The sequence below is a fragment of the Caldanaerobacter subterraneus genome (genome assembly GCF_004345675.1).
Taxonomy (GTDB): domain Bacteria; phylum Bacillota; class Thermoanaerobacteria; order Thermoanaerobacterales; family Thermoanaerobacteraceae; genus Thermoanaerobacter; species Thermoanaerobacter subterraneus.
Genome location: NZ_SLWU01000017.1, coordinates 1 through 57,671, shown reverse-complemented (window position 1 = coordinate 57,671; position 57,671 = coordinate 1). Strand labels below are relative to the sequence as shown.

Annotated in this window: 48 protein-coding genes, 2 pseudogenes and 2 riboswitches (1 of these 52 running past the window's edge); of the genes and pseudogenes, 35 read left to right on the top strand and 15 right to left on the bottom strand. The window is 37.3% G+C overall.

Features of this window, described 5'->3' with window-relative positions:
- The 7 genes from EV203_RS08685 to EV203_RS08650 all read left to right on the top strand — a co-directional run.
- A protein-coding gene (locus EV203_RS08685; RefSeq protein ID WP_011024727.1) for a tRNA (cytidine(34)-2'-O)-methyltransferase crosses the window boundary here: on the top strand, positions 1-26 show its end. 445 nt of this gene lie to the left of the window's left edge; 26 of the gene's 471 nt are visible here — the last part of the coding sequence; the start codon falls outside the window, past its left edge; the stop codon is at positions 24-26.
- A gap of 14 nt (positions 27-40) precedes the next feature.
- A complete protein-coding gene (locus EV203_RS08680) occupies positions 41-1,195 on the top strand; it encodes a DNA polymerase IV (RefSeq protein ID WP_022587478.1) in 1,155 nt (384 codons plus the stop codon).
- A gap of 21 nt (positions 1,196-1,216) precedes the next feature.
- Positions 1,217-2,587, top strand: a complete 1,371-nt coding sequence (locus tag EV203_RS08675; protein ID WP_132040104.1) for an MATE family efflux transporter — start codon at positions 1,217-1,219, stop codon at positions 2,585-2,587.
- Between the two features lie 120 nt (positions 2,588-2,707).
- A complete protein-coding gene (locus EV203_RS08670; RefSeq protein WP_011024728.1) occupies positions 2,708-4,267 on the top strand; it encodes an HlyD family efflux transporter periplasmic adaptor subunit in 1,560 nt (519 codons plus the stop codon).
- Positions 4,264-4,962 (top strand): ABC transporter ATP-binding protein, encoded by a 699-nt coding sequence (locus tag EV203_RS08665; protein WP_132040102.1) that lies wholly within the window; start codon positions 4,264-4,266, stop codon positions 4,960-4,962. The genes EV203_RS08670 and EV203_RS08665 overlap by 4 nt, the downstream gene beginning before the upstream one ends.
- Positions 4,959-6,134, top strand: coding sequence for an ABC transporter permease (locus EV203_RS08660; protein WP_132040100.1), 1,176 nt, complete (start codon positions 4,959-4,961; stop codon positions 6,132-6,134). The genes EV203_RS08665 and EV203_RS08660 overlap by 4 nt, the downstream gene beginning before the upstream one ends.
- Positions 6,135-6,405: 271 nt before the next feature.
- Complete coding sequence (locus tag EV203_RS08650) at positions 6,406-7,134, top strand: fumarylacetoacetate hydrolase family protein (RefSeq protein ID WP_132040098.1); 729 nt, start codon at positions 6,406-6,408, stop codon at positions 7,132-7,134.
- Here EV203_RS08650 and EV203_RS14120 read toward each other — a convergent pair.
- The 4 genes and pseudogenes from EV203_RS14120 to EV203_RS08625 form a co-directional block, all read right to left on the bottom strand.
- Positions 7,066-7,446, bottom strand: a pseudogene (locus EV203_RS14120) (DUF1646 family protein). The gene EV203_RS08650 and the pseudogene EV203_RS14120 overlap by 69 nt on opposite strands.
- A gap of 125 nt (positions 7,447-7,571) precedes the next feature.
- Complete coding sequence (locus EV203_RS14115) at positions 7,572-7,655, bottom strand: DUF1646 family protein (RefSeq protein WP_279432259.1); 84 nt, start codon at positions 7,653-7,655, stop codon at positions 7,572-7,574.
- Positions 7,652-7,924 (bottom strand): DUF1646 family protein, encoded by a 273-nt coding sequence (locus EV203_RS14110; protein ID WP_132040094.1) that lies wholly within the window; start codon positions 7,922-7,924, stop codon positions 7,652-7,654. Before EV203_RS14110 ends, EV203_RS14115 begins: the two co-directional genes overlap by 4 nt.
- Positions 7,834-8,829, bottom strand: coding sequence for a sodium:calcium antiporter (locus tag EV203_RS08625; RefSeq protein WP_132040092.1), 996 nt, complete (start codon positions 8,827-8,829; stop codon positions 7,834-7,836). Before EV203_RS08625 ends, EV203_RS14110 begins: the two co-directional genes overlap by 91 nt.
- Positions 8,830-9,023: 194 nt before the next feature.
- Here EV203_RS08625 and addB point away from each other — a divergent pair, with 194 nt between their 5' ends.
- From addB to EV203_RS08605, 4 genes are read left to right on the top strand one after another with little or no spacing between them, the layout of a single operon-like run.
- A complete protein-coding gene (gene addB / locus EV203_RS08620; protein ID WP_132040090.1) occupies positions 9,024-12,503 on the top strand; it encodes a helicase-exonuclease AddAB subunit AddB in 3,480 nt (1,159 codons plus the stop codon).
- Positions 12,451-16,065, top strand: coding sequence for a helicase-exonuclease AddAB subunit AddA (gene addA, locus EV203_RS08615; RefSeq protein ID WP_132040088.1), 3,615 nt, complete (start codon positions 12,451-12,453; stop codon positions 16,063-16,065). The genes addB and addA overlap by 53 nt, the downstream gene beginning before the upstream one ends.
- Before the next feature lie 10 nt (positions 16,066-16,075).
- The gene (locus EV203_RS08610) at positions 16,076-17,278 is read left to right on the top strand and encodes a metallophosphoesterase family protein (RefSeq protein ID WP_009609999.1); all 1,203 of its coding nucleotides are present in this window, start codon (positions 16,076-16,078) and stop codon (positions 17,276-17,278) included.
- A complete protein-coding gene (locus EV203_RS08605; protein WP_132040086.1) occupies positions 17,275-20,808 on the top strand; it encodes an AAA family ATPase in 3,534 nt (1,177 codons plus the stop codon). Before EV203_RS08610 ends, EV203_RS08605 begins: the two co-directional genes overlap by 4 nt.
- Before the next feature lie 23 nt (positions 20,809-20,831).
- Here EV203_RS08605 and ltaE read toward each other — a convergent pair whose 3' ends face one another.
- The 4 genes from ltaE to EV203_RS08585 form a co-directional block, all read right to left on the bottom strand.
- Positions 20,832-21,872 carry a low-specificity L-threonine aldolase gene (ltaE, locus tag EV203_RS08600; RefSeq protein ID WP_011024735.1) on the bottom strand — a complete coding sequence of 347 codons (1,041 nt, stop codon included), beginning with the start codon at positions 21,870-21,872 and terminating at the stop codon, positions 20,832-20,834.
- Between the two features lie 145 nt (positions 21,873-22,017).
- The gene (locus tag EV203_RS08595; protein WP_132040084.1) at positions 22,018-22,680 is read right to left on the bottom strand and encodes a peroxiredoxin; all 663 of its coding nucleotides are present in this window, start codon (positions 22,678-22,680) and stop codon (positions 22,018-22,020) included.
- Position 22,681: 1 nt separating this feature from the next.
- On the bottom strand, positions 22,682-23,128 hold the full coding sequence (locus tag EV203_RS08590; protein WP_132040116.1) for a transcriptional repressor: 447 nt from the start codon (positions 23,126-23,128) through the stop codon (positions 22,682-22,684).
- 16 nt (positions 23,129-23,144) lie between these two features.
- Positions 23,145-23,321 (bottom strand): helix-turn-helix domain-containing protein, encoded by a 177-nt coding sequence (locus EV203_RS08585; protein WP_011024739.1) that lies wholly within the window; start codon positions 23,319-23,321, stop codon positions 23,145-23,147.
- A gap of 300 nt (positions 23,322-23,621) precedes the next feature.
- Between EV203_RS08585 and galT the strand changes: the two genes are divergently transcribed.
- The 5 genes from galT (at position 23,622) to EV203_RS08560 (ending at position 29,043) form a co-directional block, all read left to right on the top strand.
- Positions 23,622-24,599 carry a galactose-1-phosphate uridylyltransferase gene (gene galT, locus EV203_RS08580; protein ID WP_132040082.1) on the top strand — a complete coding sequence of 326 codons (978 nt, stop codon included), beginning with the start codon at positions 23,622-23,624 and terminating at the stop codon, positions 24,597-24,599.
- Positions 24,600-24,616: 17 nt separating this feature from the next.
- Positions 24,617-26,098, top strand: coding sequence for a hypothetical protein (locus tag EV203_RS08575; RefSeq protein WP_243700637.1), 1,482 nt, complete (start codon positions 24,617-24,619; stop codon positions 26,096-26,098).
- Positions 26,091-27,266, top strand: a complete 1,176-nt coding sequence (gene glgA, locus EV203_RS08570; protein WP_041587086.1) for a glycogen synthase — start codon at positions 26,091-26,093, stop codon at positions 27,264-27,266. Before EV203_RS08575 ends, glgA begins: the two co-directional genes overlap by 8 nt.
- Before the next feature lie 74 nt (positions 27,267-27,340).
- A complete protein-coding gene (locus EV203_RS08565; protein ID WP_009610009.1) occupies positions 27,341-27,961 on the top strand; it encodes a DedA family protein in 621 nt (206 codons plus the stop codon).
- Positions 27,934-29,043 carry a GNAT family N-acetyltransferase gene (locus EV203_RS08560; protein ID WP_132040078.1) on the top strand — a complete coding sequence of 370 codons (1,110 nt, stop codon included), beginning with the start codon at positions 27,934-27,936 and terminating at the stop codon, positions 29,041-29,043. Before EV203_RS08565 ends, EV203_RS08560 begins: the two co-directional genes overlap by 28 nt.
- Positions 29,044-29,054: 11 nt before the next feature.
- Here EV203_RS08560 and EV203_RS08555 read toward each other — a convergent pair whose 3' ends face one another.
- Both EV203_RS08555 and EV203_RS08550 read right to left on the bottom strand, forming a co-directional pair.
- Entirely contained in the window at positions 29,055-29,807 is a 753-nt protein-coding gene (locus EV203_RS08555) for a DUF881 domain-containing protein (protein WP_132040076.1), read from the bottom strand.
- 83 nt (positions 29,808-29,890) lie between these two features.
- Positions 29,891-30,411: pseudogene (locus EV203_RS08550) on the bottom strand (hypothetical protein).
- A gap of 98 nt (positions 30,412-30,509) precedes the next feature.
- Here EV203_RS08550 and EV203_RS08545 point away from each other — a divergent pair.
- The 3 genes from EV203_RS08545 to EV203_RS08535 are packed head-to-tail and all read left to right on the top strand — an operon-like array spanning position 30,510 to position 33,137.
- Positions 30,510-30,968, top strand: a complete 459-nt coding sequence (locus EV203_RS08545) for a ferritin family protein (protein ID WP_132040074.1) — start codon at positions 30,510-30,512, stop codon at positions 30,966-30,968.
- Between the two features lies 1 nt (position 30,969).
- Positions 30,970-32,070, top strand: a complete 1,101-nt coding sequence (locus EV203_RS08540) for an NAD(P)/FAD-dependent oxidoreductase (protein ID WP_132040072.1) — start codon at positions 30,970-30,972, stop codon at positions 32,068-32,070.
- A gap of 2 nt (positions 32,071-32,072) precedes the next feature.
- Positions 32,073-33,137 (top strand): NAD(P)/FAD-dependent oxidoreductase, encoded by a 1,065-nt coding sequence (locus EV203_RS08535; RefSeq protein ID WP_132040070.1) that lies wholly within the window; start codon positions 32,073-32,075, stop codon positions 33,135-33,137.
- A gap of 11 nt (positions 33,138-33,148) precedes the next feature.
- Here EV203_RS08535 and EV203_RS08530 read toward each other — a convergent pair whose 3' ends face one another.
- On the bottom strand, positions 33,149-33,577 hold the full coding sequence (locus tag EV203_RS08530) for a PPC domain-containing DNA-binding protein (protein ID WP_132040068.1): 429 nt from the start codon (positions 33,575-33,577) through the stop codon (positions 33,149-33,151).
- A 207-nt stretch (positions 33,578-33,784) separates the two neighbouring features.
- Here EV203_RS08530 and fbp point away from each other — a divergent pair, with 207 nt between their 5' ends.
- From fbp to EV203_RS08490, 8 genes are all read left to right on the top strand, one after another.
- On the top strand, positions 33,785-34,873 hold the full coding sequence (gene fbp / locus EV203_RS08525) for a fructose-1,6-bisphosphate aldolase/phosphatase (RefSeq protein WP_132040066.1): 1,089 nt from the start codon (positions 33,785-33,787) through the stop codon (positions 34,871-34,873).
- Between the two features lie 110 nt (positions 34,874-34,983).
- Positions 34,984-35,991, top strand: coding sequence for a substrate-binding domain-containing protein (locus tag EV203_RS08520; RefSeq protein ID WP_132040064.1), 1,008 nt, complete (start codon positions 34,984-34,986; stop codon positions 35,989-35,991).
- 13 nt (positions 35,992-36,004) lie between these two features.
- Positions 36,005-37,486, top strand: a complete 1,482-nt coding sequence (locus EV203_RS08515; protein WP_132040062.1) for a sensor histidine kinase — start codon at positions 36,005-36,007, stop codon at positions 37,484-37,486.
- Positions 37,464-39,053, top strand: a complete 1,590-nt coding sequence (locus EV203_RS08510) for a response regulator (protein ID WP_132040060.1) — start codon at positions 37,464-37,466, stop codon at positions 39,051-39,053. Before EV203_RS08515 ends, EV203_RS08510 begins: the two co-directional genes overlap by 23 nt.
- A gap of 3 nt (positions 39,054-39,056) precedes the next feature.
- Entirely contained in the window at positions 39,057-40,139 is a 1,083-nt protein-coding gene (locus EV203_RS08505; RefSeq protein ID WP_132040058.1) for a sugar ABC transporter substrate-binding protein, read from the top strand.
- Positions 40,140-40,312: 173 nt separating this feature from the next.
- The gene (locus EV203_RS08500) at positions 40,313-41,449 is read left to right on the top strand and encodes a sugar ABC transporter substrate-binding protein (protein ID WP_132040056.1); all 1,137 of its coding nucleotides are present in this window, start codon (positions 40,313-40,315) and stop codon (positions 41,447-41,449) included.
- 16 nt (positions 41,450-41,465) lie between these two features.
- Entirely contained in the window at positions 41,466-42,989 is a 1,524-nt protein-coding gene (locus EV203_RS08495) for a sugar ABC transporter ATP-binding protein (RefSeq protein ID WP_132040054.1), read from the top strand.
- A 15-nt stretch (positions 42,990-43,004) separates the two neighbouring features.
- Positions 43,005-44,195, top strand: coding sequence for a sugar ABC transporter permease (locus EV203_RS08490; protein ID WP_011024756.1), 1,191 nt, complete (start codon positions 43,005-43,007; stop codon positions 44,193-44,195).
- Positions 44,196-44,254: 59 nt separating this feature from the next.
- Here EV203_RS08490 and gcvPB read toward each other — a convergent pair whose 3' ends face one another.
- The 4 genes from gcvPB to gcvT are packed head-to-tail and all read right to left on the bottom strand — an operon-like array spanning position 44,255 to position 48,559.
- Positions 44,255-45,712, bottom strand: a complete 1,458-nt coding sequence (gene gcvPB, locus EV203_RS08485) for an aminomethyl-transferring glycine dehydrogenase subunit GcvPB (protein WP_132040052.1) — start codon at positions 45,710-45,712, stop codon at positions 44,255-44,257.
- A gap of 1 nt (position 45,713) precedes the next feature.
- Positions 45,714-47,054 carry an aminomethyl-transferring glycine dehydrogenase subunit GcvPA gene (gcvPA, locus tag EV203_RS08480; protein WP_009610515.1) on the bottom strand — a complete coding sequence of 447 codons (1,341 nt, stop codon included), beginning with the start codon at positions 47,052-47,054 and terminating at the stop codon, positions 45,714-45,716.
- A 5-nt stretch (positions 47,055-47,059) separates the two neighbouring features.
- Complete coding sequence (gene gcvH / locus EV203_RS08475) at positions 47,060-47,440, bottom strand: glycine cleavage system protein GcvH (RefSeq protein WP_132040050.1); 381 nt, start codon at positions 47,438-47,440, stop codon at positions 47,060-47,062.
- A gap of 12 nt (positions 47,441-47,452) precedes the next feature.
- Entirely contained in the window at positions 47,453-48,559 is a 1,107-nt protein-coding gene (gcvT, locus tag EV203_RS08470; protein ID WP_165911597.1) for a glycine cleavage system aminomethyltransferase GcvT, read from the bottom strand.
- A gap of 75 nt (positions 48,560-48,634) precedes the next feature.
- A riboswitch (glycine riboswitch) is annotated at positions 48,635-48,719 on the bottom strand.
- A 2-nt stretch (positions 48,720-48,721) separates the two neighbouring features.
- Positions 48,722-48,832: riboswitch (glycine riboswitch) on the bottom strand.
- 111 nt (positions 48,833-48,943) lie between these two features.
- Here gcvT and lplA point away from each other — a divergent pair.
- The 8 genes from lplA to EV203_RS08430 all read left to right on the top strand — a co-directional run bounded on the left by lplA (position 48,944) and on the right by EV203_RS08430 (position 57,477).
- The gene (gene lplA / locus EV203_RS08465) at positions 48,944-49,924 is read left to right on the top strand and encodes a lipoate--protein ligase (RefSeq protein WP_011024759.1); all 981 of its coding nucleotides are present in this window, start codon (positions 48,944-48,946) and stop codon (positions 49,922-49,924) included.
- Between the two features lie 191 nt (positions 49,925-50,115).
- A complete protein-coding gene (locus tag EV203_RS08460) occupies positions 50,116-50,448 on the top strand; it encodes a carboxymuconolactone decarboxylase family protein (RefSeq protein WP_043884041.1) in 333 nt (110 codons plus the stop codon).
- A gap of 63 nt (positions 50,449-50,511) precedes the next feature.
- Positions 50,512-50,955, top strand: a complete 444-nt coding sequence (locus EV203_RS08455; RefSeq protein ID WP_011024762.1) for an OsmC family protein — start codon at positions 50,512-50,514, stop codon at positions 50,953-50,955.
- Between the two features lie 103 nt (positions 50,956-51,058).
- On the top strand, positions 51,059-52,225 hold the full coding sequence (locus EV203_RS08450) for a pyridoxal phosphate-dependent aminotransferase (RefSeq protein WP_011024763.1): 1,167 nt from the start codon (positions 51,059-51,061) through the stop codon (positions 52,223-52,225).
- A 160-nt stretch (positions 52,226-52,385) separates the two neighbouring features.
- Entirely contained in the window at positions 52,386-54,461 is a 2,076-nt protein-coding gene (locus tag EV203_RS08445) for a BglG family transcription antiterminator (RefSeq protein WP_132040046.1), read from the top strand.
- Between the two features lie 20 nt (positions 54,462-54,481).
- Entirely contained in the window at positions 54,482-54,772 is a 291-nt protein-coding gene (locus tag EV203_RS08440; RefSeq protein WP_132040044.1) for a PTS sugar transporter subunit IIB, read from the top strand.
- A gap of 26 nt (positions 54,773-54,798) precedes the next feature.
- On the top strand, positions 54,799-56,064 hold the full coding sequence (locus tag EV203_RS08435) for a PTS ascorbate transporter subunit IIC (protein ID WP_132040042.1): 1,266 nt from the start codon (positions 54,799-54,801) through the stop codon (positions 56,062-56,064).
- 105 nt (positions 56,065-56,169) lie between these two features.
- On the top strand, positions 56,170-57,477 hold the full coding sequence (locus EV203_RS08430) for an acetamidase/formamidase family protein (protein WP_022587439.1): 1,308 nt from the start codon (positions 56,170-56,172) through the stop codon (positions 57,475-57,477).
- Positions 57,478-57,671: the final 194 nt, after the last annotated feature.

Sequence of the window (57,671 nt, the reverse complement as noted above, 5' to 3'; positions counted from 1 at the left end):
AGTTGGGTTTTCCCAATATGAGATGAAATGAGGGAAATTTATGAAAAGAAAGATTATCCATGTTGATATGGACGCTTTCTTTGCGTCCATTGAACAACAGGATAATCCTGAATACAGAGGGAAGCCTGTCATTGTTGGAGGATTATCAGGAAGAGGTGTTGTTTCCACATGTTCTTATGAGGCGCGAAAGTACGGGATTCACTCTGCTATGCCAATGTACATGGCAAAAAAACTGTGCCCTCAGGGCATTTTTTTGCCTGTCAGGAGAAAACGATATGAAGAAGTATCAGAACAGATTTTTAAAATCTTATACGACATAACTCCCTTTGTAGAGCCTGTATCTATAGACGAGGCTTATTTAGATGTTACACATGTTGACAAAAATCCTGAGGATATTGCCCTGGAAATAAAGAAGAGAGTAAAAGATGCGACAGGCCTTACTGTTTCTGTAGGCATTTCTTACAACAAATTTCTTGCAAAGCTTGCCTCTGACTGGAATAAACCAGATGGTTTGATGGTGATAACAGAAGACATGGTACCAGAAATATTAAAGCCCCTTCCTGTTACGAAAGTCCATGGAATAGGCGAAAAATCTGCGGAAAAACTAAGAAGTATAGGGATAGAGACTGTGGAAGATTTATTAAAACTTCCTCAAGAAAATCTTATAGAACTTTTTGGGAAAACAGGGGTAGAGATATACAATCGAATTAGAGGTATTGATGAGAGGCCTGTCGAGACGATGAGGGAGATTAAGTCTATAGGGAAAGAAAAGACTTTGGAAAAAGATACAAAGAATAAAGAACTGCTAATTCAACATCTAAAAGAATTTTCTGAAATTGTATCGGAAGAGCTTATCAAAGAAAGGCTTTACTGCAGGACAGTTACTGTGAAAATAAAAACTGCAGATTTTGCTGTTCACACAAAGAGCAAAACAGTAGATAAATACATAAGATTTAGTGAAGACATTTATGAGGTGGCAAAAGGGATATTAGAAGAGTGGAAATTAGAGCAATATGTTAGACTGATAGGACTTTCTGTGTCTAATTTAAGCCCTGTGAAATATGAGCAATTGTCCTTCTTAGATAAAAGATTGGTTAAAGTAATAAAAGCTGGGAATTTGGCAGAAGAGATAAATAAAAGAATAGGGAAAAAAATAATCAAAAAAGGAAGCGAACTTCTAAAAGATAATAAATAGGCTAAAATGGGGGGGATTGAATTGGAAGCAAAAGAAGAGGAAAGGCGAAATGTAGCAAAAGAAGTCATGGAGATTGCCTGGCCTTCTATAGCTGAGCAAATGCTTGTGATGGCAGTAGGAATGATTTCCACCATATTTGTTGGACGTATAAGTGCGGCTGCCCTTGCCGCTGTAGGGCTTATAAACATGGTTATATTTTTTCTACAAGCAGTCTTTGCAGGATTGTCTACAGGTGTTACAGTGGTTGTGGCTAGACTTGTTGGTGAGGAAGATATTGAAGGGGTTAAGACTGCTACTTCGCAGTCTTTTATAATGGCAGTTTTTTTGACACTTTTATTTACACTTTTAGGATATGCCTTTGACATTCCTATCATAAAAACTCTCTTTGGCAAGATTGAGCCTGAGGTTTTTGAATTTGCTATTTTGTACTACAGAATTGCTCTCATAGGGTTTCCTTTTATGGTCATTGCCTTAATATTGGGAGGTGCATTAAGAGGGGCGGGGGATACAAAAACTCCCATGTATGTGACTGCAGTTGTAAACATAATAAACCTCATTTTAAATGCGCTTTTGGTTTTTGGTGTACCTTATAAAGGTAGGTACCTGATACCTCCTTTTGGTGTTAAAGGTGCGGCTTTTTCTGTGACAGCTGCGCGCATAGTAGGTGGGATACTTCTACCTTATTTAATTTATTCTGGGAAAAACCAGGCGGGAATAGCCATCAGAGGGCCCTTTAAATTAGATTTTGATATGATGAAAAGGATTATAAAAATAGGAGTTCCTGCCTCTTTAGAGCAGCTGGTGATGCAGGGAGGATTTTTAGTAGTTCAGATAATAGTGTCCACAATGGGCACAACAGCTATAGCCGTCTATCAAATAGGAATGAATGCAAACAGCCTTGCGTTTATGCCAATATTTGGTTTTTCAATAGCAGCTACAGCCTTAGTAGGAAGGAGCCTTGGGGCAGAAGAATTTGATATGGCGGAGACTTACGCCAAAGTTTCCAGGAATATTTCTGTTGTAGTAATTTCTGTTATAGGCGTTTTTATGTTTGTGTTTTCCAAACAGCTTGCAGCGCTTTATACTACCGATCCGGAAGTTATAAGAGTGTCTGCTAGCATTTTAAAAATATTTGCAGTAGTAGAGCCCTTTCTTGCAATTATGGTGGTGATGGCGGGAGTATTAAGGGCTGCAGGCGATATATCGTATGTTGTAGTTACTACTGTGGTAGGCCTTTGGCTTTTCAGGATAGTATTGGGTTCTTTTTTAGCTAAAAATTTTGGGATGGACATCTACGGGATATGGATTGGGGTTTTTACCGATTTTATAGTTCGTTCGATAATGTACATTTTTAGGTTTAGAGCAGGAAAGTGGAAGTACATAAAAGTATAAGGGTCCGCTAAAAGTCAGCGGACCTTTTTGCACACAAATTTCTCACATATTTGTAATAATTTTTGTATCATAATTTTCTGCTAGTATATTTACAAACCTTTCGATTAAAGAGGTGGCAATATGAAAAGGAAGTATGCATACGTAATTGTCGCTATCCTTCTAATTGCAGGTATTGCTACATTTTATTTTCTAAACAAAACCAAAACTTCTACTTCTTCACAGATTCCATACGTAACTGTTACTCGAGGAAACATTTCCATGACAATTACCGGTACAGGTAATTTAACAGGAGATGTGAGAGCGATTACTTTAAAAAACGGAGTTGTAAAAAAGGTGTATTTTAATGTAGGCGATTCAGTCAAAAAAGGTGACCTTTTATATGAACTTGAGGACGATAATTTAAATAATCAGCTGGAACAGGCTAAATTAAATCTTGATTTGGCGACTCAACAATTAAATCAGGACACAAAAAATTACAATAGCGCTGTTGCAAAACTTAGCATCACTTCTCCTGTTGACGGAGTAGTAGAAATTTTGGTAAAAGAAGGCCAAGATGTCACTCCAGGTATGCCAGTTGCAGTAGTTAATGTTAATAAATCTAATGGAAGCGAAGAAGGACAACCTTCTGGTAATAGCGGGACTAATGTCACAGCGCAAGTTTCAGGAACTGTGGAAAAAATATATGTTTCATCAGGGCAGAATGTCAGAAAGGGAGAGGTTTTAATTAAGCTTTCTTCAAGCAATATAAGTGATGCTCAAATACAAAGCGACAAAATAAAAGTAATGCAGGCTCAAAATAACTATAATCAAATTTTAAAGCAGATTGAGAGTTTAAAGATTTATTCTCCAATTGATGGGAAAATATTAAGTCAGAACATAAAAGAAGGAGATGTTCTGGGGAATTTTAGCAGTAACGCAGGCAATAATAATCTCAATGCTTCTTACGTGCAGACAGGTTTTGTGCCTGTTTTGGACATTACACAGCTTTCATCTTATGAGAGCCAGCCAGATACAGCAGTAATCGTAGGCAATTCGGGATATATTGTGAACCTTTCCGTTGATGAGACAGATATTAAGAATATAAAAATAGGTCAAAAGGTCCAGCTTACAACTGATGACTTACCAGGAAAGGTATTTAGTGGAACGGTATCTCAAGTATCACAGTTGCCAACTATACAGAATGGCGTTGCATCGTACAATGTAACTATACAGGTAGACCCGAGTGAGGATCTAATGCTTGGTATGTCAATGGATGTAGCTATTACAGTTGCAGAAAAAAACGATGTTTTACTCCTCCCTATACAGGCAGTACAGACGCTGGGAAATAGACAATATGTGATACTTTATACAGATGATATGAAAAATCAAAATCTTTCTGATGCCAATGCCAATAATATGAGGAACTTGTTTAGAAATAATATAAGGTTTATAGAAACAGGAATTCACAACAACAATTTTGTAGAAATAGTAAGTGGACTGCAGGAAGGCGACAGGGTGTTAATTCCTTTGAACTCCTCTTTGGCTAATAGTAACAATAGAAATCCTCAAGGCTTTAATTTTATGATGAGGCCGCAGGGAGGATTCAATAGAAATACTGAAAGGCCGAGTGGAAGCTTTCAAGGAGGAAGCTTTAACAGGTCATGGCAGAACAACTCTTCCTCAGGGGGCAATAATAGATGAATAGTGATAAAGTACTGATAAAAATGAGAAATTTAACAAAAATTTATAGAATCGGGCAGAATGAAGTAAGGGCATTAGATGGAATAGATTTGGATATCCGGAAAGGTGAATTTGTTTCAATTGTAGGACAGTCGGGCTCAGGTAAGACGACATTGATGAACATAATAGGTTGTCTTGATACGAAGACATCTGGTGAATATTTCCTTAATGGTATTGATACAAGTAAGCTTACTGATAATCAGCTGGCAGATTTGAGATGCAGTGAAATAGGGTTTGTATTTCAAAACTTCAATTTGCTGCAGAGGATGACTGCTTTAGAAAATGTAGAACTGCCTATGATATACAAAGGTGTTCCTGCAAAGGAGAGAAGAGAGAGAGCAGAGATGCTTTTAGAGCTTGTAGGGCTTAAAGACAGGATGAAGCACAGGCCCAATGAACTTTCAGGGGGTCAGCAGCAGAGGGTTGCTATAGCTAGAGCACTGGCTAATAATCCTCGTATAATTTTAGCAGATGAGCCTACAGGGAATTTAGATTCAAAAAGTGGAAATGAGATAATGAAAATAATAACTGAATTGAATGAAAGAGGTAATACAGTGGTGGTTGTCACTCACGACCCAAATATAGCAGCTCAGGCAAAGAGGATAGTGAGAATAAAAGATGGGCGCATTCTAGGGAATGAGGTGAAGGCGCAGTGAGATATGTACAGGCATTGAAAATTGCTATAAGGAGTATCTTTAGCAATAAGTTAAGGTCGTTTTTGACAATGTTGGGAATCATAATAGGTGTTACAGCTGTGATAGCGTTGGTCAGCATAGGGCAGGGTTCTACAAAGAGTGTAACTTCCCAAATTCAGAGCATGGGGTCAAACCTCATAATGGTGAGTGTTATGGGACGCGGATCTCAAGCGTCTCTCACTTATGAGCAAGCGATGACATTAAAGGATGGGAATTATATAAAAGCGGTTTCACCTGTCATCTCTTCAAATGTCACTGCTAAGTACGGCAACAATTCAGTAGATTCTGTTATGGTAAATGGAGTAAATAGTGATTACCAGGCAATTCGCAGCATACAGGTAGCTGAAGGAAGATTTATTTCGCCAATGGATGATGAGGGAAGAAATAAAGTTGCGGTTTTAGGGCACAATGTTGCGACAGAATTGTTTGGGTTTACAGATCCGGTTGGGAAAACTATAAAATTAAACGGTCAGGCTTTTACAGTAGTTGGAGTTTTAGCATTAAAAGGATCTTCAATTGCAGGTTCAGACGATGACGCAATATTTATTCCAATAAAGACCATGTTTTATTTTGACAAAAATAAAAATATAAGGCAAATATATATTGGGGCGTCAAATCCTGATACTGTAGAAATAGCCAAAAATATAATAAATAATCACCTGTTGGTGGTTTTTAAAGGCGATACCAGTGCTTTTAGGATAATTGACCAGTCACAGATTTTATCAACGGTAAATAGTGTTACTACTACGCTGAGTTTACTTCTTGGAGGAATTGCTGGGATTTCACTTTTAGTGGGTGGAATTGGAATAATGAATATAATGCTTGTATCGGTTACAGAAAGAACGAGAGAGATAGGAATAAGAAAAGCACTAGGGGCAAAAAAGAGAGATATTCTTCTACAGTTCATTATTGAGTCTTTAACTTTAAGCGGGTTGGGTGGAATATTGGGAATTATAGCAGGATATATTTTAGCAGTGACTTTAGGGAAGGCTATGAATATAGATGCAAATCCTACTTTGAGCACGATTTTGGTATCTTTTTCTTTTTCAGTTTTGGTGGGACTTTTCTTTGGCGTGTATCCTGCGAATAAGGCTGCTAATCTCAATCCAATTGAGGCTTTACGGTATGAATAATTTTTATTGATTTTTTGTCGAAAAAGATTTAAAATTGAATCGACAGTTTTTATAGGGGAGGAAATTGGATGATAAAGTGGACCGAGTCCTTGTCAGTAGGCAACGAAACTATAGAGAGTTCCTTGTAGACTGGTTTGTCAACCATATAAACAAAGAAGATAAAAAAGTAGGTGAATATATAAAAAACCGAAAATAAGCCTTTTTAGGCTATTTTTTTATTATCTTTTTTATGGTAAAATACTATTCAAATCTATCTAAAGGAGGAATGAGTATGAGGATTGTGAGAGTGGATAGAGAACCTGACAGTTATGGTATCCTAGAAAACGACAAGGTCATCTTATTGAAGGAGGGGGGAGCTTTTTTATACGGATTAAATGAAGTAAAACTTCTTCCTCCCTGTATTCCTTCTAAGGCTATATGCGTAGGTTTAAATTATAAAGACCACATAGAAGAGATGGGGGACAAAATTCCAGAGGAACCCACCTTATTTATAAAACCTTCCACTGCAGTAATTGGGCCTGATGATTACATAATTCTTCCTGAAATGTCTCGAAGAGTGGATTATGAAGGAGAATTGGCTGTTGTCATAGGAAGAAAAGCTAAAAATGTTTCTATAGAGGAAGCAAAAAATTACATACTTGGCTATACTATAGCCAATGATGTGACAGCAAGAGATCTGCAGGCAAAAGATGGCCAGTGGACAAGAGCCAAGTCTTTTGATACCTTTTTGCCTATAGGGCCTTGGATTGTGACAGACCTAGACCCTACTTCTTTAAATATAACTACATATGTAAACGGGGAAGTAAAGCAAAAGAGCAATACCCGACACCTCATATTTAACGTTCCAACGCTTGTAAGTTTTATATCTCACATAATGACATTAAATCCCGGCGACGTGATACTTACCGGAACACCTTCTGGCGTTGGTCCCTTAAAACCGGGAGACGTTGTAACTATTGAAATAGAGGGAATAGGGAGACTTACAAACAGAGTAAAGTAAAATCAAATTACAAAATGTATGATGAAATATACAACTAAACCAACTAATGAACAAATGAATTCCTACCAAAGCCCATTCGCGGCTTTTTATATTAAGCTTTCCTGCAGATATGATATTGGGTATATTTCCTGGAATCAGCATGCTGCCACTTATTAGAAGACCCATCAATATTGCTCAGATTTGTTCTGTTGTCATGTGAGGAGAAATTTCGGTCGCTGCCATATTTATCCAATATAAAAGTTGGCTATCAAGATGAATTATATAATTGTCAATAATAGGTTTAAATCCTGCACCTAAAAGTTCCAATGCCAGAATAAAAACGAAAATTTTAAATGCTTGAATAAGGATAAATTGAAATTTTTCAACTTTTTTATTTCTTCTATAATAAAATAGTTGTTTTTCTCAATTTGTTAATATATAATAAACCCAAAAAAGCCTCAGGCTAATACAGCTAGTATAATGTAAATACCTAAGGTAGTAAAAAGGTAAAAGAAGCTTTCATTTAATTTTGAGGTTACTATTGTTGATAAAGGTATCCAATTAGAGTCAATGCAGCACCTATGCCTATTGAAAGAGAAGCAATGACAGTAATCACTACTTTATCTTTGTATTTCAAAGGCAACAAGTGAATTATTTCTACTAATATTATTGAGGCTATTATGGCTGTAATTATATGAACAACAGAGGTGAGATTGCGGATTAATGAATTACAGTAAATAAAAATATTCCGTACAGTATTCCTCCGGACATGAGTATAAAAGGATTTACTGATTTTTTCATGTTTATCCATATTAAATTTAAAGTAGCAGAAGTCAATGCCAGAGCTACACTTAAAAAAGCTATTCCTGTTATATTCCATGGGGTAAACAAAATCCCCATAATAACTGGTATAGAAGACTGAAACACCATTGCACCCGTTATGTTTCCAAGCGCAAGAGTATCTTTTTTTTGCCCTACCCATACTATTGAATTAAATTTTTCAGGCAGTTCTGTTGCAATAGGTGTTATTACAAGAGAAAGTATGAGTGGAGATACTCCCATTAAATGAGAAAGGTCCTTAACATACCCTACAAACAAATGAGAACTGAAAATTATGCCAGAAAGAGAAATAAATAGTTGAATTATTATCCAAGATAATGTAGGAGGGAGGCTAAAAATCCGTGAAAACAAGAGTTCTTCTACATTTTGTTCTATTTTTCCTTCGCTATTGAATGTAGCTCTTACGTAAAGGAAATACAGGGTTAATAAAAGTAAAACTGATGCGAGTCTCACTTCATTGAACTGGTTGAACACGGAGGTAAATATAGCTAGTGTGTAAATCAATATAAAATATTCAAGGTCTCTTCTGAAGACATTAGGGTCTGCGTTCATTTTAATACTTCTTTTATTTGCAGATGAATACAGTATTACCGAAGCTCCCGTCATCAAAAATCCCAGTGTTGAAAGCATAAAAGGTGCGCCTAAAATCGCTCCTGTGGCAATTTGACTTGCTTCTTTTCCACTATAAAAGATAATAGCAATGATAGGTATAATTGTCTCTGGAAAGGCAGTCCCAACAACCGCCAAGATACTTCCCACTACTCCTTGATTGAGGTTTAGTTTTTTTCCCAACCACTCTACCGAGTTGGTGAAAAAAATGCAGGAGATGAGTATGAATGCAAGGCTTAAAATCAGCATTATAACGTCCTGTATCATTTCTACACTCCTTTGTACAGGCTGTTTTGTTTTCTCAGTGGAATATTGTATCACAAAAAAATAAAATAATTCAACATGGAGAAAATGATGGTATAATTATATTTAGAAGAAAGTGCAGGTGTTGTGAGAATGGAAGATAAGCAAGGTTTTGCCTTGCTTTTTATTGTAATATAGAAAACTTAGGAGCTGATTTTATGAGCATAAGGTTTATATACGGAAGGGCAGGAAGTGGCAAAACCTATTTCTGTCTTGAAGAAATAAAACATAAATTAAATGACGGTGCTGACCATCCTCTTATCCTTCTTGTCCCAGAACAATTTACATTTGAGGCGGAGAAGTACCTTCTTGATATGATTGAACGCGATGAGAAGATGAGGGCACAGGTTTTAAGCTTTAAAACCCTGGCAAACAGGGTCTTTGTAGAAGTAGGGGGGCTTGCCCGTCAGCATATGAAGGCCTGTGGAAAGTCTATGGTAATATACAAAGTCTTGGAAGAAAACAAGGAAAAACTCAAAGTATATTCCAAGGCTTCTAGACAGCAAGGATTTGTTAAAAAAATTTCTGAGGCCATAACTGAATTCAAGAGATTTGATGTCACACCTTTTCAGTTAATTGACGCTAGCGAAAAAATAGAGAAATTGGGATTAAAGGAAAAACTTGAGGACTTAGTCCTCATATATTCTTCTTTTGAAGAGGTATTGCACAAAAACTACATAGACGAAGAAGATGAGTTAGACCTTTTATCTAAAAAACTGGAGAAGTCTTTGCAGTTTGAAGGAGCAGAGTTTTGGATAGATGGCTTTACCGGTTTTACTCCAAAGCAATATAAGGTGATAGAAAAGCTTTTAAAGAAAGTTACAAGGGTGAGTGTGACCTTGACATTAGACCCTTCAATAGATTCAATTGATCCTACCCACCTTTTTTACACTACAAAAAAAACAGAAGAAAGACTAATTAAAATATGTGAAACCAATGGCATTTCAGTTGAGGAGCCTGTTAATTTGAACAAAGGAATACCCAAAAGATTTGAACATAATAAAGAGCTTGCTTTTTTGGAGAAAAATTTCTTTTCACATCCTTACGAAATTTACAATGAAGAGACAAAAAATATAAGCATTTTTAAAGCTACAAATATGTACAGCGAGGTAGAAGAGGTAGCTCGCGATATAGCTAGATTGATAAGAGATGAACACATGAGATACTCTGACATTGTGGTTGCCACAAGGGACCTAAAAAGATATTATAAGCTTGTAAAAGCTATATTTTCCCATTATGGTATTCCTCACTTTATCGATTTGAAGATAAACATAACTAACAATCCCATCATAGTATATGTGATTTCTATTTTTGAAATATATCTAAAAAATTGGTCTTATGAATCGGTTTTTAGATACCTCAAGACAGGTTTTACGGGAATAGACAAAGAGGAAATAAATCTTTTGGAAAACTACGTTTTGGCAAACGGAATAAAAGGGAATAAATGGAAAGAAAGATGGGAGTACAGAATAGACTATAAAACTGACAGCCTTTTGATGGAGGAGAGGGAAAAACAGATTATAAATAAAGTAAATGAAGTAAGGGAAAGAGTGTATTTGCCTTTAGAGAAGTTTTACACAAGATTTTCTCATTCAAAAAATGTAAAAGAAGCCTGCGAAGTCCTTTATGATTTTTTGGTTGAGAATAAATTGCCTGAGAAGATAGAAAAGTTTATTGAAGAGTTTAAAAACAGGGGAGAATTTGACACAGCAAATCAATACGCTCAAATTTGGGACATAGTGGTGGACGTGTTGGACCAAATGGTAGAAGTGCTGGGAGAAGAAAAAATTTCTTTAGAGCAATTTGCACGGCTTATATCCATAGGTTTTGATGAGTACCAGATTGCAAGCATTCCACCTGCATTAGACGAAGTCTTGGTCACAAGTGTGGACAGGATGAAAAGTCACAACAGCAAAGTTCTTTACCTTCTTGGAGCAAATGACGGGGTATTTCCAGCCTCCTCCTTTGAAGAAGGCATATTTTCAGACGAAGAGAGAAATTTGCTTTCATCTTTGGACCTTGAGCTTGACAGAGATACAAAGGCAAAGGTATTTGAAGAACAATTTCTAGTGTACACAGCTTTAACTTCCGCCAGCGAGTTTCTTAAAATAAGCTATCCAATTGCAGACCACGAAGGGAGGAGCCTAAGGCCTTCTATAATAATTTCTCGCTTAAGAAGGATATTTCCTAAGATAAAGGTTAGTACAAATATCGTGGAAATGGACACAGACGAAGAAAATCTAAACCGGGTGACAGTGCCTTTGCCCACTTTTAATGAGATGATTAAATCTTTCAAAAAATGGAATATTACAGGCAAAATTCACCCTATTTGGCTGGAGGTCTATAAATGGTATAGGACAAAAGATGAGTGGAAGAAAAAATTAGAAGATACTTTAGAAGGTTTTGTCTATGACAATCAGATAAAAAGAATACCTCCTTTAAAGATAAAAAAGCTTTACGGAGAAGAAATGGAGTTTAGTGTATCAAGGCTTGAGAAGTATGCTGCCTGTCCTTTTGCCTATTTTGTGCAGTACGGGCTTAAGGCTAAAGAGAGAAAAATTTACGGTTTTGAGCCTCCTGACCTTGGAATTTTCATGCATAATGTCCTCAATGAAATTGCCAAGGCTTTAGAAAAGGAGGAGCTTACCTGGCAGGAGATTGATAAAGAGTGGTGTAATGATGCAGTTGACATAATTGTAGAAGAGATGGTAGACAAAATTCCGGGCTACATCCTAAAGAGCAGTTCTCGATACAGATACCTCGCAAACAGACTAAAGAGGGTGCTGTCCAAGGCTGTATGGATAATTTCTGAACACATGAAGAGGAGCTCTTTTGTGCCTTTAGGTCATGAAGTGGCTTTTGGTGAAAATCAAAAATATCCTCCTATAAAAATCGTGCTTTCAAACGGAGAAGAAATAAAGCTGATAGGCAGAATTGACAGAGTGGACGTCCTTGAAAAAGAAGGAGAAACATATGTAAGGATAATAGACTATAAATCGGGAGACAAAACTCTTGACCTTTCAGATGTACTTTATGGACTTGAACTTCAGCTTCTTGTGTACTTAGATGCCATTTTGGAGAGCGCTTTTGAAGGGAAGGCAAACTTATCTCCTGCGGGGATATTCTACTTCAAAATAGACGATCCTATTGTGAGGGCAGACAAAGATATTTCTGATGAGGAATTGTATAAGGAAATAATGAAAAGGCTGCGGTTAGAAGGATTTGTGCTTAAAAACTTAGATATAATAAGGGAGATGGATAAATTGATAGAAGGGACTTCCTATATAATCCCTGCTTCTATCAATAAGGATGGGACTATCGGCAAAAACACAAAAGGACTGACAGAAGAGCAATTTGAGATTTTAAGAAAATTTGTAAAGAAAAAGAGCAGAAAGCTCGCTGAGGAAATGCTCCAAGGGGATATTTCCATTTTGCCTTACAAGAAAGAAAAGGAGACGGCCTGCCAGTACTGCCCTTACTCTTCTATATGCAAATTTGAGACCAATTTTAAGGGCAATGACTACAGGAGAATAGAAAGCAAAGAAGAAAAACTGTGGAGTATTTTTGAAGAGGAAGTGAAAGAAGATGGAAGTCAAGTGGACGGAAGAACAGAGGGAAGCGATAACAACGAGGGGTAAAAATGTTTTGGTGGCAGCGGCTGCCGGTTCAGGGAAAACAGCAGTGTTAGTAGAGAGGATTATAAATATTGTGACAGACCCAGAAAAACCTGTAGACATAGATAGATTGCTGGTCGTCACTTTTACCAATGCAGCTGCTTCTGAGATGAGAGAAAGAATTGCAGAAAGGTTAATTTCCCTCCTTGACCAGCATCCGGAGGACAAAAGGCTTGCTGACCAGCTTACACTCCTTAATAAAGCTACTATTACGACAATCCACTCTTTTTGCTTAGATGTAGTGAGAAAGCATTTCTTTTTGCTGGACTTGGACCCTAGTTTCAGGGTAGGAGATGATACAGAGACATTGCTTTTAAAGCTGGAGGCGATGGAGGAGCTTTTTGAGGAGCTGTACGAGAAAAATGATGAGGGCTTTCTCCTTCTGGTGGAGAGCTATGGCGGGACAAAGGGGGACCAATATCTTCAGGATGTACTTTTGAAGCTCTATGGATTCATAAGGTCCTTGCCATGGCCTGAGAAGTGGCTGAATGATGTGCTTGAGGCTTTCGAGGTGAAAGAAGACTTCTCTTTTGAAGATTCCAAATGGGCGGAAGTGATACTAGACAGCATAAAAGTAGAAATTTTAGGGCTTTTAAATGGGATGAGTGTCGCGATTGAGAAGTTAAGAGAGGAAAGGGGATTAGAGGGCTATCTCTCGCTTTTTCAATCGGAGGCACATCATTTAAAAGAGTTAATTGATTCAAAAAGCTGGAATGAATTCAAGAAAAAAATAGAGGCCATCTCTTTTGAGAGACTTCCTAAAGCTAGCAAGGAAGCTGATGCAGAAGTAAAGGAAGAAGTCAGGAAATTGAGAGAGGACGTAAAAAAGCGGATAAGGGAAATAAGAGATAAATTTTTTATAGATGAAGAAGAAGAGATTAAAAGAGAGATAAAGAAATTGTATCCTGTCATGAAAGCTTTGGCAGATTTGATTTTGATGTTTGATAAAAAGTACGGAGAAAAGAAAAAGGAAAAAGGTGTGATAGACTTTGAGGACATAGAACATTTTGCTCTAAAGATTTTGAGTAATGAAGAAGTAGTTTCTTACTACAGAGAAAAGTTTGAAGAAATATTCATAGATGAATACCAAGATTCAAGCCTGATACAGGAGGCTATACTGAGTTTGATTGCTAGGGACAATCCACCGAACAGGTTTATGGTGGGAGATGTGAAGCAGAGCATATACAGATTTAGGCAGGCCAATCCTTATATATTTTTTGAGAAATACACAAGTTATTCTCAAGAAGGGGAAAATAAGAAAATACTCCTTTATAAAAATTTTAGAAGCAGGAAAGAGATTATAGACGCAGTAAATTACATATTTGAAAAGATAATGTCAAAAAACATAGGCGAAGTAGACTACTCAGAGGAAGAAAAATTAAATTATGGGGCAAATTATGAAAGTAATCCTTTTGAAAAGGAAAATGAAAGGACTGTAGAAGTTCACTTGATAGAGAGAGAAAGAGAAGAGGAATTTGAAGAAGATGAAGAAATTTTGGACGATATGCAGGTGGAAGCCCATGTTGTTGGGGAGAGGATAAAAGGTCTTTTTAGAGAAGGATTTAAAGTGTATGACAAAGAAATTGGGGGGTACAGGCCTGTTGAATATAGAGACATTTGCGTGCTTTTAAGAGCTACTGAAAAATGGGCTTATGCTTTCGAAGAGGAATTTGTAAAGATGGGAATTCCTGTTTTCGCAGATACTAATGCCGGCTACTTTGATACTGCGGAAATAAAGACAATGCTTTCCCTTCTGCAGGTGATAGACAATCCAATGCAGGACATACCTCTTCTGGCAGTACTGAGGTCTCCGATATTTTCTTTCACCGAGGAAGAACTTGTCGATATAAGATTGGAAGATGCTGACGGAACTATATATGAAGCCTTAAAAAAAGCTTCTTTGAGAGAAGATGAACTGGGAGAAAAGGTGAGAAATTTTTTGGATTCATTAAAAAGGTGGCAGGAAAAATCAATTTACATGCCTGTGGATGAGTTTTTGTGGTACTTGTACGAAGAGACGGGTTTTTACTCCTATGTCGGGGCGATGCCCCAAGGAGTAGAGAGGCAGGCTAATTTGAGGGTGCTTTTTGAAAGGGCTAAAGAGTACGAGGAGACGAGTTTCAAAGGGCTTTTTAACTTTGTCAATTTTATAAACCGCTTAAAGACGACGAGTACAGATATGGGAAGTGCTAAGACAGTTGGGGAAAATGAGAATGTAGTGAGGGTAATGAGCATACACAAAAGCAAAGGCTTGGAATTTCCTATTGTGATAGTGGCTGGGTTGGGAAAGCAGTTTAATACGAAGGATTTGAACGAAAAAATTCTCTATCATCATTTTCTAGGCATTGGGCCCGAATTTGTGGATTATAGAAGAAGGCTTTCATATCCCAGCATTGTAAAAGAAGCCATAAAATATAAAATAAAGCTAGAAAGCCTTTCTGAAGAGATGAGAGTTCTGTATGTAGCTTTAACACGGGCAAAAGAAAAGCTCATTCTGGTGGCAAGCGTAAAAGACATAAAAGAAAGAGCAAAAAAATGGGGCAAAGCAAAACTTCTGGGGAAAAAGATTTCTGAGTACGATGTATTAAAGAGCAGAAGCTATATAGACTGGATAGGTTCTGCCTTAATCAGGCATAGGGATCTTAAGCTTTTGAGGGAATTTGCAGAAATTTCTCCAGAATTGGAACAAGACTCTTCAAAATGGGAAGTGAAAATTTGGAACAAAAGAGATGTTATTGTTGAAAGGAAAAAAGATGAAGGAATAGAAGTCTTGGAGAGATTAAATGCTCTCAATTTAGAAGGTTTACACACAGAGTTCAGAAAAGAGGTTGAAGAAAGGCTTAACTACGTTTATCCTTATGATAGGTCGAGCAAGCTTCCTGCCAAGCTCTCTGTTACGGAAATCAAGAGGATTCTAAATGATGAAGTGATTGATGAGGAGACTACTTCTATTTTTGAGAGAAGAGTTTTAAAAACCCCCCTCTTTTTGGAGAAGAAAAGGGGACTGACTCCTGCTGAAAGGGGAATAGCCATGCACCTTGTCATGCAAAAGCTTGACCTTTCAAAGGATTTGTCTTACCGGGGGATAAAAGAACAGATTAAGGATATGGTGAAAAATGAAATTCTGACAGAAGAGCAGGCAAAAGAAGTGGATGCAAATAAAATAGAAAGATTTTTTAAAACTCCACTGGGGAAAAGGTTACTTAAGGCAAAGGAAGTAAGAAGGGAAGTGCCTTTTCACATAAAGATTAGTAGCAGAGAAATTTATAGAGATTTGCCTGAAGTGTATCAAGAAGAATTTATAGCTGTACAGGGAATTATTGACTGCTTTTTTGAAGAAGAAGGAGAGCTAGTTTTAATAGACTATAAGACAGATTATGTTGAAAATGGGAAGATCGAAGAAATCAGGGATAAATACAGAGTTCAGATAGACCTCTATGGAAAGGCTTTAGAAGAAATCACGGGAAAGAAGGTAAAAGAGAAGTACATCTACCTCTTTTTTAATGATACTATCATAAAGTACTAAGGGTGATAAAATGCGGATTTTACACACTTCAGATTGGCATTTAGGGAAAACTCTCGAAAATTTTTCAAGGCTTGCCGAACAAGAAAAATTTTTAGATGATTTTGTAAAAATAGCTGAAGAGAATGACGTGGATTTGGTGATAATAGCTGGAGATGTCTATGACTCTTCAAACCCTCCTGCAAAGGCAGAAATGCTGTTTTACAATACTTTAAAAAGACTCGCCAATGGAGAAAGAGTTATTTTGGCAATTGCAGGCAATCACGATAACCCGGAAAGGCTTTCTGCCGCAAGCCCTCTTGCCTATGAACAGGGAGTAATACTTTTGGGGTCTACTAAAACTATTGTGCCAACAGGAGACTTTGGCAGGTTTAAGATTCACAATTCAGGGGAAGGCTTTTTTGAGGTAGAGATAAAAGGGGAAAGGGCTGTTGTGATAGCCCTTCCCTACCCCAGCGAGAAAAGGCTTAATGAGATTTTTTCTGAAAGCCTGGAGGAGGAAGAGAGGCAGAAGAGCTATTCTGAAAGAGTCGGCAGGCTTTTTGAAGAGCTTTCAAAAAATTACAGGGAAGATACTATAAACATAGCTGTTTCGCACATTTTTGTGGCAGGGGGAGAGGAAGCAGGCTCAGAAAGGCCTATTCAGCTTGGAGGAAGTTTTACTGTGGAGTTAAGGCATCTTCCCGAAAAGGCTCAGTACATTGCTTTGGGGCACCTTCACAAGCCTCAAAGGGTTTCTGATGTACTGCCTGTGTACTATTCAGGTTCTCCTCTTCAGTACAGCAAGAGCGAGATGAATCAATCAAAATGCGCATATCTGGTGGATTTAAAAGCGGGAGAGAAAGCTTACGTAAAAGAAATTTACTTTAAAAATTATAAGCCCATTGAGGTTTTCAGGTGCGATGGGATAGATGAAGCTCTAAAAATTTGTGAAGAGTATAAGGACAAGGATGTGTGGGCTTATTTTGAAATAAAAACAGAATCTCCTCTTCCTTCCTCTCAGATAAGGGAAATGAAAAGGCTTATGCCTGATATAGTAGAGATAAGGCCAATCCTTCCGGAAGAAGAGGATGTCTTTGAAGAAATCGAGGTAGAGGATAAAGACATAAGAGAGCTGTTTCAGGAGTTTTACCTAAAAGAGAAGAAAGTTCCTCCTTCAGAAGAGATGGTGGAACTTTTTATGAGCATAATTGGGAAAGAGGATGAGGGAGCATGAAGCCTATTAGACTTAAAATTTCTGGCCTTAACAGCTTTACAGAAGAGCAAGTCATAAATTTTGAACTTCTCACTGAAAAAGGGCTTTTTGGAATATTTGGCCCGACGGGAAGCGGGAAATCCACCATAATAGATGCTATCACCCTTTCGATGTACGGAAAAATTCCCAGAAACAGCAAAGACTTTATAAACACTGACTCCCTTTCCACTTCTGTGGTATATGAATTTGAAATAGGAGTAGGGACTGAAAGAAGGAGGTACATAGTAGAGAGAAACATAAAAAAAGATTTAAAAAATGGCGGATACAAGACTACTTTGGCAAGGCTAAGAGAGATAACCGCAGAAGGAGAAAAAGTGCTGGCAGAGAAAGAAAGAGAGGTTCATCAGAAAATAGTAGAAATAATAGGACTTACTGCAGAGGACTTTACCAGATCTGTAGTACTTCCTCAGGGGAAATTTAGCGAATTTTTGAAATTAAGTGGACGAGAAAGGCGGGATATGCTGGAGAGGATTTTTGGCTTAGAAAGATATGGAAATGATTTAATGGAAAAAGTGAGGAAAGTCAAAAATGAAAAAGCTCTCCTTCTGGGGATGGTAAATGGGGAGCTTTCTCGCTATGAGGGTGTTACAGAAGAGGCTTTAAAAGAAGCGCTAGCCAAGTTAGAACTTCTTAAAGAAGAAGAAAAAAATTTGAGCGCAGAAAGAGAAGAGCTTTTAAAAGAGAGAGAAAAATTGAAAGAGATATGGGAAAGGCAAAAGGAGTTAAACCAGTTTTTAGAGAAAAAGAGATTGTTAGATGAAAAAGCCTCTGAAATAGAGGTAAAAAGAGGGAAAATTGAGAAGGCAAGAAAAGCCCTTTCTGTAAAGCCATATATAGATTCTGTAGAGGAGACAGAAAAAAAGCTTTTATTGAACAAGAAAGAACTAGAAAAACACGCTAAAGAGTTGGAGGAAGTGAGTGCGCAACTTGAAAAGATAGAGAAAGATTACGAAATAACTTTTAGGGAAAAAGAAGAGAAAATTCCTCTTCTTATTGAGAAAGAAGAAAGGCTCAAAAGGGCTGTTCAGATTGAAGATGAGATAAAAAGGCTATCTGAAGAAAGAGAAAAGCTTTTGACAGAGTATAAAAACTTAGAAAGCAATATTAAAAGGTTAGAAGAAGAAAAGGAAAAATTATTTCTTTCTATAGAAAACTTGAAGAAGAATATCGCAGAAAAAGAAGAGAAGATTGTAAGCATAAGGATTAGTACAGAAGAGAAGGAGAATGTATTTAAAGCGTTTGAGCTTGAGAAAGAGTTTGAAAGGGTCAAAAGAGAAAGAGAGGAAAAGGCTTACAAGATCGAAGAGATAGAAAAACTTGTAGAAAAGCAGAAGGGAGAGTACGAGAGGATAAAGGTGGAACTTACTGAAAAAGAGGAAGAGTTACAAAAAGAGGAAAGTATTTTCAACCTTCTTGAAGTCCAAAAGCCTCTTTCAAGTGAAGAGCTCTTCAATTTCCAAAAAGAACTGGAGTCAAAGAGGTTAAAGCTTATAGAAGCGCAAAGGAATAAAGAATTAGAAGAAAAGCTGGAGAAGACTTTAAAAGAGGTTTTAGAGGAGAGAGAAAAGCTTGTAGGTGAGTTAGAAGAAACTGAGAGAGAATATGAAGAAAAAGGTAAAGCGCTGGATGCTTTGCAGAAAGAGATTGAAGAGATTGTCAGGAAGAACATGGCGGGAGAATTGGCAGAAGGCCTGGAAGAGGGAATGCCTTGCCCCGTATGCGGGTCTTTTCACCACATAAATCTGGCAAAGAAAGTGGACGAGAAGTTGATTGAGGAGAAAAAGAAGCTAGAAAGGGGTTTAAGAACTGAAAGAGAAGTTTTACAAGAAAAGCTCATTATGCTAAAAAGTCAGCTCTCAGGATTTACAGCAAAAGAAGAGATTTCAAGGGCTGAGCTTGAAAAAGCGAAAGAAAATTTAAGGGGCATTGATTTAGAAATTTTGAGAAAAGAGATAGAAGAGATGGAGGTAAAATTTAAAGAAGAAAAGGAAAAATTGGAGGACTGGGCGAAAGAAAAGGAGGAAAAGGAGAAAGTCCTTAAGAGATTAAAAGAAGAAAAAGGACAGCTTGCATTGGAAGAAGCTCGCATAAAAGAGAGATTGCAAAAGGATTTAAAGCTTCTTGAGGAGTATAAACTTTCTTTTGAAGGGATTGAAAGGGAATATCAGAGTCTATTGAAAGAATTAGAAAATTGGAAAGAAAAGTTGGGGTATGCGAACTTTTCAGAAAAAGTAGAGGAAATCAATCAGAAAGAAAAATTGATTGAAAAACTAAGAGAAGAAGTAGAGTCCTTAAAAAAGAATTTAGAAGAATTAAACATTAAAAGAGAAAAAGTGTTAGAAGACCTCAACCAGTTGATAGTGAGGAAGACGCAGGTAGTAGAAGTAGGGAAGGAAAAAAGAAGCGTTTTAGAGAAGATGCAAAAAGAACTCTATTCGTATTCTGAAGGGAAAGACGTAAAAAAGTATTTGGAAGATGTTCAAAAGGAAAGAGCGGAAATTCTGCAGAGAGAGAGCTTTTTAAAAAATAGGCTGGAAGAGGAGAGGAGAAAAAAGCAGGAAATAGAAAGCAAAAAAGTCTCCACTTTGGAAAATCAAATTTTATTGACCAACATGTTGAAGGAGCAAATAGAAAAATTGGAACTTTCGCTGTCGAAAGAGGGCTTTAAGACAAAGGAAGAGGCTTTAAGTTTTGTGATTAGCAGTGAAGAGATGAGTGAAATTGAAATAGAAGTAAAAAGATTTGAAAATGAATACACTTCTCTTGTCGCGAATATAGAAAGATTGGAAGGGTTTCTTAAGGGAAGGCAAATTGAAGAGGAGCATTGGAACAGATTAGAGGAAAGGATTAGAGAGTTGGAGGAGATTTTGACGGGCAAAAGAAAAGAAATTGGTGCTACAGAAAAGGCTATTCATGATATGAAGGAAAACCTGAAGAAGGTAGAAGAGTTGACCAAAAAGAAAAAAGAGTTAGAACACGTAATAGACATGCTGGAAGAACTGGATAAATTGTTCCAAGGCAATAAATTTGTGGATTTCATCGCATCAAAACAGCTCAAATACATTACTTTTTCCGCTTCAAAAAGGCTTAAAGAAATAAGCAGAAGCAGGTACGCACTAGAGATTGATTCTGAAAATAATTTTGTAATGAGGGATGACTTCAATGGCGGTGTAAGGCGTTCTGTTGATACTTTATCTGGTGGAGAGACTTTTTTGACTTCTTTATCACTTGCTTTAGCTCTTTCTTCCCACATACAGTTAAAAGGAAAAGCACCTTTAGAATTTTTCTTCCTGGATGAGGGATTTGGAAGCCTTGATTCAGAACTTCTTGACGTAGTTATGACATCACTGGAAAGGCTGAAAAAAGATAAGATGGTAGTTGGCATAATAAGCCATGTAGAAGAACTCAAAGACAGGGTCCCTGTCAAGCTCATAGTGACGCCTCCTACCGTTTCAGGAGAGGGAAGCAAAGTGAGGATAGAGTATACTTAAAAAGAGAGGGGGTTACCCTCTCTTTAATGCTTTTCTCTTACCACTTTTTCAATTGCACTCAAGGCCTTCTTTACGTCTTCTTTAGTTATGTAATAGTGAGTCACAAATCTTACTGAAAAGTCATCTCCCCCATTTACTAAAACGCCGTGTTCTTTTAACTTTAGAGAAAATTCCCTTCCTGTCATTCCAGTGCCAGAAATATCAGTCATTACTATGTTAGTTTGCACTGTTTCCATATCAAGGTCTATCCCGGGGATGTTTTTCAGACCTTCGGCCAGAAGCCTTGCATTGTCATGGTCTTCTTGAAGCCTTTTTGTCATTTTTTCAAGGGCTACGATGCCAGCAGCAGCGATGAAACCTGCCTGCCTCATTCCTCCTCCCAGCATCTTGCGGTATTTCCTCGCCCTTTCAATAAATTCTTTTGTTCCGACGACGATAGACCCGATAGGGGCACATAACCCTTTTGAAAGGCAGAACATCACGCTGTCAGCATATTTCGCAATTTCTTTTACATCTACTTTGAGATATGTCGCGGCGTTAAATATTCTGGCGCCGTCCAGATGTACAGGTATTCCATGCTTTTGTGCGATTTCATATATCTTTTTCATGACTTCAATTGGAGTCACAGTGCCACCTGCTCTATTGTGTGTGTTTTCAAGGCAGATTAGGCTTGTCTCAGGAAAGTGTATGTTTTTAGGCCTTATAGCTTTTTCCACATCTTCCGGATTTAAAACTCCTTTATTGCCCTTCAAAGTTTTTGCCTGTACTCCAGCGAGATAGCCTATCCCTCCAACTTCATAGGTTATTATGTGGGAATTTTCCTCTAGTATGATTTCTTCTCCTGGATGAGTGTGAGTCATTATTGAGACTTGGTTCCCTTGAGTTCCGCTGGTCACAAGCATTGCTGCTTCTTTTCCTAGCATTTCTGCTGCCATTTCTTCAAGTTTTCTCACAGTAGGGTCTTCTCCGTATACGTCATCGCCCACTTCAGCTTTGTACATGGCTTCTCTCATCTCAGGAGTGGGCTGGGTTACTGTATCGCTTCTTAGGTCAATATATTTCATTTGTCCATCTCCCCCTATCAACTTAAGCTTACTTTCATTATATCACATCTCATAAAAATTTTATTTGTCAACAAACTAAAGCGACGACCTACTTTGTTAAAAAGGTCGTCGCTGTCGAAAAAGAAGGGATATTTTATGGGTGACCTTATTTCAAAGGTTTGTGTACGAACCACCAGTCAAAAGCCTCAATTTCTTTTGCCTTTATCTTTTCTTTTCTCTCATTGGCAGAAGCTTCATCAGTGGAAGGAGGAACTATAACGTGGTCTTTAATTAAGTAGTTGTTTGGCCACTTCTCAGGAAGTGCGACGCCGTACTGGTCTGCTGTTTGCAGTGCTTTCAGCGCTCTTAGTATTTCATCCACGTTTCTTCCTACTTCCTGTGGATAGTACATGATAAGTCTTATTACTCCTTTGTCATCTACAATGAATACTGCTCTCACTGTGTTTGTTCCTTTTCCTGGATGAATCATTCCTAATTGGTTGGATACTCTTCCTAGTTCATCGGCTATTACTGGGAAGGGGATTTGTATTCCTGTGTTGTCCTTTATCCACTCTACCCATTTGATGTGAGAGAATACCTGGTCGACTGAAAGCCCAATGAGTTCAGTGTTTAATTGCTTGAATTCCTCAGCTTTTCTTGCAAATTCTACAAACTCTGTTGTGCAAACTGGTGTGAAGTCTGCTGGGTGGCTGAAGAGCACAAACCATTTTCCTGCATAGTCTTCAGGCAATCTCTTTACTCCGTGAGTTGTCATTACCTCCATAGATGGGAATTTTTCTCCTAGTAACTTCATTCTAATTTCCTCCATTTTACTCTTCCTCCTTATTATTTTTTATTTTTTCATTGCATTTTTTGCATATGCCATAGGCATTTATGTCAATGCTCTTAATTGTAAACCCTTCTAATTCATTGACCTCTAAAATTTTGTCAGTTACAGGGAAGTCATAAACTTTTCCGCACACTTCGCACTTAAAGTGACCGTGCAAGTAAGTGTTGATGTCGTAACGCAGCTCTTTTTCTTTGAGGGATAAAGTGTTTACAACGCCCTTTTCAAGAAATAGGTCTAAAGTGTTATAAACACTGGTTTTTGAAAGAGTTGGTATGTCATTTATTAGGGATTTATAAATGTCTTCTGCAGTTGGATGTATTCTGTTTTCCAAAAGATACTGAAGGATTTTAAGCCTTATTGTAGAAGGCCTTATCCCATGTTTTTTAAGGTAGTCCTTTAATTCCTCCACCTTGTAAGTCATTTTCATTACTTCTTTCTTTAAATTATTTTGCTGCATAATAGCATCTTTTGGGTGATATTATTAGGTTTTCCTTTTTTAATTCTTTTATAGCCTTGTCTACCTCTTTTTTGTCTAAATTTGCTTTTTCGGCAATGTCACCTGGCCTTAGAGGTTGAGGGGATTCTTTTAAAGTTTTCAAGACTAGTTCCTTTACTTCCATTTTCTCACCTCTTTAAATTAAATTCAATTTTGTACTGAGTTCAATTTTATTATAATACCAATCTTTATTCTTGTCAATAGTTTTTTAAAAAAATTTTTATCTGCGAATAATAATTATTGTTTGAGTGTCGTAAACTCTTTAGAGATAAAATCCATTTGACAATTTTAAGCGCAAGGTATATTATAAAAATAGAATGCATTCGGTTGCATTAATTGCTCCATTATGCTTTTATTTTTTTGAAGAGTTATGCATTCGATTGCATTGATGGATAAGGAAATATCTAGAATAGGAGAGAACACTATGTCTGAGATAAGATTTGATTTAGTTACAGGGAAAATGGTGATTATAGCGGTTGAGAGGGCGAAAAGGCCTCATGACTTTGCAATTGCTCATCAGGAAAAGAAGGGAAGCAAAGATTGTCCTTTTTGTCCGAGAAATGAAAATATGACGCCTCCTTCTCTTGTGGAGATAAAAGATGGACAAGGGAAGTGGCTTGTGAGGGGGTTCACAAATAAATTCGCAGCGTTAAATACGGAGGTAAAAGAGATTGATGTGCCTTCTCTTTACAGAGGAGAGTACGGCTATGGTGTGGCAGAAGTGATTGTGGAATCTCCTTACCACGATGTTACTTTTGGGAATTTGACTTTGGAACAGATGAAAAGGGTGTTTCACGCCATAATTGAAAGATACAGATCAATTGTGAAAGATGAAAAGATAAAGTACGTTCAGGTTTTTAAGAATTTTGGGCCAAGAGGAGGGGCTTCTCTTGAGCACGGCCATTGGCAGGTCATAGCAATTCCTTTTGTCCCCGAGCTGGTGAACAGGGAAGTTGAGGGCACTCAGGAGTATATAAAAAAGGAAAGAAAATGCCCTTACTGCGAAATTATTGAGTACGAAAGAGAAGCAGGTGTGAGATTGATAGGGGAGAATGAAAAGTTTGTGGCAATAGCTCCATATGCTTCTCAGTATCCTTATGAGTCGTGGATAATTCCAAAAGAGCATCAGGAAAAGTTTGAGGAGATAGATGAGGATTCTCTCTCAAAATTTGTGGAGATTTTAAAGCCTTTGATTGAGAAATACGAGAAAGAGTTTGAGATGCCTCCTTACAACATTGTCCTTCACACTCTGCCTCCTCGGGATATAAGAAATTACCACTGGCATATAGAAATTGCTCTTAGGCTTACGATAGCGGCAGGGTTCGAGCTGGGCACAGGTGTGCATATAAACCCTGTCTCTCCAGAGCTTGCTGCTTCGATTTTAAAATTACAAAATTTATGAAGGAAAGAAGTGGTGTAATGGAAAAAATTATATCACAAATAAAAGGCGAAAACTTGAAAAAATTTAGGTGGTTTCAGGAAAAAGCCCATGAAATTTTAAACCTGTTTGTCAAGGATTATCTTATTGTTTATGAGAGAAAAGAAGAGATATTGGCAGTGATAATTTTAGGCATCATCCTTAAAACTCCTTTAAGTTTTAATCCGTTTACTGCCTTTTATTATCTTCCAGTGTTCATATCAAAAAATTTTAAGAAGGCTGATTTGATAGATGAGGTAGAGGTGGAAGGCGAAAGGTACTTCATATACGATGCAGTTGACTCTCTTCCCTATGTAAAGTGGCTGAATGAAGTTTTAACAACAAGAAAAGCTGTAGAATTTCGATCAGGGGCAAAGCTTGTCCCATATGTTGTGAAGGATGAAGATATATACAAAGTAGAGAGATTGAGCAATAAATCTACAAACAGTCTGACTTATTTGAGGAAAGATGAAATAATAAAAACTTACAGGAAGTTTGCGGAGGGAATAAACCCTGATTTAGAGATGACATTTGAGCTTAAAAAAGCAGGATTTGAAAATGTACAGGATATAAGAGGTTATTTTTTGTATGAGCTGCCGACAGGGGAAAAATATACAGTAGCTATGGTAGTAGAGTATATAAAAAATGAAGGAGATATGTGGCAGTACACACAGCAGTATTTGAAAGATGTAATTTATAGAAGAACTGAGGGAATTGATTTTACAGAATATGTTAGAGAAGTTAAGGAGATAGCTAGGATTATTGGAGAAATGCACAGTAAATTGTCATTTACAAAGATAGACATAAGTCAGGAAAATGTAGAAAAGATTCTAGAGAGTATAAAAGGAAATTTTTCTAAGCTTTTGGCTTTTGTAGAAGGTAAACAATTTGATGAAGGCACGACTTCTTTGCTTGATACCATAAAAGACTTTGGACAGTTTATTTTTGAAGAATTGGATGAGTTTTCTCATATTTCCCTTGGTAAGTACATGAGGTGCCATGGGGACCTTCATCTTGAGCAAATTTTAAAAACAGAGAGAGGATATGTGATAATAGATTTTGAAGGGGAACCTACAAAGCCCATAGAGGTGAGAAGAGAGAAGATATCCCCTTTAAAAGATGTCGCAGGGATGCTCAGGTCTTTCAGCTATGCTGCTTATGCTGCTTATTTTAATTATTTAGAAAAAGAAATGAAGAGAGAGGATGAAGAAGTAGAGAAACTCCTGGTTTCATGGGAAAAAGAAGTGGAGGAAGCCTTTATTGAAGGGTACCTTAAAGCAGTATCAGAAGAGGCTTCAGATGTGCTACCTAAAGAAGAAAACTTCTTAAAAGTTTTGGCTCTTTTTAAACTAGATAAGGCACTTTTTGAAGGTATTTACGAGGTAAACAACAGGCCTACTTGGTTTAAGATACCTTTAAAGGGTATTTTAGAATGCATTGAAGAGCTCAAAAAACCGCAGGAAATGGGGGTTAGCTATGGATAATTTAAAAGTCACGGTGTTTACCAATGAATACCCTCCTAATATTTATGGAGGAGCAGGTGTTCATGTAGACTACCTGACCAGAGAGTTGTCCAAGTTAATGAAAGTAGATGTGAGGTGTTTTGGGGACCAGAAATTTTTTTCGGAGAATTTGACTGTAAAGGGATATAAAGAGTGGGAGGAGTTAAAAGAAGGGTTAGATCCTAGGTATCAAAAAGTTTTAGGTCCTTTTTCAATAGATTTGGCGATGGTGAAGGACCCTGTTGATTCCGATGTCCTTCATTGCCACACCTGGTACACCTTCATGGCAGGCTTTTTAGCTAAAAAGCTTTATGATAAGCCTTTAGTTGTGACAATTCACAGCCTTGAGCCCTTAAGGCCGTGGAAAGAAGAACAGTTGGGGAATGGGTATAAATTGAGTTCCTGGATGGAAAAAACAGGAATTAAAGCTGCTGACAGGATTATAGCCGTCTCCCAAGGCTCAAAAGAGGACATATTGAAATATTACGACGTTCCTGAAGAAAAGATAGAGGTCATATACAATGGGATAGATTTAAAGGAGTACAAAAAGATAGATAGAAATGTTGCTAGAAAAAAGTACGGAATTGAAGGAAGGTACATTCTCTTTGTAGGGAGAATATCTAGGCAGAAAGGGATTACTCACTTGATAGATGCAGTGAAATATTTGCCTAAGGATGTAAAAGTGGTGCTGTGCGCCAGCTCTCCAGACACGCCAGAGGTGTTGGAAGAGGTAGAGCAAAAGGTGAAGTTGCACGACAATATAATTTGGATAAACAAAATGGTGGAAAAAGAAGATATCGTAGAGCTTTATAGCAATGCAGAAGTGTTTGTGTGCCCTTCTATTTATGAGCCCTTTGGCATAATAAATTTGGAAGCGATGGCTTGTGAGACTCCCGTTGTGGCAAGCGCTACAGGTGGGATTAAAGAAGTTGTGGTGCATGAGGAGACAGGCTTTTTGGTAGAGCCGGGAAACTCTGAAGAGCTTGCGAAATATATAAATATTCTCCTGGAGAATAGAGAGTTGGCAAAGAAATTTGGGATAAATGGAAGGAAAAGAGTTGAGGAGATGTTCAGCTGGGGAAGTATTGCTAAAAAGACCTATGAAATGTATAGGAAGGTTGTACAAGAGTATAAAAAAGCGAAAAAGTAAAGCAGGGCTAAATTGCACTGTTTTAATTTTTTATGATATAATAAAACTTGAAAAATATAACGGATGGTGAAGCCATGGAAAGCCAATCTTTTTTATATAACGCTGTAGTAAACTACGGCTACATAGCCCTTTTTCTTGTGCTTGCTTATGAGGGGACTGGACTTCCTGGTCCTGTGGAGATTTTATTTTTTGCAGCAGCATACCTTGCGGTAAAGGGAGAGATGAATTTAGTTGCTATAGTGCTTGTAGCAGCTTTAGGCAATGTCACTGGAAATGTGATAGCCTATTTAGTGGGATATTACAAGGGAAGGCCAGTTGTAGAAAAATACGGCAAGTATTTGAAAATAACTGTGAAAGACTTAGAGGCTATGGATAAATGGTTTGCGAAGTACGGCGGTTTTACTGTTCTTCTTGGAAGGCTGGTGGGACTGCCGCGCACTCCTGCTATTTGGGCGTCTGGGATTACCAGAATGAATTTTACCGTTTATGTGATTTTTTCTGCAATTGCTGATTTGATATGGTCTTCCTTTTGGACTTTAATATCTTATCTGGCAGCAAAGCAGCTTATAAAAGTGGACTTTTTGACCAAGAGTCAGCCCCTTTGGGTATATTTTGTATCTACCATAGGGTTTATAATATTTTTATATGTGGTTTGGAGGGTAGTGCTTTGGATGAAAGAAAGATATCTCACATGACAGTTGAGAGGATTACAAATATTTCTGGATTGTTGGAAATAGAGGATATTTGGCATGAATTAGAAGAAGAGGGAAAAGTGTATCCTTTTAATACGTTTGAGTGGGTTTTAAACTGGTGGAAATACTTTGGGCACGGCAAAAATTTGGAAATAATTGTCGTTTATGAAGGAACTATTCCTATAGGTATTGCTCCTTTTATGATAACTTATTTTGAAAAGGGCCTTTTTGCCAAGAGGATAAAATTCATCGGTTCTACAAACAGCGATTATTTAGATTTTATTGTGAGAAGTGGATATGAAAAGCAGTTTTACACTGCGATTGTAGATTTTTTGGAAAAGAGAATTGATTCTTTGACAGTGCTTGATTTAGAGCATATTCCTGAAGATAGCGAATTTTTCCCGTATATAATGGGCAGTAATCTCTATTATGATTATGAAGTGCAGGATATATGCCCTTATATAGAACTGCCTGATACGTGGGAGGAATACCTTGAAGGGCTGGAGGGCAAATTCAGGCGCAATTTAAATTATGAGGTCAGGCGATTTTTTAAAGAGTACGATGCTAGCTTTTACGTAGTAAGAGATTTTGAGCTGGTGGATAGAGCAATGGATACTTTGATAAACCTTCACCAGAAAAGGTGGAGGCAAAAACACATGCCAGGGGTTTTTTACTCAAAGAGGATAAGGGATTTTCACAAAGACGTAGCAGAAGATATGTTCTTAAAAGGAGAGCTTAGCCTATTTGAACTAAAAGACGGTGTTAAGACAGTAGCAAGCCTTTTAAGCTATCACGTAGGTGGTATTAGGTACTATTATATAAGCGGATACGATATTGAGTACAGCAAAAGGAGTGTTGGGAACATAGCGGTAGGGCTTGCCATTAAGCATTCTATTGAAGAAGGGGACAGAGTGTTTGACTTTTTAAGGGGAGATGAAGAGTATAAGAGGAATTGGACATCTTTGAAGAAGAGGAATATGAGATTTGTGGCTTCAAAGCCTACTTTTTTGGGTAAGCTTCTGTGTAAATGCGTTATCGTGGAAAATGGAATTATAAAAAAGATTAAAGACAGGTTTAATGGATAAACCTGTCTTTTTTAAGGGTTGTTTATGGGTTTTGCATAGAAAAATTTTACAGGTTCGCTGTATCCAGGCACTACCACTTTATCTGATGTTTGTATATCCACTTTAATACCATAAAATTCTAATGTTTCTATTATTCCACCTTTTAATTTTAAGGAAGCTACTAAAGTTTCAGGGTTTCCTATGGCTTTTATCACGTAAGGTGGTGCATATCTTGTTGAATTTATATTTATTGTAGGGCCTACACACCTTATCTCAGAAGTAGCAATCAAGCGCTGATCATTTATCGCTATCGCTTCTGCTCCCCCTGCTTTTAATTCATTTACTATGTTTAGAAGGTCTTCATCGTGAACTAAGTAAAGGTTTGGGTCTTCTCCTTCGCGGGGCTGAAGGTCGCTGTCACTTACTGTGACTATTACTCCGGGACCTACCATGTCTGTGAAGCCAGCGAGAGCTTTATAATTTTCAACGTCCTTCTGAAGGTTTTTCAAAGCGGCATCATTTTTTGAAGCTGCTTCTTCGTATTCTTGAAATCTTTTTGTAAGTTCTGCCAATTGCTGTTCTAAATTTTGCTTTTCCTCTTGAACTTTTTTAAGCTGCTGTGTGAGTTCCTCTACTCTGGCGTAGTTGGTGGAAGAAACAGGGGGAAGAGGCTGCTTTATACCTCCTTGAACAGTTTTAATTTGCATTGAAATCATGAATCCCATTGTGACAAAAACCAAAAATAAGCTCAAAATTTGCAATAGCTTTCCCTTCAATTTCTCCACTTCCTTTTATAGTTCTAAATTAACTATACCACGTAAATTATTAAAATTTATTAAGAAATTATTAACTTTTGATTACAAAAATGTTACAAATCACTTTCCATTTTCCCCTCTACGGACTTTTTTAATGAGAGTATTTCTTCAAGCTCTTTGTTGTATTTGTCTATCTTGTATACTGTGTTTTTGTAAAGGCGTATTTCCTCCTCGTTCTTCTGAATGCAACGCTTGAGAGAATTTTTCACTGTTTCAAATAAAGTGTCATAAGTGATGTAATCGTGAATCTTAAGGTCAGGAATGGGAGTAGCGGTTAATTCTTCCCCTTTTACTTTGTAGTGATAAAAATTGTTGTCAGGTTTTAATATTATCTTTTCGTCAATGCTTTTATCAAAAATTACTATGCCTTCTCCTACCTCAAAAATTTTCCCGCTGTAACTTCTCAATTTTATGTTTTTACTGCCAATGTATTTTTTTATTGTAAGGAGTATATTTTTTATTTCTGAAATTGACTTTTCTAAAACTTCCTCCATTTCTTTGCTCGCCATTTCTCTTTTTTCTCACTTTTTATAAGTTCTTCCATTAACTTTTTTATTTCATCAAGATTTCCCATCCTATTCACCTCAATCTTAATATTCCACGTATTTCCCATTTTAAACAGGTATATAAAAATTTCAATTGTGAGAAGATAATTAAAAAGGCGGGATGAGTATGCAGAAGATAACGCAACAGGAAATGATTTTAAGTAGTTTTATAGAGGCTCGGAAATTAGAAAATATTTTGCTGGAGAAAGTAAAAGAATATAAAACTGGCAGCTTTGACAGTCAAATAAAGGCTTTACTAAAACAAATGGAGACTATGGTAAAAAATCATCATCAGGATATAAAAAGAGCGCAGAAGGAACTTAATATAACTTCTACTGTTAAGAAAAACATGTCACAGGAACCTCTGGACATGCTTCAAGACCTTTTAAAAAATCTTGTCAACCTTCAAGCTTTTTACAATGAGACAGTGGTCAATATTCCAAACCCTTACGTGAGACAACTTTTTACACAGATGAGAGATGATGTGATGAGATTTATCTCTTTGTTGCAAATAGAGATTGAAAGCTTGGAGTCTAAACCTTCTATTCCGAATAATAAAGTCTTAAACAGGCCGGAGATGAGCTAAAATGAAGATTGCAATAATAGGGGCTGGGCCTTCTGGTTTGGCTGCAGCTATCACCTTTCAAAGGTACAAAGTTATGCCTTCTATTTTTGAGAGAAAAGATAAAGTGGGAGAGCTTTTTAATCATGTAGGAGGTCTTTTGAAAGTTATAAATAGGCCTGTCAGGGACCCTTTGGTATATCTTAAGAAAAAGTGCGGGATAGAGATTTTGCCTAATAGCGTAATTAAAAAGATTGTAATGAAAGGACCTAGCGTGGAAGGAATTGTGTCAGGAAATAATTTAGGATACATGATTTTGAGAGGACAAAGTGAGGATTCTTTAGAAAATCAGTTGTACAAAAAATTGGTTGTTCCAGTGAATTTTAATGTGGAGGCTGATTATAAGGATTTGAAGGACAAGTACGATTATGTGATTATTGCTACAGGTAATTCTCAGATTCCAAAAGAGCTGGGATGCTGGCAGGAATTAGTAAGTACTTGGGTGAGAGTTGCCAGTGTGATAGGGAATTTTGAAGTCAACACTCTTATTATGTGGATAAATACCCTTTACACAAAAAGTGGTTATGTATACCTCATGCCTTATAATGAAAAAAGGGCTGTTCTTGCAATGGTCATACCCTATATTTCTAAGGAAGAACTGCAGTATTACTGGGATACTTTTTTAAAAGTAGAAAAGCTAGATGTGGATATTATTAATATGGTGGATTTGACTCATGATTCAGGCAATTGTTTTCCTCATCAATATGAAAACCTCCTTTTTGTTGGGAATGCGGGAGGGGCTATAGAGCCTTTTTTGGGTTTTGGCACTTTTAATTCTATTTTAAGCGGTGTAATAGCTGCAGAAAGCATATTAAAAGGCCGCGATTTTGAAAAAGAGATCAAGCCTTTGTCAGAAGCAAACATAAAGATGTTGGAATTTAGAAAGGCTTTAGACCTGATGGACAATGACAAGCTAGATAAGTTTATAAAAGTATTAACTTTTCCTCCCATAAAAAAGTTAATATACCATACTAATTTTAATGCGATAAAATATGGTGCGACTTTTATGAAGTACACTTTTAACAGAAAACACAATAAACCTTATACACAGAGAAAGAAGGTATGAAAATGAAAGTTGCAATAATTGGAGCAGGAATATCTGGTTTAAGTTGTGCTTTAGGCCTTGAGAAATTAGGAGTAAGCTGTGAGATATATGAAAGAAAACATAGGATTGGTAACCTATTTTCTTTTGGAGAAATTATATTGCAAGTTATGCACAGACCTCATAAAGACCCTTTAAATTTTTTAAAAAGCCAATTGGGGATGTCAATTGAGCCATTGAATGAAATAAAAAAAGTGGTAATTAAATCACCTAAGAAGGAAATCAAAGTTGAAGGAAAGTTAGGGTACATTTTTGAAAGAGGACAAGGTGAAAAAAGTTTAGAAAATCAATTGGCTAAAGAAGTGCAGTCAAAAATACTCTTTAATACAAATGCGGACTATAAAAAGCTAAGTAAAATATATGATTATGTAGTAATTGCCACTGGAAATGATATGATAGTAAAACAGCTCACGCAATGTGAAAATATAGTTTCTTCTAGGATTAAAGGGGGGATTGCTTTAGGTGATTTTGACCCCCATACTGTGTATGTGTGGTTTAACAGGCTTTATGCAAGGTCAGGTTTTGCCTATCTTGTACCTGTTGGAAACAACAAAGCCACAATAACTCTTGTATCCACGTATACCTTAAAGGAAGAAATTGAAGATATGTGGCAGACTTTTTTGTATCACGAAAAATTAAATTATAGGATGATTGAAACTTTTGAAACAGAAGTGGGAAGTTGTTTAGCTAAAAATCATAAGATTGATAATATTTATGTTATAGGCAATGCGGGAGGTTTTTTAGAACCCGCCTTTGGCTTTGGACTTGTTAATTCTATAAAGACAGCTCTTTATTGTGCTACTTCAATTGTTAAAGGAGAAGATTACGAAGAAAAAGTAAAAGGTATAATAACACAAATACAGAAGATGGTGGATTTGAGAAGAGCAATGGATGAAATGACAAACGAGGATTATGATAGAATTTTGAGTATAATTGGTAATCCTATTGTAAAAAATCTTATTTACAAAACCAATGTAGAAGTAATAAAGTATATTCCATTTCTTACAAGAATAATAAAAAAGCCCAGCTAAGAAAGCCGGGCTTATATATTCCACAATTGCAGTCCTGTTGTTTCATCATAGACTCTTTCTAATTTATTGTCACCGTAATCAGTTATTACAAATTCTGCAGCGAATATTATTGTCCCTTCCATCAAATGACCACCATATGCATTGCCGTGTTTGTCTGCTAAAGTTATGTGGACGTGAGCAAAGGGCTTTCCATCTTTTACGGAGATATTTCCTATGCAATTTAAGATTTCCATATGTTCATCTTTTGAGATGTAGATGTAGTTTTTGCTTTCTGAGTTATAATATCCAAATACTGCTTTTGATACAGCCCCAATTATTCTTATTTCTCCGGATAGAATATTTTCCTGAGTGATGAGCTTATTAATTTCTTGAAGCAAATCGCTTCCATGAGGAAATCTTCCAATAAATCTCCTTTCAACTGATACATTCTTATAGCCCATAAACATCCCCATCCTTTCTTTGGGTTTTTATCACTACTCACTAGTATTTCGACAGACTTTTAAAAATTCCTTCAACTATTTCTAAAATGAACGGAAAGAATTTAGGACATACTATTGAAAAAAGAGTCATAATAATTTAAAATTAAAGTATAAGAAGTATAGCATTATTCATAGAATGTAACATAATAAATAAAAGGGGGTAAGAAGATGAGCAAAATCACCCTATCAGTTATCAAAGCGGATATCGGCGGATATGTAGGGCATACAGATGTTCATCCAGACCTTTTAGAAATTGCCAAAAAAATGCTGAAAGAAAAAGGTGATATGCTAATTGATTTTCATGTTACAAGAGTTGGTGACGACATACAGCTCATAATGACTCACAGAGAAGGAGTGGACAGTGAAAAAATTCATAAATTAGCCTGGGACACTTTTCTAGCATGTACAGAAAGGGCAAGGGAATTAAAGCTATACGGTGCAGGGCAAGACCTATTGAAAGATTCTTTTTCTGGCAATATAAAAGGTATGGGACCTGGTGTTGCAGAGATGGAATTTGAAGAGAGAAAAAGTGAGCCTGTGGTGATATTTATTGCAGATAAAACTGAGCCGGGAGCTTGGAATTTGCCTCTTTACAAGATGTTTGCTGACCCTTTCAACACTGCAGGGCTTATAATTGACCCTTCAATGCATCAGGGGTTTAAATTTGAGGTTTATGATATGTATGAAGGGAAAAAAATAGTTTTTAACACTCCAGAAGAGCTTTATGATATGCTTGTTTTCATAGGGGCGACGGGGAGATATTGTATAAGAAAAGTGTATACAAAAAACAATGAAATAGCAGCAGTTTCTTCCACTCAAAGGATGAATTTGATGGCAGGGAAATACATAGGGAAAGATGACCCTGTGCTCATTGTGAGGTGCCAGAATGGACTTCCTGCTGTGGGAGAGGTTTTAGAAGCCTTTGCAAACCCTCACCTTGTTTCTGGATGGATGAGAGGGTCTCACACTGGCCCTATGATTCCTGTATCTTTGGAGGATGCAGTTCCTACCAGATTTGACGGGCCTCCTAGAGTGTGCGCTCTGGGATTTCAATTAAAGGAAGGGAAGTTGATAGGACCACAAGACCTCTTTAAAGACATAGCCTTTGACAGCGCTAGGAAGAAAGCATTAGAAATAGCAGATTACATGAGAACTCTGGGGCCCTTTGAACCTCACAGATTGCCACTTCAGGAACTGGAGTATACTACTTTACCTCATCTAATGGAAAAATTGAAGGACAGGTGGGAGAAGGACTAAGGTGCGTTTTCGCACCTTTTTTAATTTAACAGATTTTTAGCGTTGATATACCGAAAAAGATGGTTTATCATTATATCAAGGGACAATTGCGAAGGGAAGGAAGTAATTTCATGAAAACGTTAAAAGAGAAATTTTTTAAATTACTTGACAAAGTGATAATAGTATCAATTATCGCCATTTCTATTTCAGCCTTTTTGCTGTATAAATTTCAGACTGCTCAAAAGCCTATATTTGCCAAAGTACCTGAATATCATTTCTACATGGTGGGACAAAATTCAGTAGATCCTTTCTGGAAGGAAATAAAAATGGGAGCGATGGAGGCGGCTAAGTACTACAATGTGGCACTTGAGTTCAATGCTCCCAAGTTCAATAACATACAAGAAGAGCTTAAGTACTTGGAAATTGCTATATTTTCAAAAGTTGACGGAATAATTACCCATGTTGCTAACAATGAAGAGTTTGCAAATTTAATTGAAGAAGCCTATAAAGAGGGTATTCCTGTTATCACAGTGGAAAACGATGCGAAGGACAGCAAAAGGCAAGCTTTTATAGGCACGAACAGCTTTCATCTGGGAGAAGAAGCTGCAAGACTTATGGCAAAGGCGACAAAGGGAAAAGCCAACATAGCCATAATTGTCAGCAATGACTATCAGTTGGATAGTGTCAATCAAAATCTTAAGATTAACGGCTTTCTGGACGCAATAAAGAACTATCCGGAAATGAAAGTGGTTAGAGTTTATACATCAAAACTCGGGACCTTGAGTGCAGAAGAGATTACTCAATCTATTATAAGCGGAAAGGATAAGATAAACGCTATATATGTGACAGATTCTGTTGATACAATTGGCACAGCTCAAGTGGTTGTAGATTTTAACAAGGTAGGAGAGATTACTGTGGTGGGATACGGCGATACTCCAGATATTTTAAGATACATTGAAAAAGGCGTTATATACGGGACAGTTATGAGCGACCCTTATAAAATAGGGTATGAAAGTGTAAAGGCGATGGTGGAGTTTAAGAAAAAAAATACAGTCTCTACTTTTGTAGACATTGGAGTGAATGTCATTACTAAAGAAAATGTTAACGAATATTTCAAGAGAATCCAATCACTAGACTGAGAAGGTGCAAAAGATGCTTAGAGACTTGTGGAAAGCAGGGGGAATTCGCAAAAAGCTGATAATTTATTATCTTATTGTAACTGTCTTGATGGGTATGACCAGCTTTTATTCTTATTACAACGCTAAGGTAGCTATAGAAAAGCTTAAATCGATCTTCGTAGATTATGTGTATTTGAACAATTTAAATTCAGATGTAAATATGCTGGAAACGGAAGTAGAAAGATATCTTGCCACAAAATCCTCTGATGCGCTTTTAAATTACTACTCTTTGTACAATAAATTAGAAAACAAGGCCTCTGATATATTAAGTCAGAATTACTATGATACAGATAGCCTTATGCTTAAGGATATAGCTAATATGATTAATAAACTCCTTGAAGAGGCAGATGCGGCTGTAAACGCTAAGAGAGGGAGGATTACTAGTGAATATATTGACCATTTCACAAAATCCATTAAAATAAGCGATTATATAAAATTTTATATGACAAATCTTTTAAATAACAAGTTGCAGGAAGGGTCAGCAAAATATGCTTCAATTACAAAGAATATGGAGTATCTGAGCTATTTGAATATATTCTTAATCTTAATCTCTATTGGGTTTAGTATATTCCTGGCTTTTTTGTTCACATATAAGATTACAAAACCTATCATTGATTTATCCCACCTTGCTGTAAGGGTATCAAAAGGAGATTTTGAAGTGAGGCCTATTGAACTTAAAACAAACGATGAGATAAAAGTGCTGTCTGAAGCCTTCAACAAAATGGTAGTTAACATAAAAAAATATATAAGTGAGATAAAGAAACAGGCTGAGATGGAGAGGAAGATAAAAGAGGCAGAGCTAAAAGCCCTTCAATCTCAGATAAATCCTCATTTTCTCTTCAATACTTTAAATGCTGCTGCCCAACTTGCCATGATGGAAGGTGCAGAAAAATCGGCCGAATTCATAGAAAATGTGGCTAATCTTTTTAGGTATAATTTGAAAAAGCTGGATTCTACTGTGACTTTAAAAGACGAAATAGAAAATGTCAAGCGTTATATTTACATTTTAAAGACTCGCTTTGGAGATAAGATAGATTTTAAATTGGATGTAGAAGAAGAGGTTTTAGATTTGGAAATGCCATGCATGATACTTCAGCCTGTGGTAGAAAATGCCTTTATCCATGGATTAGAGGATGTAGAAAGAGACGGATTAATTGTTTTAAAGGCTTATAAAGAAGGTGAAAAAGTGCTGGTAGAAATTGCTGACAATGGTGTAGGAATGGAGCAGGAAAAGATAAAGGCTATTCTGGCGCTTGATAGTCCTGATGTAGATAAAAAGCATGTTACAGGTATTGGCATGCACAATATAATACACAGATTGCTCGTTTTTTATGACATATCTAGTGTAGAGGATGTTATCGAGATAAAAAGTGAGATAGGGAAAGGCACCAAAGTCACTTTAAAAATTCCTGATAAAAAGGGTGAAAGGAATTATGGTCAAGTTGTTAATAGCTGACGATGAGCAAATAGTCCTTGATTCTATTAAGTTTATAATAGAAAAAAACAATGTACAGGCTGAAATTGTGGGCACAGCTAAGTCTGGCAGGGAAGCTATAGAGAAGGCAGATTTGTTAAAGCCGGACCTTATTTTTATGGACATAAGAATGCCTGGAATTGATGGAATAGAAGCGATAAGGCAGATTAAAGAAAGGCACAAAGAGATGATTTTTGTGATTATTACAGCTTACGAATATTTTAATTATGCAAAAGAGGCCATTAATTTAGGAGTTATGGATTACCTCTTAAAACCACTGAATAAAAACAAAATAATAGAAGTTATTGAAAAGGCTTCAAAGGTCATAGAGGAAAGAAGGAAAGCAGTACTGAAAGAAATAGAACTTAGAGAGAAAATCAATAAAATTATGCCTTATCTGGAAGAACAGTTTTTGTACACGGTGCTATTTGGAGGATATGTCGGAGGTAGTTTAGATTTTTATGAAGAAATCTTTGATATGAAGCTGGAAAAGGGATATATTATGATATTTCTCATGAGATCTGATACTAGTAATGAAAGAGAAAAGAGCATAGAAGTAAACCTTAAAAGGCAAAGCCTGTATGAGCATTTGAGAATTTTTTTAAAAGGGGTAAGTAAATGCATATTGGGGCCCTTTTTTATGGATAAAATCTGTGTTTATTTTCCTGTAGAAGAGAAAACTCCTTTTGAGGTCAAAAACTCTTCTGTGAAAATAGCCAATAAAGTTCTGGAAAGTTTACAAGGGTCAGAAAAAGAAAATTTAAGAGTAGGAATCGGCAGAGAGTATAGCTTCAATAACATAGTGAAATCTTACTATGAAGCAGAGATGGCTTTAAAACTTTTTCCCGATGATACAATTGTCCATTTTGATGATGCAGTTGGCACTTCTACTATATCGCACTTTCCTTATCCTCTGGATAAAGAAAAATTATTTATTGAGAGACTTGTGGAAGGCGATTTAGCTAGAGCTTTTAAAGTTTTTGATGAGATTTATGAATGGATGATTTTAGAATATGATAAAGATGCAGGAAAAATTAAGTCTAAATTGATAGAGCTCGTGGGAATAATAAGAAGGAGTTTCTACTATTACCTTGAAGAAGGAAGTTTTAAAGAAGAAATAGCACAAATTGAAGAGTTGCTGAAAATAGAGGATTTGAGAGAATTAAAGCTTGTTTTTATAAAAATGTTAAAAGACATTGTGGAAAATATAAAAGTAGTTAACAAAAAGAAATGGGATAATATTACAATGAAAGTAATAAATTTCCTTGAAGAAAATTTTAGCAAAGACATAAGTTTAGAAGATGCTGCTAGAGAAGTAAACATGAGCTATCACTATTTTAGCAAGTTTTTTAAAGAACAGGTAGGGGAAAATTTTGTGGATTACCTTACAAATTTGAGAATACGAAAGGCAAAAGAACTTTTAAAAAATTCAAGCCTAAGTGTAAAAGAAGTGAGTTACAAAGTAGGATACAGTGACCCAAATTATTTCAGCAAAATCTTTAAGAAGGTCACAGGGGTAACGCCCACAGAGTTCAAAGAGGGGGTGTAGGAAATGAAAGTGGGGGAAATGGTGAAGTTAGTAATAGCAGTGATTTTAACGATTATAGCGGTATTTCTGGGATTTTTAACTGTCAAACAAGTAGTTGCCTACCACAGTGCGAAAAATTTATATAGAGAAGAGGATAAAAGCAAAAAAGTAAAAATAGGCTTTTCTTTGGGTACTTTAAAAGAGGAAAGATGGGTTAAAGACAGGGATATTGTAATGGCTAAGTTAAAAGAACTTGGAGCAGAGGTACTGGTTCAAAATGCCAATAATGATGATGAAGACCAGCTAAAACAAGTAAAATACCTTTTGGAGCAAAAGATTGACGTTTTAATAATTGTTCCAAATGACCTGGAGAAAGCTTCATATGCTGTATCCCTAGCTCAGAAAGAAGGAGTAAAGGTTATATCTTACGATCGACTGGTTACAAGGTCTAATGTGGACCTTTATATTTCCTTTGACAATGTAAAAGTGGGGAAGTTTATGGCAGAGTATTTAGTGAAAAGAGTTCCTAAGGGTAATTACCTTATTGTAAATGGGGCTACTACGGACAATAATACAAAGATGATAAAAGAAGGTTATGACAGCGTATTAAAACCCTTTATAGATAGGGGAGACATAAAAATTGTGAAAGAGGATTGGGCGCCTAACTGGATGGCAGAGTATGCTTTTAATGTGACAGATGAAGTGCTGCAGAAGGGGATAAAAGTAGATGCTATTATTGCAGGGGATGATGCGCTGGCAGGTGGGATTATAGAAGCTTTAGCTTTACACAGGCTGGCGGGTAAAATCCCAGTAGTTGGACAAGATGCGGACCTTGCAGCATGTCAGAGAATAGTTGAAGGGACACAAGCTATGACTGTGTACAAGCCAATTGACAAATTAGCAGATGCTACAGCTAAAATGACAATGAAGCTTGCCAGAGGAGAAAAGCTGGATGTCAAAAATACCATATATGACGGCAAGTATTACGTTCCTTATTATGTCATTGAACCTATTCCAGTTGACAGGTCAAATCTTGATGACACTGTAATAAAAGATGGCTTTCATACAAAAGATCAGGTGTACAGAAATATAAGTGTTTCTAGGTAATTCCAGGCGTAAAGCCTGTATTTTTTTGTCTTAAAAAATTACAGCTAAGGTAAAAGCGGAAGAGCAAGAAAAATAAAAAAGTAAAGGATAACAAAAAAACTTTCAGAGGTGATTTTAAAGAAGAAATAGAATTATATAAATGCAGTAAAACTTAAAAAGGAGAGGGTGTAAGGATGTCTAGGAAAGGTAAAATTTTTCTGGTTTTAACAGCCCTACTACTTGTAGTCAGTGCATTTTTAGGAGGGTGTTCCTCTTCAAAGCAACCTGCGTCTAGCTCTAGCTCTTCAGGAAAGCAATTAGCGATTGGGATAGTATTGCCTACAAAAGACGAGCCGAGATGGATTCAGGATGAAACTAGATTCCAAGATGCTCTAAAAGACACTCCGTATGCTGCAGAGATACTTTTCAGCCAGGGAGACCCTGCTAAAGAAAAGGCAAATGTAGAGACGCTTTTGAGCAAGGGCATTAAAGTTCTCATTCTGTGCCCACACGATGCTAATGCTGCTGCAGCATCAGCAGAAGCAGCTAAAAAGGCTGGAGTAAAAGTGATTTCTTATGACCGCTTGATACTTAATACCGATGCTGTAGACTATTATGTCACTTTTGACAGCGTTCAGGTAGGGCAGCAACAGGGACAATATCTGGTGGACCATGCGACTGGCAAAGGGAATCCACTTTACCTTTATGCAGGAGCTTTATCTGACAACAACTCCTTCTTGTTCTTCCAGGGTGCATGGGAAGTTTTGCAGCCTAAGATTGCCGATGGCACTTTTGTGATTGCAAATTCTGACAAGGCAAATGCTCTCAAAGATAAAAAAGATTTGACTCGTCAGGAAATGGCAGATATAATAGGTCAAATTACAACAAACTGGGATTTCAATACGGCAAAGAACTTGGCTCAAGCTAATTTGGCAAAAGCACCTAAAGATCTCAAAGGAAATGTATTCATCCTTGCTCCGAATGACGGAACTGCTAGGTCTATCGCAGATACTTTCGCAGCAGATCCCGACATCAAGAGCTATGTGATTACAGGGCAGGACGCAGAAAAGCCTTCTATCCAGTATATAATCGATGGAAAACAGTCTATGACTGTTTTCAAAGATGTGAGAATACTGGTTAAAGACGCTATAAATGTGGCTCTCACTTACCTCAAAGGCGGCACACCTGAGTCTACGAAGACTTACAACAACGGAGTAAAGGATGTTCCATCTAAGCCGTCACCTGTCCAAGTGGTGGATAAGAACAATGTAAAGCAGGTTCTCATAGACTCTGGCTACTATAAAGAGAGCGACTTTAAGTGGCCTAAATAATTGAGGAGGTGTAAAAATGGGTGCCCCGCTTATAGAGCTTGTAAACGTCAATAAAAGTTTTTCCGGTGTCCAGGTGCTATTCAATGTAAATTTTAAAGTATACCCAGGTGAGATTCACTGCTTGGTAGGAGAAAACGGAGCAGGCAAAAGTACCCTGATGAAGATTTTAAGCGGGGTCTACCCTTATGGCGAATATGAAGGAGAAATCCTCATAGAGGGTAACCCTGTGAGATTTTTCAGCATAAAAGACAGTGAAAGGGCTGGAATCGCTATAATTCATCAGGAATTATCTCTTGTTCCAGAGATGACAGTGTATGAGAACATATTTCTAGGAAACGAAATTAAAAAGGGCGCAGTAGTCGATGTGATGGAAGAAATAGCTAGAGCAAAGGAATTGCTTAAAAAAGTCAAAGGAGAAGAAATCAGCCCAACAGCAAAAGCTAAGGATTTGAGTGTCAGCATGCAGCAGCTGGTAGAGATAGCAAAAGCTCTTTCCAAAAATCCAAAAGTCCTCATATTGGATGAACCTACTTCTGCCCTCAGTGAAACAGAAAGTGAAAACCTCCTCTCTCTCTTGAAAGAACTTAAAGAGCAGGGAGTGACGATAATACTCATAAGCCATAGGTTAAAGGAAGTATTAAAAGTTGCGGATTCTATAACGGTATTAAGAGACGGAAGGACTGTAGCTTATTTTGACTGTAAAAAAGAAGAAGTAGACGAGCAAAAAATAATAAAGCACATGGTGGGGAGGGAGATAACAAACCTGTACCCTCCTCCCCTCTCTAAGCCTTCTGATGAGGTTGTAATGGAAGTAAAAAACTGGAGTGTTGTCGACCCAAAGACAGGGCGGTATCTTGTGAAGGATGTTAATTTAAAGGTTAGAAAAGGAGAAATAGTTGGGCTGTTTGGTTTAGTAGGGGCAGGTCGTACAGAACTGGGGCTTAGCCTTTTTGGCAATCTTTACAGGTATTTTGTGCAGGGAGAGATATTTTTAAACGGCCAAAGGGTTCATTTCAGAAAACCAGCAGATGCTATAAGGTATAAATTGCTATACCTCACAGAGGACAGAAAACAAAAAGGGCTGATTCTCATAAACACGGTCAAAGAAAACATTACGCTTTCAAACTTAAAGACTTTGACGAAGCAGATGGTTATAGATGAGCTGGAGGAAATAGCTGTTGCACAGAATTTCCAAAAAAAATTGGGAATAAAGGCTAGGCATGTAGAGGTGAAGGTGTCTACGCTAAGCGGTGGGAATCAGCAGAAGGTTTTAGTGGCCAAAGGGCTTTTTGTTGAGCCTGAGGTGATAATACTGGATGAACCTACTAGAGGCGTTGATGTTGGTGCAAAGTATGAAATATACACTTTGATAAGGCAACTGGCTATGGAAGGAAAGGCAATCTTACTTATTTCTTCGGAGCTGCCAGAGATATTGGGGTTGAGCGATAGGATATACGTCATGAGCAAAGGAAGGATAACAGGAGAGCTCAAAGGAGACGAAGCAAATCAGGAAAAAGTAATGGCCTACGCAGTCATCTGAAGGAGGTTAACCGCGATGAGATCTTTTTATGGGCATTTAAAAGAGTTTTTAAGGGAAAATGTCAGAGACTATGCAATGTTTATTGCTTTATTGGTTATAATGATAGTTTTTGCAATTCTCTCTGGCGGCGATTTTCTCCTGCCCGTTAATATAAGCAACTTGGTGGATCAGACAGGTTATATTGCGGTTTTGTCAATTGGGGAGACCTTGATAATAGTCATACGTCATATAGACCTTTCTGTAGGGTTTTTGTCAGGATTTTTAGGGGCAATTGCCGCCATTCTGATGCAGTTTCACCATTTTTCAGCTTTTACTGCTATACTCATAGTCCTGATATTGGGTACTTTAGCAGGGCTTTTAAACGGGTCATTGGTAGCTTATCTTAGAATTCCTGCTTTTGTGGCAACACTAGCAGGATGGCTTGCTTATAGAGGAGCACTTCTTCTTGCTACAAAAGGGCCTGGTACCATAATAATAACAAATAAGACCTTTAATGCTATAGGAAATGACTTCATACCAGATTTGCCTTTTTTGAAGAATTTCATGCCAGGTTATCACAAACTCACCCTTTTGATAGGCATAATAGGAGTAGTGTTAATTGTATATTTTTCGCTTAAGAACAGAAATGAGCAAGCAAGAAGGGGATTTGATGTACTGCCATGGGATATGTTCCTTTTAAAAATGGTATTTATAAGTGGGCTGTTGTTGTATTTGACCTTTACTTTGGCTCGCTACAGAGGTATTTCCTGGACATTTGTAATAGTTTTGATTGTAACAGCAGTATACAGTTTTATAACAAATAGAACGGTATTAGGAAGGCATATATACGCTGTAGGGGGAAACCCTGAAGCAGCTGCGTTAAGTGGTATAGACGTTAATAAGATAACTCTCATTGTATTTGCCTCCATGGGATTTCTCTCAGGGCTTTCTGGAGTACTTTTTGCATCCAGACTTCAATCTGCTACGACTACTGCCGGTACCTTGTTTGAGCTTTACGCTATTGCTGGTGCCTTCATAGGAGGAGTGTCAGCAAGCGGCGGTGTGGGTAAAGTTGTAAATTCTCTCATTGGAGCTTTTGTGATGAGTACCTTGACAAACGGCATGAACTTGCTGGGAGTCGATATTTCACTTCAGTATATAATTTTAGGGCTGGTTTTAGCTACAGCTGTGATATTCGATGTGGCAACTAGAAGCAGAGGAAGATAAAAAGCGGGGGCAAAAACCCCGCTTTTTTATATCCCCCAGCTTCTCTCGATGGTCCTCCTTTATTTTGTCCACCTGATGACAGGATTTCTAGCAGCCAGCACTTCATCAAGCCTTCTTACAGGAGTGTTATGAGGAGCCTCTTTCAAAAGCTCTGGATTTTCCTTTGCCTCTTTAGCTATTTTTATAAGCGTTTCTGCGAAAGCGTCCAGCGTCTCTTTAGTTTCTGTTTCTGTAGGCTCTATCATGAGAGCTTCTTCCACGATCAGAGGGAAGTATATGGTTGGCGGATGGAAGCCGTAGTCTATGAGCCTTTTTGCCACATCGAGTGTCCTCACATCACCTGATTTTTCGGCGAGTCCTGCCAGTACAAATTCGTGCATGCAAGTCTTATCTACTGCCACTTTGTAATACCCTTTTAGTTTTTCTTTTAAGTAATTGGCATTTAATACTGCCAGTTCACTTGCCCTCTTTAATCCCTCAGCTCCCATTGTGAGGATGTAAGAGTATGCCTTTATCATCACATTGAAGTTGCCGTAGAAGCTTCTCACTTTTCCTATTGAAAGTGGTCTATCGTAGTCGAGGAAGTATCTGCCATCTTTTTCTTCTACAGTTGGGACAGGTAAGAAATCTGCCAATTCTTTTTTGACTCCTACAGGGCCGGAACCAGGACCGCCACCTCCATGAGGAGTTGAGAAAGTTTTATGGAGGTTTAGATGCACTACGTCAAATCCCATATCTCCAGGACGGCTTATTCCCATTATTGCATTTAGGTTAGCACCATCGTAATAAAGGAGTCCGCCTGCTTCATGCACGAGTCTTGCTATTTCCACAATGTTTTCCTCAAAGAGGCCTAGCGTGCTTGGGTTTGTGAGCATGAGGCCAGCTACTTCATCATTTAAAACCGCTTTTAATGCTTCTAGGTCTATGGCCCCTTCTTTATTTGACTTTATTTCAATCACATCAAAGCCAGCAACTGCTGCACTGGCTGGATTTGTACCGTGAGCAGAATCTGGTACTATTATTTTTTTGCGCTTTTTATCATTCCTGTGCTCGTGATATGCTTTTATTATCATCAAACCTGTGAGTTCGCCGTGGGCTCCTGCTGCAGGATGCAGTGAAAATCTATCCATACCTGTGATTTCGCAAAGAGCCTTTTCTAGCTCGTACATGAGCTTTAATGCGCCTTGCACGGTTTCTTCCGGCTGATACGGGTGAAGTTCTGTAAAGCCGGGAAGAGAAGCCATGTCTTCATTAATCTTGGGATTGTATTTCATAGTACAGGAGCCTAATGGGTAAAATCCGATATCTACACCATAGTTTTTCTGGGATAGAAGAGTGTAATGCCTTATTACGTCAACTTCGCTCACTTCGGGTAAATCCACTTCTTTTTCTCTGAGCATTTCCTTAGGGAGCATATCTTCTAAAGGCTTTTCTTCCACATCAAGGGGTGGAAGAGTATAAGCCTTTTTTCCCTCTTTTGAAAGTTCAAATATGAGGCTTTCATACTCTTTTAACATCCTACATCACCTCCAGGAGAGATTTTAACCTATCAATTTCTTCTTTTGTCCTCTTTTCAGTAAATGCAAGCAACATGACATTTTTGTACTTTTCGTAATCTCTCTGGAGGTCGTAACCGCCCAGTATCCCTTCTTCTAAAAGCTTTTTGTTTATTTCGGCTACATCTTTGTCTGTTTTAAGAGCAAATTCCATGAAGAAAGGTTTGTTAAAAGCTGGTTTATACTTGCCTGACTCAGTGAGCACTGTATAAGCATAATGAGCTTTTTGCAAGCACTGGTAAGCTACTTCCTTAATCCCTTTTTTGCCTATTGTAGCGAGATATACTGCAGCAGTTAAAGCATTTAGAGAATGGTTAGAGCATATGTTAGAAGTTGCCTTCTCCCTTCTTATATGCTGTTCTCTTGCTTGTAGGGTGAGGACAAATCCTCTTTTCCCGTCTACATCTTTTGTCTGACCTACTATTCTTCCAGGCATTCTGCGAAGAAGCTTCTGAGTAGTTGCCAGAAATCCCAAGTACGGTCCTCCGTAATGGAGTCCATTTCCAAGGGATTGACCGTCTCCTACTGCTATGTCTGCACCGATTTCTCCAGGTGATTTTAAAATTCCCAGAGGTATTGGATGTACATAGGTGATGAGCATGGCCTTTTGTTCGTGGGTTATTTTTTCAATCTCCTGCAAGTTTTCAATTATCCCAAAGAAGTTGGGGTACTGTACTATGACTGCTGCGGTGTTTGGGCCAATCACTTCTTTTAATTTTTCAATGTCAGTTACTCCATCCGCATCTTCTATTTCTACTACTTCCACTTCTTTAAAATGCATATAGGTTTTTAAAACCTTTCTTGTCTCTGGATTTACAGTCTTTGACACTATTATAGATTTCCTTTTTGTAGCGTCACAGGCCATCATTGCAGCCTCTGCACAGGCGCTTGCTCCATCGTACATGGAAGCGTTGGTGACTTCCATTCCCGTGAGGTTTGTTATCATCGTCTGGTATTCAAAAATGGCTTGAAGTGTTCCCTGGCTTATTTCTGGCTGGTATGGGGTGTAAGCCGTGTAGAATTCTGACCTTGAGATTATGTGTTTTACAACAGAAGGGATGTAGTGGTCATACACTCCTGCGCCTAAAAAGCTCACAAGCTGGCTTAAATTTTTATTCTCATCTGCATAACTTCCTAAGCGCTTTCTAACCTCCAGCTCTGACATGGGTTTTCCCAAATTTAAGGGGCGATTTAGCCTAACCTCTTTTGGGATGACTTCAAATAATTCTTCAATAGAGTTTTTTCCTATGGTTTTTAGCATTTCCTTTTCATCTTCGGAGGAGATGGGGAGATACGGAAACATAACTATCACTCCTCCTCTAAGAATTTTCTGTACTCATCGGCCTTCATTAGTTTATCTAACTGAGATTTGTCTTTAAGCTCTGCTATCACCATCCAGCTTCCATATGGGTCATTGTTTATAAGGGATGGGTCTTCCACCAGAGAATTGTTTACTTCCAACACTTTTATGTCTACTGGAGTGTACACGTCTGAAGCAGCTTTTACAGATTCTACTACTCCAAGTACATCTCCAGCAGAAAGTTCAGATCCTACCTCCGGAAGTTCAACGTAAACGATGTTTCCCAGTGAATGCTGAGCATAGTCTGTGATTCCTATGTATACCTTGTCTCCCTCTACTTTTACCCACTCATGGTCTTTTGAATAATAAAGGCCTTCTAAAACTTTCATGTTCAAACCCTCCTATTTTTTGTAATTTTTCTTGTAGAAATTCTTATCCACTATCACCGCTTTAAGCGGCTTATTTCTTATTATTACCTCAATTTGATTTCCTATTTGGGCATATTTTGAGTCAATCAAAGCGAGTCCTATGTTCTTTTTAAGAGTTGGAGAGAAATAACCCGTAGTCACATAGCCAATTTTTTGATTATCAGCATGTACTTCATACCCGTGTCTTGGAATTCCGTTGTCTATCATTTCAAATCCTACCAGTTTTCTCTTTAATCCTTGTTCCTTCTGTTTTAAAAGAGCGTCTTTTCCAATAAAATTTCCTTTGTCAAACTTCACAAAAAATCCTAAACCTGCTTCTAAAGGAGTTATGTCCTCTCCTAATTCATTTCCGTAAAGGGGTAAACCTGCTTCAAAGCGAAGTGTATCTCTTGCGCCAAGACCTGCCGGCTTGAGGCCGTAATCTTTGCCTGCCTCTAAAATTTTCTCCCACAGGGTGACAGCATGTTCATTCGGCATATAAATTTCAAATCCGTCTTCACCAGTGTAACCTGTGCGAGAAACTAAGCATTCTACACCAGCAATTTTTACTTTATCTTTGAAGTAGAAGAACTTGATCTGAGATAGGTCCTCATCAGTCAGTTTTTGAAGGATTTCTTCTGCTTTTGGACCTTGAATTGCTAGTTCTGCTATCTTATCTGACACATTTTCAATTTCCACTTTGTATATTCCTGCATTATTCAGCATCCATTTGTAATCCTTTTCTATATTTGCTGCATTAACTACTAAAAGATAGTAGTTGTTGGAATACTTGTAAACTAGAAGGTCGTCAATTGCTCCTCCGTTGTGATTGCACATGAAAGTGTAAAGCACCTGATTGTCATTTAACTTGGAAAGGTCATTTGTGAGGAGGTTTTGGAGGAAAGGAAACGCATCTTTTCCTTTTACAATTATTTCTCCCATGTGGGATACGTCGAAAAGACCTGCTGCATTTCTGACAGCTTCGTGTTCTGATATTATGCTTTCGAATTGAACTGGCATTGCCCAGCCGGCAAAGTCTATTATTTTTGCATTGTACTTAGGATAAATTTCATACAATGGGGTTTTTTTGAGATTATCCAAACTATCACACCCTTTCATAAAATTTAAACAGAGGAGCTGTGAGTGAGCACGAAAAGATTAAGTGCCATCACAACTCCTCTGTTTTTCTACCTGAAAGCTTCTACATATGGCCTTCCATATGTATTGCTCCTTCGGTGCTCTTTACGAGACTTTCCAGAGGCCTATCCGATAGCGATCCTGCCGCCTGAGAGCTTCTACAAAGGCTTGGCGGGCCTTTGTATTTCCCCTTCGGCTATCTTCCATTTATGGAAGATAATCTCTCGCTATCTTCATCTAGACAGTATTCAATTTTTTTTAAAATTATGCTATACTTTTACCATCATTATATATTATCCATAGACTTTAAGTCAACAATCGTTAAAATTGAGACGAGGGGTGGAGTGTATGCTGTATATTTATAACAAAAACACAAATCCCTATTTCAACTTGGCAGCTGAAGAATACGTTTTAAAGGAATTCAAAGACGAATGCTTTATGCTCTGGCGCAATGAACCCAGCATAATAGTTGGCAAAAATCAAAATACTCTGGCAGAGATAAATTTGGACTATGTAAGAGAACACAAAATTCCCGTTGTCAGAAGGCTATCAGGGGGAGGGGCGGTTTTTCACGACTTAGGCAACTTAAACTTTACGTTTATTGTAAATGCAGATGAGGGTGGATTTACAGATTTTAAAAGGTTTGCACAGCCTATTATAGACGTTCTTAGAAAATTAGGAGTGGAAGCAGAGTTTTCCGGCAGAAATGATATAACCATTGATGGGAAAAAGATATCTGGAAATGCCCAGTATTATTACAAGAATAGGATTCTGCACCACGGAACTTTGCTCTTTTCATCAAATATTACAGACCTGTCAGCTGCTTTAAAGGTGAGGCCTGTTAAGTTTGAAGATAAGGGAGTTAAGTCTGTATCCAAAAGAGTGGCGAATATAAGCGAATATTTAAAAGAGCCTATCACTATAGAGGAATTTATAAATTTAATAATGGAACACATAAAGGAGCAAACTGGCGGAGGAGAGATGTACGAATTTACAGAAGAGGATTTAAAAAAGATAAACAAATTAGTAGAAGAGAAATACGGCACTTGGGAGTGGAATTTCGGGTCTTCTCCCGACTATAAAATGAAGCATGAGAAAAAATTCCCCGGCGGTACTGTAGAAGTCAATCTAAATGTAGAAAAGGGTATAATAAAAGATGTAAAAATATACGGAGATTTCTTTGGGAAGTACGACATTTCTGAAGTGGAGGATTTATTAAAAGGGGTAAAGCACTCTGAGGAAGAGGTGAGGAAGGCTCTTTCAAAGATAAATCTTCAAGATTATATGGCAAATATAACTATTGATAATTTGATTGAGGTGATGTTTTAAAAATTTTTTCTTTTTTTACCTGAGCTTGTTGAATTTTTAACGTAAGAGTGATAAAATATAATCAAAAGAAAATTGTCAAACAATTATCGTTTTTATTTTATCAAAATTTTACCCCCTCCCGTAAGGGAAGGGAAGGAAAAAACTGTATGATGTTTGTTTAGATGAGAAAAACTAAAAATGGAGGTGTTTTTATGGCAAACCTTGATGTGAAGGATTTAGAAAGAATAATGGGGGAGATGGGAAAAGAAATTCCTGAAGTCATGAGAGCTTTTAATCAACTACACCATGCCGCTACAAAAAATGGAGCGTTGTCTACCAAAGAAAAGGAACTTATTGCGCTTGGAATTGCTGTTGCAATTAGGTGCTCTTACTGCATACTTGCTCATGTGAATTCTGCACTTCAGGCAGGTGCTACAAAAGAAGAAATAATGGAGACACTGGGAGTAGCAGTGCTTATGAGTGGAGGACCTGGTGTGGCATATGCGACTGAGGCTATAAAGGTTTTAGAACAGGCTGTAAAGTAAAATCCATTAAAAAGCCGTCTAAAATGATAAAAATGCGATAAATGTAAAAAGGAGGAGTCTTAAATGGCAATTGAAACATTTAAAGCAGTTTCACGAAAGTTGCCAGAAGGTTTAGCGGTTGAAAGTGAGGTAAGAGGTTTCAAAATAGTGCTAGATGAGCCAAAAGAATTAGGCGGTACAAATAAAGGGATGAATCCTGTGGAAGCATTGCTCTGCGCTTTGGGTTCTTGTCAAACAATTGTTGCTTCAGCTTTTGCAAAAGCAAAAGGAATAGACCTGCAAGATTTCTGGGTGGAATTAGAAGGTGACCTTGACACAGATGGATTTATGGGGAAACCTGGTGTAAGACCTGGTTTTCAAGAGATAAGGTTTAAGATGCACATAAAATCTAACTCGCCAAAAGAGAAAATAGAAGAGTTTGTTAAATTTATTGAAAATACCTGCCCAGTAGGTGATTCTCTCGCAAATCCCGTGAGGCTTGTATTATCTGATGTAGTAATTGAGTAAAAAACCTGCCTTCTTGGCGGGTAATTTTTTTATTTTTAAAGGATTTTTAGTATTTTTGTAGAAGTATAATAGTAGAAATTTTTATAAGACAGGGGGATTAGAAATGAACTTTGAAGACAGGATTGCCAAAAGAGCAAAGGCCATAGAAATATCCACAATTAGGTATTTTTTTAACATGGCTAGAGAAGTTGAAGGGGCGATTTCTCTTGCCATTGGAGAGCCAGATTTTATAACACCAGAGCACATAAGAAATGCGGCAAAAAAGGCTTTAGATGAGGGCATGACAGGGTACACTGTGAACGCAGGACTCATTGAGCTTAGAAGAGAAATTGCAGATTATCTAAAAAGAAGGTATAGCCTATATTATGACCCTGAAAAAGAAATTTTAGTTACAATAGGGGCTACAGAAGCAATATATGTAACTTTAAGCACCTTGGCAGAAGAAGGGGACGAAGTGCTAATACCAGAACCCTCTTTTGTAGCTTATCATCCCTGCACTGTTATAGCTGGAGCAAAATCAGTTTTTGTTCCTACTTATGAAGAAGACGACTTTATATTAAGAGCAGATGTGCTGGAAAAATATATAACCGAAAGGTCAAAAGTCTTGATATTACCCTATCCAAACAATCCTACAGGAGCAGTAATGCCAAAAGAGGCTTTAGAGGAGATAGCCAAAGTAGTAGAAAAACATGACCTTATTGTAGTAACAGATGAGATTTACTCCGAATTGGTATACGGTGGATTTAAGCATACAAGTTTTGCCTCCCTGCCTGGCATGTGGGAAAGAACTATTACCATTAACGGATTTTCAAAATCCTACGCTATGACGGGATGGCGTCTCGGGTATATAGCTGCTCCTGAGCATTTTACCAAACATATAGCTAAACTTCATCAATACGCTGTTACAGCTGCGGCTACAATGTGTCAGTATGCGGGAATTGAGGCTATGAGAAATGGGGATGAGGATATAATAAAAATGAGAGAAGAATATGACAAGAGGAGAAAGTTCTTACTTGAAAGCGTAAGGGAGATGGGGCTTTCCTGTTTTGAGCCTAAAGGGGCATTTTATATATTCCCATCGATAAAAACTACAGGGCTTACATCAATGGAATTTGCAAAAAGGCTTCTTTATGAGGCGAAAGTTGCAGTTGTGCCGGGCAATGCCTTTGGGGAACATGGAGAAGGGTATGTGCGGCTGGCCTATGCCACATCAATGGAAAACTTAGAAGAAGCGGTAAAGAGGATGAAAGAATTTATGGCAAAACTTTAAAAGGGGGTGACTCCTTTATTTTTTTGGCAAAATAATAGTTTACTTTTGCCACAATTCTATTGAAAAATGTTAAGCTTTTCATTATCATAGAAGTATAATATAATTTACTTAAAAAGAGGTGATAATTATCACTCTCAATGACAGAAGTAAACAAATTTTGATGAAACTTATCAATTCAAACGAGCCAATAAAAATTTCTGAGCTTGCAAAATTATTCAATGTAAGCTCTAGAACTATAAGGTATGACCTCGATGCTATTGATGAGTTTTTAAAGTATAATAATTTGCCACAATTAATTAGAAAACCGAATGTAGGCGTGAAATTTTCTGAACTATTAGAACATAGAAACAAAGCCTTATCCTTCTTAGACACTCTTTCTCCTTATTATTACAACTTATCCCAAAAAGAAAGAGTAAATGTAATATTAAGCGAGCTTATCCAACAGAGAGACTACATCACAATAAACACTTTAGCTGAAAAGCTTATGGTTTCAAGAAGCACAGTCATAAGCGATTTAAAAAAAGTAAAAGAATGGTTAGAGGAAAGAGGGCTTTACCTTAAAGCTTTACCCAAATACGGTGTAAAAGTCGTTGGAGATGAAAAGCAGTTAAGAAGAGCTGCTATTGAACTTCTTACAGAAGCAATAGATATTGACAAAGCATTGGATATTGTAAAGGCACCTTTCTATGGGCGAAGTTTGGGCGGCAGTGGTCAGATTGCAAAGCTTTTTGAGGATATAGACATACCGTATATAGAGCAATGTGTGCAGATAGCAGAAAGAGAGCTGGAGACAATTTTTTCCGATGCGGCTTTTTCTGGACTTGTGATTCACATAGCGATTGCAATAAAGAGAATTCAACTGGGCAAGGATATAGTAATGCCAAAAGAGGAATTAAAAGCTTTAGAAATGACTAAGGAATTCGCTGTTGCATCAAATATAGCTAAGATGTTAGAAGACCGCTTTAATGTATCAATACCTGTAGATGAAATTGGATACATCACTATCCATTTATTAGGAAGCAATGTAGCTAAGCCTAAAACTTACCTCAATGAAAACTGGATTGAATATCAGCTTCTTACAGAAAAAATCATACGAAATGTTAGTGAAAGGATAAAAGAAAACCTTTTAGAAGATCAGCAACTTTTTGAAGGTTTACTAGATCATTTGAGACCCACGATATACCGCTTGAAGCACGATTTAAAATTAAAAAATCCCATTCTAGATGAAATTAAAACTAATTACAGAGAACTTTTTGAAATAGTTAGGGAGAGCTTAAAGCCTATTGAAGAGTACACAGGCAGGAACTTGAATGAAGAAGAAATAGGTTATTTTGTCATACATTTTGGTGCAGCAATAGAAAGAAAAAAGACCGCTATTTCTATTAAGCCCAATGTATTAGTTGTATGTAGCACAGGAATAGGGACAGCAAAACTCCTTTCTTCCAGATTGCAATCTGTTTTTGATGTACACATAATTGACACTATCGCTTTTCACCAGATTAAAGAGGTTTTAAAGGATAAAAAAATAGACTTGATAGTGTCTACTATTCCGCTCAAATGTGATGAAGTAAAAGTAGTCGAGGTCAATCCTCTTCTCACGGATAGGGATATAGAAAAATTGAGTAAATTCCTCGCTAAGCCTCAAGATAAGCGCTTGGATGTGGTAGACGAGCTTATGGAAATCATAAATAGGCATTGCGTAATAAAAGATCGCGAAAAATTGCTAGAAGATTTACTAATTTTTTTCAACATAGCATCATATGAAAATAGGAGAGGAGTTGTTCATCCAGTGTTGAAGGACCTTTTGACAAAAGATACCATAAAGCTAAATGTTGAGGCAAAAGATTGGGAAGAAGCTGTAAGGATAGGAGGTGAGTTGCTAGAGAAAAGCGGTGTTGTAGAGTCTAGGTACATTGAGGCAATGATAGAGACGGTAAAAGATATGGGCCTTTATATAGTTATTGCTCCTGGTGTGGCAATGCCACATGCAAGGCCGAATGCTGGTGTAAAAAAAGTAGGTATGAGTTTAATTACATTAAAAAACCCAATAAATTTTGGGAATAAGGACAATGATCCAGTTAAAATAGTGGTTTCATTTGCTGCTGTAGATAATACACAGCATTTAGAAGCATTGCGACAGTTAGTAGAAGTTTTGGCGAATAATGAATTGTTAAAAAAGATTATGGATGCAAAAAGCGAAGAAGAAGTGGTAGAATTGATCAACCAAATAAGTTGAAGAGATGAGGTGTTTATAAAATGGATGGGAAAAAATTAAAGATAATGGCGGTTTGTGGTATGGGTTTAGGAAGTTCTTTAGTATTGAAAATGAGCATAGAAAAAGCAGTAAAAGAGTTAAACTTGGATGCGGAAGTTATTACTACAGATATAACCACAGCAAAAGGAGCAGGAAGTGATGTGGATATAGTAATAACTTCTAATGAACTAGCTCAACAATTGGAGGGAATAAAACCCAAAATAGCAGTGGTAAAAAATTATGTTAATGTGCAAGAAATTAAAGAAGCTATAAATAAAGCTTTAAATATTTAAAAAGTTAGAAAGGAGGTAAAAAGAGAATGGCTTTTCTTAAGTTTCTTCAAGATATCTTAAGTGTACCTGCCATTCTGGTAGGAATTGTAGCATTCATAGGTTTAATAGTGCAAAAGAAAACTTTCTCAGAAGTAATAACTGGCAGTATAAAAACTGTTCTGGGATTCTTAATTTTAGTAGCTGGTGCTGTTACATTGATAGGGTCGCTTAATGCATTAGGACCAATGTTAGAGGTAGGTTTTGGAATAAAGGGAGTAGTACCTAACAATGAAGCTATAGTTGCTATAGCTCAAAAAACTTTAGGGAAAGAGACAGCTCTAATCATGGTTTTTGGATTTTTGGTTAATATATTATTAGCGCGGTTTACTCCTCTCAAGTTCATATGGCTTACTGGGCATCATAGCTTTTATATGGCGTGCCTAATCTCTGCTACATTAGGTACAGCTGGATTGAGTGGTGTGTGGTTAGTAGTTGTAGGGTCAATTATCTTAGGGCTAATGCAAGTATTAATGCCTGCGTGGATTCATCCATACATGAGGAAAGTTACAGGGACAGATGATATTGCATTAGGACATTTTGGAACGTTAGGGTATTTTGTATCAGGAACAATTGGAAAATGGTTTGGGAATCCACAAGATAGTACTGAAAATCTTTCTTTCCCTAAAGGGCTAGGCTTTTTAAGAGAGTCATTAGTCGCAACTGGCGTTACGATGATAATTGTATTTCTTATTGCAGCTTTTGCTGCTGGAGGTACCTATGTAGAGACTAAATTGAGTGGAGGTCAAAACTTCATAGTTTATTCCATAGTAGAGGCGTTGACCTTTGCAGCTGGAGTAGGCGTAGTAATTTATGGTGTTAGGATGATTGTCGCAGAAATTGTACCGGCTTTTAAAGGTATTTCTGACAAAATAGTTCCTGAAGCAAAACCCGCTTTGGATTGCCCTGTTACATTTCCTTACGCGCCGAACGCTGTTATTATAGGTTTTATATTCAGCTTCTTAGGTGGAATAGTTTCTATGTTGTTGATGCCTGTGTTCAACCTTCCAGTGATAATTCCTGGACTTGTGCCCCACTTCTTTGTAGGGGGTACAGCAGGAGTAATAGGTAATGCGATGGGAGGAAAAAGAGGTGCAGTATTAGGTTCCTTCGTAAATGGAATTATTATAAGCTTTGGTGCTGCTTTCTTATTGCCAGCCTTAGGAGCTCTTGGATTTGAAAACACAACATTTGGGGATTCTGATTTCCAGTGGCTAGGAATTTTAATAAGCTTGATAGGGCGTCTATTCAAATAAGTTGTGAGAGCCGCAGAGGCTCTCTTTTTTATGCAGGAGTTTTGGTTTTTTATAGAATTTAATATTATGGATTGATATCTAAAACTGTAAAAAGGGGTTAAGACTATGGAAGCGAGAAATGTCGTATATGTGGATGAGTTTACCGATGGCATTCTTGATCCTGAAAAAGAAATGATAAAAGCAGTAAAGGATGGAGGATACATTATAGCTAATACTGCGCCGGGGTGTTGGGGGCCAATGCTTACCCCTAAGCTAAAAGGAGGGCATGAAGTTACTAGGCCGGTTTTTGTTGAAAATGCAGAAGTTGGTGATGTAGTAGCAATATATATTGAAGATATTCAGGTAACATCAATTGCTACAGCTTCAGGTAAAGAAAAGGTAATAGAAGGAAGATATATAAGCGATCCTTTTGTAGCTGCTAAATGTCCTAACTGTGGCACAGTATATCCAGAAACTGTTATAGAAGGTGTGGGGCCAGATTCTATACGCTGTGCTAATTGTGGAGCAGATGTAGTTCCATTTAAATTTGAACATGGTTATACTATGGTCTTAGATAAAGAAGAAAATATTGGAGTAACTGTAGGCAAAGAGGCTGCAGAAAAAATAGCAGCAAATGGAAGAGAATATATGAGGATACCTCATAATTCTGCTCAAAATCCTGCAGTTACTTTGGCACCTCATGATCTGGTAGGAGTAATCTCACGAATGAGGCCTTTTTTAGGACAGTTAGGGACATTGCCTTCTATAAAAATGCCGGACTCTCATAACGCAGGAGATTTTGGCACATTTTTGATAGGCGCTGAACATGAATATGCTATTACTAAAGAAGAATTAGAAAGACATAGAACGGATGGACATATGGATATAAATAGAGTTAGAAAAGGAGCAGTAGTTATTGCCCCTGTTAAAGTAAAAGGTGCTGGAGTGTATATGGGTGATATGCACGCGATGCAGGGGGATGGAGAGATAGCAGGCCATACTACTGATGTTGCTGGGATAGTTACACTTAGAGTGAAAGTATTAAAAGGTTTGAAAATAGAGGGGCCAATATTGTTACCTAATTTTGAAGATTTGCCATATTTAGCTCGTCCTTTTACAGAAGAAGAGCTTGAAAAAGCTAAGAAATTAGCAAACCAGTGGGGAGCCGATTCGTTAGAGAAATCATATCCGCTTTCTTTCATAGGTACTGGAGCAAATTTGAATGAAGCTGTAAACAATGGTTTAGAAAGAGCTGCAAAATTTTTAGAATTGCCTTTACCAGAAGTTTTGAACAGAGCTACCATAACAGGCTCAATTGAAATAGGGCGATTGCCAGGGGTAGTTACAGTTACATTTTTGGTTCCAGTAGAAATTTTAGAAAAGAAGGGTATATTGGATATAGTAAAAAAGCATTATACAAAAGCAGAAAATTGATTTTTTTAATTCCTTGCCCCTATAGATTTTGGGGCATTTTTGTTTTATTTTTTATTCATGGTATAATTTTTTTAGAGAGTTTCTGAATTTTTTAAAGTAAAAAAGACAAACGGTAAAATGTCAAGGGGGTAATTAAAAAATTTTTGAGGCATTTAAAGGGCAAAAAGACAAAAAAATACCCTTCTTCCAACATG

Bases quoted from the DNA above. Each gene is read 5' to 3' on its own strand.
- EV203_RS08455 (WP_011024762.1), top strand. From the start codon at position 50,512: ATGGCAATTGAAACATTTAAAGCAGTTTCACGAAAGTTGCCAGAAGGT.
- addB (WP_132040090.1), top strand. From the start codon at position 9,024: ATGAGCATAAGGTTTATATACGGAAGGGCAGGAAGTGGCAAAACCTAT.
- ltaE (WP_011024735.1), bottom strand. From the start codon at position 21,872: ATGAAATATATTGACCTAAGAAGCGATACAGTAACCCAGCCCACTCCT.
- EV203_RS08490 (WP_011024756.1), top strand. From the start codon at position 43,005: ATGAGATCTTTTTATGGGCATTTAAAAGAGTTTTTAAGGGAAAATGTC.
- EV203_RS08450 (WP_011024763.1), top strand. From the start codon at position 51,059: ATGAACTTTGAAGACAGGATTGCCAAAAGAGCAAAGGCCATAGAAATA.
- EV203_RS08460 (WP_043884041.1), top strand. From the start codon at position 50,116: ATGGCAAACCTTGATGTGAAGGATTTAGAAAGAATAATGGGGGAGATG.
- EV203_RS08610 (WP_009609999.1), top strand. From the start codon at position 16,076: ATGCGGATTTTACACACTTCAGATTGGCATTTAGGGAAAACTCTCGAA.
- EV203_RS08445 (WP_132040046.1), top strand. From the start codon at position 52,386: ATGAAACTTATCAATTCAAACGAGCCAATAAAAATTTCTGAGCTTGCA.
- EV203_RS08625 (WP_132040092.1), bottom strand. From the start codon at position 8,829: ATGATACAGGACGTTATAATGCTGATTTTAAGCCTTGCATTCATACTC.
- EV203_RS08520 (WP_132040064.1), top strand. From the start codon at position 34,984: ATGAAAACGTTAAAAGAGAAATTTTTTAAATTACTTGACAAAGTGATA.
- EV203_RS08565 (WP_009610009.1), top strand. From the start codon at position 27,341: ATGGAAAGCCAATCTTTTTTATATAACGCTGTAGTAAACTACGGCTAC.
- EV203_RS08650 (WP_132040098.1), top strand. From the start codon at position 6,406: ATGAGGATTGTGAGAGTGGATAGAGAACCTGACAGTTATGGTATCCTA.
- EV203_RS08540 (WP_132040072.1), top strand. From the start codon at position 30,970: ATGAAGATTGCAATAATAGGGGCTGGGCCTTCTGGTTTGGCTGCAGCT.
- EV203_RS08435 (WP_132040042.1), top strand. From the start codon at position 54,799: ATGGCTTTTCTTAAGTTTCTTCAAGATATCTTAAGTGTACCTGCCATT.
- galT (WP_132040082.1), top strand. From the start codon at position 23,622: ATGTCTGAGATAAGATTTGATTTAGTTACAGGGAAAATGGTGATTATA.
- gcvH (WP_132040050.1), bottom strand. From the start codon at position 47,440: ATGAAAGTTTTAGAAGGCCTTTATTATTCAAAAGACCATGAGTGGGTA.
- EV203_RS08495 (WP_132040054.1), top strand. From the start codon at position 41,466: ATGGGTGCCCCGCTTATAGAGCTTGTAAACGTCAATAAAAGTTTTTCC.
- addA (WP_132040088.1), top strand. From the start codon at position 12,451: ATGGAAGTCAAGTGGACGGAAGAACAGAGGGAAGCGATAACAACGAGG.
- EV203_RS08430 (WP_022587439.1), top strand. From the start codon at position 56,170: ATGGAAGCGAGAAATGTCGTATATGTGGATGAGTTTACCGATGGCATT.
- EV203_RS08605 (WP_132040086.1), top strand. From the start codon at position 17,275: ATGAAGCCTATTAGACTTAAAATTTCTGGCCTTAACAGCTTTACAGAA.
- EV203_RS08545 (WP_132040074.1), top strand. From the start codon at position 30,510: ATGCAGAAGATAACGCAACAGGAAATGATTTTAAGTAGTTTTATAGAG.
- EV203_RS14110 (WP_132040094.1), bottom strand. From the start codon at position 7,924: ATGGATAAACATGAAAAAATCAGTAAATCCTTTTATACTCATGTCCGG.
- EV203_RS08440 (WP_132040044.1), top strand. From the start codon at position 54,482: ATGGATGGGAAAAAATTAAAGATAATGGCGGTTTGTGGTATGGGTTTA.
- EV203_RS08500 (WP_132040056.1), top strand. From the start codon at position 40,313: ATGTCTAGGAAAGGTAAAATTTTTCTGGTTTTAACAGCCCTACTACTT.
- EV203_RS08510 (WP_132040060.1), top strand. From the start codon at position 37,464: ATGGTCAAGTTGTTAATAGCTGACGATGAGCAAATAGTCCTTGATTCT.
- EV203_RS08670 (WP_011024728.1), top strand. From the start codon at position 2,708: ATGAAAAGGAAGTATGCATACGTAATTGTCGCTATCCTTCTAATTGCA.
- EV203_RS08680 (WP_022587478.1), top strand. From the start codon at position 41: ATGAAAAGAAAGATTATCCATGTTGATATGGACGCTTTCTTTGCGTCC.
- EV203_RS08585 (WP_011024739.1), bottom strand. From the start codon at position 23,321: ATGGAAGTAAAGGAACTAGTCTTGAAAACTTTAAAAGAATCCCCTCAA.
- EV203_RS08590 (WP_132040116.1), bottom strand. From the start codon at position 23,128: ATGAAAATGACTTACAAGGTGGAGGAATTAAAGGACTACCTTAAAAAA.
- gcvPB (WP_132040052.1), bottom strand. From the start codon at position 45,712: ATGTTAAAAGAGTATGAAAGCCTCATATTTGAACTTTCAAAAGAGGGA.
- EV203_RS08515 (WP_132040062.1), top strand. From the start codon at position 36,005: ATGCTTAGAGACTTGTGGAAAGCAGGGGGAATTCGCAAAAAGCTGATA.
- lplA (WP_011024759.1), top strand. From the start codon at position 48,944: ATGCTGTATATTTATAACAAAAACACAAATCCCTATTTCAACTTGGCA.
- gcvPA (WP_009610515.1), bottom strand. From the start codon at position 47,054: ATGTTTCCGTATCTCCCCATCTCCTCCGAAGATGAAAAGGAAATGCTA.
- EV203_RS08575 (WP_243700637.1), top strand. From the start codon at position 24,617: ATGGAAAAAATTATATCACAAATAAAAGGCGAAAACTTGAAAAAATTT.
- EV203_RS08530 (WP_132040068.1), bottom strand. From the start codon at position 33,577: ATGGGCTATAAGAATGTATCAGTTGAAAGGAGATTTATTGGAAGATTT.
- EV203_RS08535 (WP_132040070.1), top strand. From the start codon at position 32,073: ATGAAAGTTGCAATAATTGGAGCAGGAATATCTGGTTTAAGTTGTGCT.
- glgA (WP_041587086.1), top strand. From the start codon at position 26,091: ATGGATAATTTAAAAGTCACGGTGTTTACCAATGAATACCCTCCTAAT.
- EV203_RS08665 (WP_132040102.1), top strand. From the start codon at position 4,264: ATGAATAGTGATAAAGTACTGATAAAAATGAGAAATTTAACAAAAATT.
- EV203_RS08595 (WP_132040084.1), bottom strand. From the start codon at position 22,680: ATGGAGGAAATTAGAATGAAGTTACTAGGAGAAAAATTCCCATCTATG.
- EV203_RS08505 (WP_132040058.1), top strand. From the start codon at position 39,057: ATGAAAGTGGGGGAAATGGTGAAGTTAGTAATAGCAGTGATTTTAACG.
- fbp (WP_132040066.1), top strand. From the start codon at position 33,785: ATGAGCAAAATCACCCTATCAGTTATCAAAGCGGATATCGGCGGATAT.